Annotated in this window: 38 protein-coding genes; 20 read left to right on the top strand and 18 right to left on the bottom strand. The window is 69.6% G+C overall.

Going from position 1 to position 45,580, the window contains the following annotated elements:
* Window positions 1-343, top strand: a 343-nt coding sequence (locus tag Q8Q88_RS14385; protein ID WP_305675872.1) for a helix-turn-helix domain-containing protein, incomplete at its 5' end; no start/stop codon positions are given.
* 57 nt (window positions 344-400) lie between these two features.
* On the opposite strand, the gene Q8Q88_RS14380 is transcribed toward Q8Q88_RS14385, so the two are convergent.
* The 4 genes from Q8Q88_RS14380 to Q8Q88_RS14365 all read right to left on the bottom strand — a co-directional run bounded on the left by Q8Q88_RS14380 (window position 401) and on the right by Q8Q88_RS14365 (window position 9,690).
* Complete coding sequence (locus tag Q8Q88_RS14380) at window positions 401-1,015, bottom strand: thermonuclease family protein (protein ID WP_305675871.1); 615 nt, start codon at window positions 1,013-1,015, stop codon at window positions 401-403.
* Between the two features lie 506 nt (window positions 1,016-1,521).
* A complete protein-coding gene (locus Q8Q88_RS14375; protein WP_305675870.1) occupies window positions 1,522-1,980 on the bottom strand; it encodes a toxin-activating lysine-acyltransferase in 459 nt (152 codons plus the stop codon).
* 16 nt (window positions 1,981-1,996) lie between these two features.
* The gene (locus Q8Q88_RS14370) at window positions 1,997-8,353 is read right to left on the bottom strand and encodes a calcium-binding protein (RefSeq protein ID WP_305675869.1); all 6,357 of its coding nucleotides are present in this window, start codon (window positions 8,351-8,353) and stop codon (window positions 1,997-1,999) included.
* Window positions 8,353-9,690 carry a hypothetical protein gene (locus Q8Q88_RS14365; protein WP_305675868.1) on the bottom strand — a complete coding sequence of 446 codons (1,338 nt, stop codon included), beginning with the start codon at window positions 9,688-9,690 and terminating at the stop codon, window positions 8,353-8,355. Before Q8Q88_RS14365 ends, Q8Q88_RS14370 begins: the two co-directional genes overlap by 1 nt.
* Before the next feature lie 204 nt (window positions 9,691-9,894).
* On the opposite strand from Q8Q88_RS14365, the gene Q8Q88_RS14360 reads away from it, so the two are divergent.
* Entirely contained in the window at window positions 9,895-10,434 is a 540-nt protein-coding gene (locus tag Q8Q88_RS14360) for a mobile mystery protein B (protein WP_371129864.1), read from the top strand.
* Between the two features lie 38 nt (window positions 10,435-10,472).
* On the opposite strand, the gene Q8Q88_RS14355 is transcribed toward Q8Q88_RS14360, so the two are convergent.
* Window positions 10,473-10,949: an NIPSNAP family protein gene (locus tag Q8Q88_RS14355; RefSeq protein ID WP_305675867.1), complete on the bottom strand. Its 477-nt coding sequence runs from the start codon at window positions 10,947-10,949 to the stop codon at window positions 10,473-10,475.
* A gap of 119 nt (window positions 10,950-11,068) precedes the next feature.
* On the opposite strand from Q8Q88_RS14355, the gene tauD reads away from it, so the two are divergent.
* Entirely contained in the window at window positions 11,069-11,947 is an 879-nt protein-coding gene (gene tauD, locus Q8Q88_RS14350; RefSeq protein ID WP_305675866.1) for a taurine dioxygenase, read from the top strand.
* A 1-nt stretch (window position 11,948) separates the two neighbouring features.
* On the opposite strand, the gene Q8Q88_RS14345 is transcribed toward tauD, so the two are convergent.
* The 5 genes from Q8Q88_RS14345 to Q8Q88_RS14325 form a co-directional block, all read right to left on the bottom strand.
* Window positions 11,949-12,461 carry a hypothetical protein gene (locus Q8Q88_RS14345; protein ID WP_305675865.1) on the bottom strand — a complete coding sequence of 171 codons (513 nt, stop codon included), beginning with the start codon at window positions 12,459-12,461 and terminating at the stop codon, window positions 11,949-11,951.
* Between the two features lie 141 nt (window positions 12,462-12,602).
* Window positions 12,603-13,109: a gluconokinase gene (locus Q8Q88_RS14340; protein WP_305675864.1), complete on the bottom strand. Its 507-nt coding sequence runs from the start codon at window positions 13,107-13,109 to the stop codon at window positions 12,603-12,605.
* Window positions 13,106-15,466: a transketolase gene (locus tag Q8Q88_RS14335; RefSeq protein ID WP_305675863.1), complete on the bottom strand. Its 2,361-nt coding sequence runs from the start codon at window positions 15,464-15,466 to the stop codon at window positions 13,106-13,108. Before Q8Q88_RS14335 ends, Q8Q88_RS14340 begins: the two co-directional genes overlap by 4 nt.
* Window positions 15,467-15,581: 115 nt before the next feature.
* Window positions 15,582-15,779 carry a hypothetical protein gene (locus tag Q8Q88_RS14330; protein WP_305675862.1) on the bottom strand — a complete coding sequence of 66 codons (198 nt, stop codon included), beginning with the start codon at window positions 15,777-15,779 and terminating at the stop codon, window positions 15,582-15,584.
* Window positions 15,780-15,826: 47 nt separating this feature from the next.
* On the bottom strand, window positions 15,827-16,507 hold the full coding sequence (locus tag Q8Q88_RS14325; protein ID WP_305675861.1) for a spermidine synthase: 681 nt from the start codon (window positions 16,505-16,507) through the stop codon (window positions 15,827-15,829).
* Between the two features lie 127 nt (window positions 16,508-16,634).
* On the opposite strand from Q8Q88_RS14325, the gene Q8Q88_RS14320 reads away from it, so the two are divergent.
* Window positions 16,635-17,879 (top strand): DUF1254 domain-containing protein, encoded by a 1,245-nt coding sequence (locus Q8Q88_RS14320; RefSeq protein ID WP_305675860.1) that lies wholly within the window; start codon window positions 16,635-16,637, stop codon window positions 17,877-17,879.
* On the opposite strand, the gene Q8Q88_RS14315 is transcribed toward Q8Q88_RS14320, so the two are convergent.
* Together Q8Q88_RS14315 and Q8Q88_RS14310 are read right to left on the bottom strand one after the other, a co-directional pair.
* A complete protein-coding gene (locus Q8Q88_RS14315; protein ID WP_305675859.1) occupies window positions 17,876-18,565 on the bottom strand; it encodes a VOC family protein in 690 nt (229 codons plus the stop codon). The genes Q8Q88_RS14320 and Q8Q88_RS14315 overlap by 4 nt on opposite strands.
* Window positions 18,566-18,583: 18 nt before the next feature.
* Window positions 18,584-19,228: a TetR/AcrR family transcriptional regulator gene (locus Q8Q88_RS14310; protein WP_305675858.1), complete on the bottom strand. Its 645-nt coding sequence runs from the start codon at window positions 19,226-19,228 to the stop codon at window positions 18,584-18,586.
* An 89-nt stretch (window positions 19,229-19,317) separates the two neighbouring features.
* Between Q8Q88_RS14310 and Q8Q88_RS14305 the strand changes: the two genes are divergently transcribed.
* Window positions 19,318-20,469 carry a S9 family peptidase gene (locus Q8Q88_RS14305; protein WP_305675857.1) on the top strand — a complete coding sequence of 384 codons (1,152 nt, stop codon included), beginning with the start codon at window positions 19,318-19,320 and terminating at the stop codon, window positions 20,467-20,469.
* A gap of 34 nt (window positions 20,470-20,503) precedes the next feature.
* Here Q8Q88_RS14305 and Q8Q88_RS14300 read toward each other — a convergent pair whose 3' ends face one another.
* The 5 genes from Q8Q88_RS14300 to Q8Q88_RS14280 all read right to left on the bottom strand — a co-directional run bounded on the left by Q8Q88_RS14300 (window position 20,504) and on the right by Q8Q88_RS14280 (window position 30,865).
* Window positions 20,504-21,394, bottom strand: a complete 891-nt coding sequence (locus Q8Q88_RS14300; RefSeq protein WP_305675856.1) for a PEPxxWA-CTERM sorting domain-containing protein — start codon at window positions 21,392-21,394, stop codon at window positions 20,504-20,506.
* 149 nt (window positions 21,395-21,543) lie between these two features.
* Complete coding sequence (nagE, locus tag Q8Q88_RS14295; RefSeq protein ID WP_305675855.1) at window positions 21,544-23,241, bottom strand: N-acetylglucosamine-specific PTS transporter subunit IIBC; 1,698 nt, start codon at window positions 23,239-23,241, stop codon at window positions 21,544-21,546.
* Between the two features lies 1 nt (window position 23,242).
* Window positions 23,243-25,714, bottom strand: coding sequence for a phosphoenolpyruvate--protein phosphotransferase (gene ptsP / locus Q8Q88_RS14290; protein WP_305675874.1), 2,472 nt, complete (start codon window positions 25,712-25,714; stop codon window positions 23,243-23,245).
* A 19-nt stretch (window positions 25,715-25,733) separates the two neighbouring features.
* On the bottom strand, window positions 25,734-28,025 hold the full coding sequence (locus Q8Q88_RS14285; RefSeq protein WP_305675854.1) for a family 20 glycosylhydrolase: 2,292 nt from the start codon (window positions 28,023-28,025) through the stop codon (window positions 25,734-25,736).
* 179 nt (window positions 28,026-28,204) lie between these two features.
* Complete coding sequence (locus Q8Q88_RS14280; RefSeq protein ID WP_305675853.1) at window positions 28,205-30,865, bottom strand: TonB-dependent receptor; 2,661 nt, start codon at window positions 30,863-30,865, stop codon at window positions 28,205-28,207.
* A gap of 219 nt (window positions 30,866-31,084) precedes the next feature.
* Here Q8Q88_RS14280 and Q8Q88_RS14275 point away from each other — a divergent pair, with 219 nt between their 5' ends.
* The 15 genes from Q8Q88_RS14275 (at window position 31,085) to Q8Q88_RS14205 (ending at window position 44,973) form a co-directional block, all read left to right on the top strand.
* Complete coding sequence (locus Q8Q88_RS14275; RefSeq protein WP_371129863.1) at window positions 31,085-31,846, top strand: GntR family transcriptional regulator; 762 nt, start codon at window positions 31,085-31,087, stop codon at window positions 31,844-31,846.
* Window positions 31,847-31,892: 46 nt separating this feature from the next.
* Complete coding sequence (locus tag Q8Q88_RS14270; protein WP_371129865.1) at window positions 31,893-32,915, top strand: SIS domain-containing protein; 1,023 nt, start codon at window positions 31,893-31,895, stop codon at window positions 32,913-32,915.
* The gene (gene nagA, locus Q8Q88_RS14265; RefSeq protein WP_305675851.1) at window positions 32,915-34,057 is read left to right on the top strand and encodes an N-acetylglucosamine-6-phosphate deacetylase; all 1,143 of its coding nucleotides are present in this window, start codon (window positions 32,915-32,917) and stop codon (window positions 34,055-34,057) included. Before Q8Q88_RS14270 ends, nagA begins: the two co-directional genes overlap by 1 nt.
* Before the next feature lie 134 nt (window positions 34,058-34,191).
* Window positions 34,192-35,181, top strand: a complete 990-nt coding sequence (locus tag Q8Q88_RS14260; RefSeq protein WP_305675850.1) for an AraC family transcriptional regulator — start codon at window positions 34,192-34,194, stop codon at window positions 35,179-35,181.
* Window positions 35,182-35,202: 21 nt separating this feature from the next.
* A complete protein-coding gene (locus tag Q8Q88_RS14255) occupies window positions 35,203-35,628 on the top strand; it encodes a VOC family protein (protein ID WP_305675849.1) in 426 nt (141 codons plus the stop codon).
* 82 nt (window positions 35,629-35,710) lie between these two features.
* Window positions 35,711-36,151 (top strand): cupin domain-containing protein, encoded by a 441-nt coding sequence (locus tag Q8Q88_RS14250; protein ID WP_305675848.1) that lies wholly within the window; start codon window positions 35,711-35,713, stop codon window positions 36,149-36,151.
* Entirely contained in the window at window positions 36,129-36,590 is a 462-nt protein-coding gene (locus tag Q8Q88_RS14245; RefSeq protein WP_305675847.1) for a DUF4437 domain-containing protein, read from the top strand. The genes Q8Q88_RS14250 and Q8Q88_RS14245 overlap by 23 nt, the downstream gene beginning before the upstream one ends.
* Before the next feature lie 106 nt (window positions 36,591-36,696).
* Entirely contained in the window at window positions 36,697-37,047 is a 351-nt protein-coding gene (gene copC / locus Q8Q88_RS14240; protein WP_305675846.1) for a copper homeostasis periplasmic binding protein CopC, read from the top strand.
* A 6-nt stretch (window positions 37,048-37,053) separates the two neighbouring features.
* On the top strand, window positions 37,054-37,974 hold the full coding sequence (copD, locus tag Q8Q88_RS14235; RefSeq protein WP_305675845.1) for a copper homeostasis membrane protein CopD: 921 nt from the start codon (window positions 37,054-37,056) through the stop codon (window positions 37,972-37,974).
* A 7-nt stretch (window positions 37,975-37,981) separates the two neighbouring features.
* Window positions 37,982-38,398 carry a hypothetical protein gene (locus Q8Q88_RS14230; RefSeq protein ID WP_305675844.1) on the top strand — a complete coding sequence of 139 codons (417 nt, stop codon included), beginning with the start codon at window positions 37,982-37,984 and terminating at the stop codon, window positions 38,396-38,398.
* Window positions 38,399-38,490: 92 nt separating this feature from the next.
* Window positions 38,491-38,973, top strand: coding sequence for a TolC family protein (locus tag Q8Q88_RS14225; RefSeq protein ID WP_305675843.1), 483 nt, complete (start codon window positions 38,491-38,493; stop codon window positions 38,971-38,973).
* Window positions 38,974-39,000: 27 nt separating this feature from the next.
* On the top strand, window positions 39,001-39,774 hold the full coding sequence (locus Q8Q88_RS14220) for a TolC family protein (RefSeq protein ID WP_305675842.1): 774 nt from the start codon (window positions 39,001-39,003) through the stop codon (window positions 39,772-39,774).
* Window positions 39,771-41,234, top strand: coding sequence for an efflux RND transporter periplasmic adaptor subunit (locus Q8Q88_RS14215; protein ID WP_305675841.1), 1,464 nt, complete (start codon window positions 39,771-39,773; stop codon window positions 41,232-41,234). The genes Q8Q88_RS14220 and Q8Q88_RS14215 overlap by 4 nt, the downstream gene beginning before the upstream one ends.
* Window positions 41,231-44,374, top strand: a complete 3,144-nt coding sequence (locus tag Q8Q88_RS14210; RefSeq protein WP_305675840.1) for an efflux RND transporter permease subunit — start codon at window positions 41,231-41,233, stop codon at window positions 44,372-44,374. The genes Q8Q88_RS14215 and Q8Q88_RS14210 overlap by 4 nt, the downstream gene beginning before the upstream one ends.
* A 98-nt stretch (window positions 44,375-44,472) precedes the next feature.
* Window positions 44,473-44,973 carry a nuclear transport factor 2 family protein gene (locus Q8Q88_RS14205; protein ID WP_305675839.1) on the top strand — a complete coding sequence of 167 codons (501 nt, stop codon included), beginning with the start codon at window positions 44,473-44,475 and terminating at the stop codon, window positions 44,971-44,973.
* Between the two features lie 240 nt (window positions 44,974-45,213).
* On the opposite strand, the gene Q8Q88_RS14200 is transcribed toward Q8Q88_RS14205, so the two are convergent.
* A partial coding sequence (locus Q8Q88_RS14200; RefSeq protein ID WP_305675838.1) for an MFS transporter occupies window positions 45,214-45,580 on the bottom strand: 367 nt, incomplete at its 5' end.

Here is a 45,580-nt window from a genome sequence, read left to right as displayed (position 1 = left end):
CCAGGTCGGGATGCAGATCCGCGCCCGGCGCAAGTCGATCGGGTCAAGCCAGTCGACGCTGGCCGAGGCGATCGGCGTCAGCTTCCAGCAGGTGCAGAAATACGAGCGTGGCGCCAACCGGGTCTCGGCCTCGATGATGTCGCGGATCGCCAGCCACCTCGGATGCCGGCCGGCGGATCTGATGCCGACGGGAGACGGCGGAGACGCCGTTCCGTTGGACGCGGCGTTCCTGAGCCAGGCCGGCGGACTTGAACTCGCCCAGGCCTTCATGAGCCTTCCGCCCAGGCTCAGGCGCGCGATCGTCGACCTTGCCCGAGCCATGGCGGCCGCGGACGGCTCGTGAAAGCTGACCGGGGCGGCAGACGAGATTGATGGCGCCGGCCTCCAGCGATGATCACGCCTAGCGCCCCCGGTAGGGCTCGCAGGCGAGGCCGTCCCCGTCGCCATCCAGGTTGGGATTGTATCCCGGGTCGCCCCGGGACATGGGCGCGGCGCCGGCCGCCCGCGCCGCAGCGCACGACTGGAATGGAGCTGGACCGGCCGATGCGCGCGCCGGCGACGCCGCCGCCGCCCGACGAACATTCGGATCGCGGCCCTCCGCGGCGCGCCCCTCTGTGACGCCGGCGTTCCGCATCAGGTCCCCGATAGGGCTTCCATGGATCTGGCATCGCGCCGCGATCCGGTCATAGGTTCGAAGATTGGCGACGCACACGGCGTGCTGGCCCAGCGCGAGCCGCGCCAAGGTCGACTTCGCCGCGGCGCCTCCCGGCTGGCTCAGCTCTGTCGCGTGGAAGTCCGCGAGGCGCACTTCGACCCAGTCCGCCACGCCGGGGCCCACGGCGACGCACATGGAGTCGCCGTCGATCACATGGGAAACCGGCCCGGAAAAGCTCGCCCCGAAGGCCAGATATCCCGGCAGCGGACCCTGCTCGGGAATGGCCTCACAGGGATCGGCCCAGGCCGGCGCCGACCAGGTGAGCGCCGCGGACAGGGTCAGGATCGCGAGCCGGAGCATTGGGCGATGCTAACCCACACCGGCCCCTGCGGCCGCCCGCCAAAGGCGGCGTAGGGGCAGGTAACCGTCCCCACAATGCCGTTGCGCCTTTGGCGATTCCGCGTCCTGCGCCAGCGCGGCCGCACAACTTTCCGCCCGCCCCATCTCACCAAGCGTGAGCTCCCTTCTAGGCGCAGGGACGATTGCGGCCCGGCCCGGCGAGCCGTGACGCGATGGGAGGTGGATCGTCTGCGGTCGCGCTCCGCGCGGCGCCGCCGCGCGCGCAGCCCAAACGTCCGCCGTGTCGGGCGCGCGCGCCAGGCCGCGTAGGCCATGTCGATGGAGAAGGGACATGCCTAGCTGGGCGGAGGCGCCGCCTGCAGACGCGCGAGCCTCCAGCACGTCGAGATCGGTGCTCAGGGCGAGCTCAAGGGCGGTGAGCCCCGGGCCGTTGGCCGATGCGCCAGGCGCCGCGCACGCCCCCAGCGCAATCGAGATGGCGGCCAAGATGCATCGGCGTCGCATGTCTAATGCGTCGTCTGCAGGTCGGCGGGATCGATGGTGGTGACCGCCCTGACGCCATCCTTGAGGTGATGGAACTTGAACGGCTGGCCTTTGAAGATTGTCGTGGCGAGGTCTGCAAGGATCCGGTCCTCGCCGCCGAAGGGCGCCACTAGTTCGATGAGCCACGCCCGGTCCCCATTGCGCCACTCGTCGGGCCTCAACTTGGTTGCGCCGGCGATCAGCCGGGACTCGGTGTCCTCGGAGACAAATGCCCAGAGGGCGACCGCAGCGGGGCTGTTGTCGCCATTATACATCCTGAACTGCTCGAGCAGGAGCGCCGGCATGCATAGCCACTCAAGGTCGCCGATGAAGAGCTGGCGATGGCTCGGCGACTGGGTAAGCAGCCACGTCACTTCCCCAAGGACTTGGGCGACGGTCTTCGGACTGGCCGCGTCGCTCGGAGGTTTGAGGTTGTCCGACATGACCCTTCCCCTCGGCCTAGCCCGCGATCGCAGGATGCGAAGGTCGAGCTTGGGGCCGCATGCTCGACGCGGTCAACGTGTCGAGCGCCTCACCTCGCCCCGCACGCGTCCAGACCGCCGGCGCCGCACCCTCATCGCCGAACGCCGCCAAGGCCTGGCGCAGCAATTGCTGACGCCGCACCATGTCGGGGTTCACCGTCGCCTCACCCGACGCCTGGGGCCCCTCAGAGGCGCGCGCCAGCTCCGCCATGAAGGCGGAGAGAGGTCCAGCATATGGCGTTTCGCCTAGGTGGCCGGCCTTCCACCAGCGCGCGCCATGCTGCCCAGGCAAGTGTGGCTCCGCCGACGGAGCGATGGCACTCCGGCCAAGCTCCAATTGCGGGTCTGGATTCCCGCTGGGCCCGGGAAGTGACCAATCCGCGGCCTCGGCGTCCAGCGTGTGGCCGGGGGTTGAGGCGCCCTGCGCCATGGCGCCAGCGTCAGCGTCGGCGGCCAGCATGGCGGCGGCCGGCACGGCTGAGGATGCCTTGGCTTGGCTTGGCCGGTCGGCCGAGGCTGGCTTGGCCGCCAGTTGCTCAAGCAGACGCGTGTCCATCGGCTGGCGCTTCTGCTTCTCCAGCTCGGCCTTGGCCGGGTCCAGCCTGTAGTCCCAGAGCTTGCGCGTGAATGGGTCCAGGTTGTCATGGTCAGCGAAGTCGACCTTGGCGGCCGCGGCCACCAGATCGTAGCCCAGGGTGCGCTCCCTGAGGTCCTTCTTCGGATCGTCGACCTTGCCGGCCTTGGTCCGGGCGTCCTGTTTGGCGTCATTGGTGACGCGGCCAAGCTCGCCGTCCGCGCCTAGGTCGCCCCATTCCTTCTGGTAGGGACCGGCGTAGAGGCCCTCAGAGTTGATCAGCCGACGAGCCAGGGCGACGTCGTAGGCGGTTCCCCCCTTACCGTCCTTGGTCGTGTAGCTCATCGTGTTGTTGATGAAGCTCTCGGCCGTCGTGTCCCCGTCGTAACCGGTGGCGACACCTTTCAGGCTGATGGACGTGACACCGGCCTCGGCCAGGGTCTGCAGCTCCAGCTTGGTTGAGCGGCCGTTCTGGTTCTTGTCGGTCCAGACCAGGAGCTTGCCGAAGTCCTTGTCCTTGGCGTCCAGCACGCCGTCGGCGTTGCTGTCCCAAGCGGTGAGGCCTTCCAGGTCAGTCTTGGCGCCGGCCTTGTCTTGGGTGAACGAGATTTCCGACAACCTGTTGATCGCGCCGTCGCCATTGCGGTCCACGGCCAGGAAGGCCTCGGTCGGACCGATCCAGCCGACGCGCGTGAGCACGCCGGTGGCGGTCTTGGCGATGACCCGGGTCTCTTCGATCCCGGAGAGGTCGAGGCCGTCCCCGGCTAGGTCCAGGACGATGGGGTTCCAGTCGGGCGGGTTATAGGTGTCGATGGTGTTCCAGTTGAGGTCGAGCTTGCGGATGTCGATCGAGGCTCCGCCGACGGTCACGAACTCAACGACGCCCTCGCCATAGTGGGTGATGTCGGTGTCGACGTTGTGGTAGCGGGTCGCCCCCCCGGCGATCAGCACCCGGTTGCTCACTTGGGACGCGGTCAGGGCGGGGTTGGCGCGGTCGCGCACACCTACATAGAGCGAGCCGTTCATGACCTCGTAGATCAGGTCCTCGGCCACCACGCTCGGCCCGAAGGCGAGGGTGTCCTCGCCGCCCGCCTCGACGATGTAGTCCTGCTGCGCCCCGCTTGCGCGGTCAAAACCGTAGCTGTCATCGCCCGTGCCGCCGTAAAGGGAGTCGTTGCCCAGACCGCCAACGAAGACGTGCGACATCTGTTCGACGCCTGAGCTGCGTGTGCGCATGACGTCGTCGCCGTTCAGCCCGAACAGCAGGTCCCCGTAGCCGGCCGCGCCGTTCATGGTGTCGGCGCCGTCGCTGGAGGCGACACCGTTGAGCGCCTGGTCGAGGTCGAGCGTCGCCACCCCCCCAAGGTTCAAGGACTTGAGCTTCGGCACGTTGGCGTTCGCCCAATTCCCCGAGACGCGGACCTTGTCGCTGGTGCCGCGGATATAGATGTCCAGATAGCCCCCAGACCCGCCCGCAGTCCCGATCAGCAGGTCCTGGAACAGGACGTCCCCGCCGATCGAGAGCGTGTTCCAGCCGGTCGTGTCTTCATTGATCAGGTCGTTGCCGTCGCCGCGGACAAAGGCATAGGTGTCGGCGCCCGCGCCGCCCGCGAGGGTGTCGTCCCCCCCGCCGCCAATGAAGACCTGCGCGCCATCGCCCGCTGATAGGTTGTCACCGAAGGCCGATCCGGAGACCCCTTCGACCTTGACGTAGGTATGACCGCTCGCCAAGCCGCCTGAACCTGCGCCGTTGGAGTAGCTTGAGCCGTTATAGCTCCCCAGATAGAGGGTGACGCCCGACGTGGCCGCCGCGTAGTCGACGAGGTCGTTGCCCTCGCCCCCGTCATATATGTCCGATCCAGCCGTGGCGTAGACCTGGTCGTCCCCCGCCAGGCCAACCAGTTGGTTGTCCCCAGCATTGCCCTTCAAGGCGTCGGCGAACCGGGACCCCGTGACATGGTCGATGTTGGTGAAGGTATCGCCGGAGGCGTCTCCGCCGAAGGCCTCGCCGCTGGTGAGGTCGACCGACACGCTGCTCTTCGAACCCGCGTAGGAGATCATCACATCGGCCGTCGGATCGCCGGTCAGCTGATCCTCGCCCGCGCCCCCCTCCAGGGTGTCGGAGCCAGTTGCGCCGTTCAGGGTGTCATTGCCGTCGGCCCCCGTCAGGACGTTGTTTCCGGAATTGCCGGTGAGCTGGTCGTTTCCAGCTCCACCCTTGGCGTTCTCAATGCTGGTCCAGCTGTCGCCGTAGTAGGACGTGGCCGTCAGCGACAAGACGACCGGGAACGTGCCGAAGCGTTCGAAGCTGATGGTGTCGGACCCGGCGCCGCCGTCCATATAGTCGTAGGTCGTGCCGCCGTCGCCGTTCACGATGAAGGTGTCGTCGCCACCCTCCCCGTTCATGGTGTCGGTCCCGCCCTTGCCGGAGAACACGTCGTTGCCGTCGCCGCCGTAGTGCAGGTCATTGCCGGCCCCGCCCGACAGATAGTCCTCGCCCAGGTCGCCGTAGAGGGTGTCGTCGCCATCGCCGCCCAAGGCCACGTCCTGGTCCTTGCCCGAGACGATCAGGTCGTTGCCGGCGCCGCCGTCAAGCCAGTCCCAACCGGTCCGACCCTGCATCGTGTCATTGAACGCCGAGCCCAGCGCGATGTCGTCGCCGCCGGCGAAGGTCGAGCCGCCCGACGACCCATAGTCGTCGATGAGCTGACCGGAGCCCGCGCCACTCGCATCCTTGAAGTTCGCGCCCGCCATAGCGGTCCCCGAATCCCAGGCCGCATAGCCCGATCCCGTGGGACTGAAGAAGGTCGCGGTCGGGATAAGCACGGAGCGACCATCCGCGGCCGCCCCGGCCAGGGGCGAAAAGAACCCTGCACCGAGCCCGGCTGGCGTCACCGCGAACTGGACGCCGCCGCTCTGCGATGAGGCCCTGATGTCCTCATAGGCCACGTTGAGCGCGGCGGACTGGAAGCTGTCCACGAAGCCCCGCATCCCGCCATAGAAGTCCGACGGCGCATACTGGTCGAGCTTGAGCTCAGAGGCCCGCTGGAGGGAGACGATCCAGGGATTGGCGGCGATCTGGGCGTTGAGCGCCACGACGATCCGGTCGATCTGGGCCTTGTTGCCATTGTAGGTCGACTGGTCGCTCGGGGAGAGGGCCGCAACTCCGCCGAGCTGCAGCTTGTCGACCAGGGCCTTGTTGGCGGCAGCTTCGTAGTAGGTCTGGTCGGCGGCGGACAGCGCGCCGTAGGCGCTGTTGATCGCGGCGTCCACGAGGGCCCGGTTGGCGACATAGAACCTGTAGTCGTCAGCGATCTGCAGGTCGCCGATCATTGATGTGAGGTCCGCAGCCGGCGATTGATAGAGCGCCCGCTTGGCCAGGATCGAGCCTCCGACGATCTTGGTGTTCCGCACCGCCGTCAGCGATCCGAACTCGACGGCCTTGTCGGCGGAGTCGAAGTTGGTCTGCACGCCGTTGATCTTGACGTAGAGCTGGTTCCCGGAATGACCATAGGCTTGGTTGGTCGCCAGCCCGTTGAGGTTGGTGACATAAAGCGGACCGTCGTTGAACGCCGTCATTGCGATGAACTGGTTCAACGTGTCGCGCGCATAGGTCGCCATCGAGGTGACCAGGTCGACGTTGCCATTGTTGGCCGAGGTGATTGTCCCCAACTCGTAGCGGGCGACCGGGACCTGGAGGATGGTCTCAGCTGAGGCGGTCGGCGTCTTCGGCTTCTTCTTGCCGAAGAGATTGCCGATCAAGGCGCCCAGGACAAAGCCGATGAAGGCGCCGACGCCGGGGATGATGGCGTTCCCAAGTAGCGAGCCTTCCTTGGCTCCGAATATCGCGGCGATGCTCGAGCTTGCCGACCCGATGAACCCGATGCCCTCGACGGCGAGGTAGGTGCCGACCGCTGAGCCGATCGAGGAAAGTGCGACGCCCGCCTGGGTCTGCGGCGAGACCAGCATCGCACCGAGCTTCGCCCCGATGAAAGAGCCGATCGCGCTGGCCAGCAGGCTGCCCAGCCCGCTCGTCGTCGTGACGCCCGTGGTCGGGTCGACCACGTCGGCGATATGGAAGCCGTCGAAGACACTCGCGGGGCCGATATTGAAGAGGTTCGAGAGGGCCTTGTTCAGGACGGTTGCGCCGCTGACGTTGAATAGGTCGGCGCCAAACCCCTCCAGGCCGAGCGCCTCGCCAAGCTCCAGGGTGAGCAGCGAGCTGACCGTGCCGATCGCGGCCTGTCCCATTCGGGCTGCGACGTCGGTCCCAAAGCTTGTCTTGGTGTTGAGGCTGGCTTCGGTCGCGCCTGGAAGCGCGGCCTCGAGCTTCACGCCACCGAAGATCGCCGTCGCCAGCCGCTCGCCAATCTCTCCCAGGAGCGACGAATACACGATGCCGCGCGCCGCCGACCCGCCAGCGATGTAGTTGCCAAGCGTCGACCCCGCTATGCCAGCGATGTCGGGCGCAAAGGCCCGATAGGTCGTGTTGCGCTTGACCTCATCGGCCGGTGAGCCCGGGACGACCGAGGCGATGTCGCTGGCGTCGGTGGTTAGGCTGAGCACATTCTGCGCGCGCTCTGGTGTGGCGTTCGACTGAAGCCGCTGGATGAAGGAGAAGAGATCGCCAGCGACCTTGTAGACGCTGTTGCCGATCTTCACGAGCGGGTTCCAGACGCTGCCCGTACGCCGTCCCGTGACGACGAGTTCCTCGACCGTGACCGAGCCATCAGCGTTCAGGACCGAGGCGTTGCCGCGGTAGGTCTGGTGATCGCCGGTGCTGTCAGCGCGCATGTAGGTGTTGAACATGCCAGGGGCGTAGTTGGCGACTGTGGTCACCGATCCGCCGTTGACCGAGTAGCGCAGCGTCCCAGCATCAAGCTCAAGCGTCCCGGGTGAACTGCCGAGATAGGTGTAGCTTGCGCGCTGGAGTATCGCGAAGTCGTTGAGGCCGCTAAGGCTCAGGTCGCCGACGCTCGGGGAGGTTCCCGATCGTACCTGGTAGGTGTCCGTGTAGCCTGAGAACACCACCCGCGAGGCCAACGGATCGGATAGGAAGATTTCGTGGAACTCGGTGTGTGTCTTCTTCCCAAGTGGAATCTCTACGAGGCTCGATCCAACCAGTCGCTCGCGATAGAATCCGCCATAGAATACAGTATCACCCAGGGCGTAGTTCCGACCGACGTTATTGATGTAGAGGATATCCGCCTTGGACTGGTAGTTGGTCAGGATGCCGTTGAGGTTGCTGACCCCTGTCGCTTGCGTGACCGCGTCATCCCAACCGGCGCCATTCCACCGCCCAAAGGTGACCCCTTGGATATTCGGTCTGTTCTGCGCCTTCCAGGCGGCCATCTGCGCTGTGGCCAGCGCGCCGCCCAGGGAACTGCCTGCGCCGACCAAGGTCGCGGTTGGATTGGCCGACGCGATCTCCTGAGCGAAGGCGATGGCAGACAGAAGCTGCGAATTGTCGTTGAGGGGGAAGGGGCCATTGAAATTGTCCGGCCCGTCCTTCTCCCACCCCGCGTTCACCACCACGATGGTGTTCGTCCCGTTGCGCTTCAAGGCGACGGCCTTGTAGCCGTTCGTCAGGTTCTTGCTGGCGAGCCGCGTCCAACCACTAGGCTGCGACGCGCCTAGCGCAAGGGTCTCGCCGCCTTTGAAGCCGAAGACATAGTTGGAGAGGAGCGCATAGGTCGCAGTGTCGAGCGGCCGATTGGCGAGTTGCGCGCGGATTTTGTAGAATTGCTGTTGGGTCGGCACTACCCGGCGCTCCTGCAACGGTTCAGTCGAGAGATGGAGATTTGATCGGCCAGGCCGTCATAGACGGCCACGAACGCCCCGTTCCGGTCGACCGCATCAGCGCCATACGCCCCATGGCCCGAGAGTTGGCACGCGCGTGCGCCCTGGATTTCCAGGACGCCGTCTTCAGCGACGGCGACGAACCCGCCGTCCTCGAGGGGCTCGAGGTGGCCCTTGTCGAAGTTCACCCGCCCGATCGGAGCGAATGCGTAGACGATCGCCTGGCTAGCCGGGCCCGACGCCAGGGGAAGGCTCCAGGCGACCGGCGTGAGGCCCGGTGCGGGGTCAAGGCCGGTGTCGAGGGCGAGCAGCCGCTTGGCGTCCGCGCCCAGGGCGATCGCCACATTCGCCTTGGGCAGGGCGATCGCGGTCTCAGTGGACTCGGCGCTGAGGGGTTGGATGATCGAGACATGCGCCTGGCCGGTTCCGCCGTCCGAGCCATGCGGGCCATGGGCAGCGACCAGGACAGGGGCCGCGGGCGATCCCGCAAGCTGGCACTGGCTGACGGGCGAAGCTTGGGGCGGGCCCTGCCCGACCTCTCCCGCGCGGTTGACAAGGATCACACCCGCCTTCGGCGCGCGATCATTGGGCGCGAAGGCCAGGTGGTCGAGGGCCGAACGGTTCTGGCAGCCGATATAGGTTCCCACCGTCTGGACCAGCGCCACCGGGACGAAGGCCTCGCCGTCGAACCGGCGCACGCGGACTTCGTTCGGCGTGCCGATCGGGCGCACCGGCTGCATGGCGAACGCGAACCTGCCGTCCGACAAGAACCCCCCGCCGATCAGGCGTTCACGGCCTGGCGGCGGTAGGTCGAGGTCATGCCAGCGGCCCCCGGCATAGATCGAGACCATGTCCATGGCCCGATCGCCGTCGCCTGCGTTCCGATGGAGCGCCACTTGGCGACCGTCGCCAGAGACCCACAAGCCGTAGACTGTGTTCGACCTTGGCGGCTTCAGGAGCGCCGGGCCAGGACCTTGCAGGGGTTCGGCTAGGAGCTGGACGCCATCTGGGCCCGGCACGAAGATCGCCCGGCTGGCGATGACCCGGCCCATCGCCGCTTCGATCCGCGCCTCGCCCTTGGCACGCGACCCATCAGCTTCGAACGGGCCTGCCGTGTCGGGCACGGCCATCTTCCAGGCCTTGATCTGGTCAGGTGAGAAGGCCGCGAACGCCTGCCGCATGTCCCTTCGATAGGCCACGTCGCGCTGGGCCTGTGTCGGTAAGGGCGAGACCAGCTCCGGCGCGCAGCCTGCTAGCGCCATGACAAGCGCCAAGGCCGGCCCCTTGAGGCGATCCACGCGGACGCGCCTGGGCGCCTTGCAACCTTGCCGTGGAGGCCCTTCGCGGGAACGCCCCGGCTCCGCTCCCGCCGTGGATTGGGTTGTGGCGGGTCCACCGCAAGCAGCCTGCATGACTCTACTATTCGTAGAGCCCCCTCTCGCGTCAAACGAATTTGAGGTTTTTGCACAATCATCACGTGCGGGACCAATCCAGCCCTAAAGATGAAGTGTTCCAAGCAACATCCCGCCGCCCACTGCGGCGATGCAAGGCCCCGACCGGCTCGGAAACGACCTTTGGCCGCTGGTGGCCAAGGGTGGTCGATGGCACAGGCCCCGTCGACGACGATGCTCGGCCGCCACGGAAGCCCAGGCAGGGGCCCATGGCGCTGCGGGCGCTGGGCCGGCGCCCTCAGCGGTGAAGCCAACCGACGCATTGGCGTGGACTACTGGCTTATCGAACCCGAATTGCGCCAACTTCTCGATGACGTGCGCTACTGGGCTGAAAACCAGACCTTCTCGCGAGATGAGATCGCCGTGCGATTCCACCGCCGACTGGCGGTGATTCATCCCCTCCCAAACGGGAATGGTCGTCATTCCCGGCTAGTCGCAGACCTGCTTGCCGTGCAGCTAGGGCAAGGGCGATTTACGTGGGGGAGAGAAAATCTGATCGAGGCGGCGGAAACCCGCCGCATGTATGTGGCGGCGTTACGGGCGGCGGACACGCACGATATCGGGCCTCTCCTGGCTTTTGCTCGCAGCTAGACGTGAGGATGGACACCGAGGGCTCGCCGCGACGTGTGCTAGGAACCCCCCATACCGCCACGGAGAGCCCGTGTCGGTTCGGGTAGGCGCGGGGTCGGGGTCGGGGAATAGGGCGTCAGGATCAGGGTCCGGTCCTGGATCGCGCCCATCAGTGGCCCATGTTCCTCGCGGCTCTTCGCCTTGATGTCCGACCACGCCTTGTCGGCCATGAAGCCGGCCCAGCGCTCGGCCATCACCTCGCGGCTGGGCCATTCCAGCAGGTGGACGAACTCGGTCTTAGCCCCGGCCTTGGCTTCCCACATGGCCAGGATCTTGAAGTCATGTCGCTCCGTGATCCGCGCCGCGTGGTCGCGGAACCGGGCGTGGAAAGCGGCCTCCTTGCCCTTGAAGACCTCGTAGATCCGTAGCTGGTGGATAGGCGGCTGAGCGGGCGTTTCGGCCAGGGCCGGCGCGGCCCAGGCGGCCAGCATGACGACAGCCGCGGCGATGGCGCCGCGCAGGGTGTTGGGGGCCATCCAGGGTTTCCTCGACCTCGTTGAACCCGACAGGTGGCGGGTCCGGCGCGCAGGTCAAGCCCACCCTTGGCCCGCTGGACGGGAGGGGCTTAGATGGCGAGCCTCTCGGAGCCAAGACCATGCCCAAGTTCGCTATCAAACCCTTGACCCCGGCCATCGGCGCCGTGATCGAAGGCTGCGACCTCGCCCAGCGCCTCGACGACGAGCAGCTGGCCGAGGTCCGCGGCGCCCTGCTGAAGCATCAGGTGATCTTCTTCGAAGACCAGCACATCAGCCCGGTCCAGCACCGGGATTTCGCTGCCCGCTTCGGGGCCCTGCACACCCATCCGCTCTATCCGGGAGTGCCCGAGGCGCCGGAGCTGTTCATCCTGGACAACCATCAGGACAACCCGACGGACAACGACAGCTGGCACACCGACGTCACCTTCATCGAGACCCCGCCCATGGCCTCGATCCTCTACGCCAAACACCTGCCGCCCTCAGGGGGCGACACCATCTGGTCGAACATGAAGACGGCCTATGAGGCCCTATCGCCCACGTTCCGCGAGTTCCTGTCCGGCCTCGACGCGGTCCACGACTTCGCCCGCGGCTTCCCGCAGCGGGGCATCGTCGCCAAGGGGGCCGGCGAGGACAAGCACGCCAAGGCGCTCGCCGAGCACCCGCCGGTGCTGCACCCGGTGGTCCGCACCCATCCAGAGACCGGCGAGGACGGGCTGTTCGTCAATTTCGGCTTCACCGACCGGATCAAGGGCCTGCGCCGCAAGGAGAGTGACGCGATCCTGGGCATGCTGTTCGAGCACATCCAGAAGCCGGAGTTCCTGGTCCGATGGCGCTGGAGCGAGAACGCCGTAGCCTTCTGGGACAACCGGGTGACCCAGCACTACGCGGTCAACGACTACCTGCCCCACCGCCGGATCATGAACCGCGCCACAGTGCTGGGCGACCGGCCCTATCACCGCTCGCGCAGGCCGGCCGGGGTCAAGGCCGCGGCCGAATAGGTCAGGGCGCCGGCGGCGGCGTCACCATGGCGAACTCGCGCCCGCCCAGCGTGGCCAGGGCCGTGGAACAGGCCTGGCTGGCGGCGCTCTGGTCGTCGGCCTTGTAGCGCAGCGTGGTGACAGCGAGCGCGCCGGCCTTGCCGTCCAGCATCTGGATGGCGGTGTCGGCCAGGGTCTCGCGCGTATAGACCGCGCTCAGGCAGGCGTCGCGGACGGCGCCGGGGGCGTGGGCCTTCTGCAGGGCGCCGAAGGCGGTGAGGCAGGCGGCCTTGGTGGCGCCCACCGCGGCGCGGGCGCCGGCCTGGGGCGAGGTGGAGGACGCCAACTGATCGATGTGACCGCCGGCCCGGTTCATGGCCTGTTCGCAGGGTTCGACGATGCCGCGCACGTCCTGGACCACCTGCGCGGCGCTCGGCGCGGCGGCGGCGACCTGGGTGAGCGGAACATTGCGAGCGGGCTGGCTGCAGGCGGCGGCCAGGACCATCAGGCTTGCGAGGACGAGGTTGCGGAACACGGGGAGGACTCCGGGGATTTTTCAGTCTTAGCTACGGAGCCCGAGACAGAATTGACGCCTCCCCGCGTCAAAAATCCTTGGGCAGAGCCCCACATAGTAGCGCCGAGTGGTTACGCCAAGGTTGCCTGACATTTCAAATTTCTAATGTGGCGCGAATTCCACGATCCGCGCGCAGACCTCGTCCACCACCGTTTCGACGGGGCGGGCGACGTCCACCAGCCAGGCGTCGTCGGGCGGCGTCAGGGCCGTGAACTGGCTCGCCAGCAGGCTTTTCCCGGCGAAATGACCACGGCGGCCAGCCAGGCGCGCGCCGATCAGCTCGGGCTCGCCGGACAGCAGGATGTAGCGCACGGCGCCGTTGAACCCCGCCTCCAGCCAAGCGCGCACGCTAAGGGTGAGCGCCGAGCAGGCGAGGACGATCATTGGTCCATCGGACCGCGCCAGGGTGGCCGTGAGCGCCTCGATCCACGGCCTGCGGTCCGCGTCGGTAAGCGGCTGGCCCGCCGCCATCTTCTCGCGATTGGCCTGCGGGTGGAAATCGTCGGCCTCGACGAACGGCAAGCCCAAACGCGCGGCCGCCGCCCGGCCAATGGTGGACTTGCCGCTGCCGGCCACCCCCATGAGGACGATGAGCGTCCGGCCGGTCATGCGTCGCGGAGGAAGAGGCCGGCGCAGGCCTCGACGATGGCCTGGGCGTCCAGGCGGTAGCGCCGGTAGAGGTCGGTGAGGTCGCCCACCTGGCCGAACTCATCCAAACCGAGCGGACTGACCCGCTGGCCCACCACCCCGCCCAGCCAGGAGAGCGCGCCAGGCGAGCCGTCGATCACCGTGACCAGGCCGGCGCCCGGGGCGAGCTCCGAGAGCAGACGCTCGGCGTGGCTCGTCCGCAGCGCGCCGCCGGTCCAGCGCGAACGCTGAGAGGCCATCCAGTCACGGTGAAGCAGGCCCGGCGAGACCACGTTCAGCACTCCGATGCCGTCGAAATCCTCGGCCAGCTGGTCGGCGGCCTCCAGCACCTCGGGGGCCACCGCGCCGCAGAAGACGATGGCGGCTTCGGCGTTCGCGCCGGGTTTGCGCAGCCAGTAGGCGCCCTTCAGCGCTTCGTCGCGCCACGTGTCGTCCTGGCGTTCGACCTGCGGGAAGGACCGGGTGGTCAGCCGCAGATAGACCGAGCCCCCGTCGTCGGCCTGCATGTGCCCGAACGACCAGCGCATGACCTCGGCCAATTCGTCGACGAAGGCCGGTTCGAAATAGGTGAGCTTGGGCTGGCCGATGCCGATCACCGGCGAATGGATCGACTGGTGCGCCCCGCCCTCGGGACCGAGGGTCAGGCCGGAGGGCGTGGCCACCAGCATGAAGCGGGCGTCCTGGTAGCAGGCATAGTTGAGCGCATCGAGGCCGCGGGCGATGAAGGGATCATAGACCGTGCCGATGGGCAGCAGCCGCTGGCCCCAGATCGCTCCCGCGAGGCCCAGGGCCGCCAGGTTGAGGAACAGGTTGTTCTCGGCGATACCCAGCTCGATGTGCTGGCCCGCGCGCCCGCCGATCCATTTCTGGGTCGAGGGGATCTTGGCGTCGCGGAACACGTCGCGGGTCTCGCGACGGCGGAACAGGCCGCGATGGTTCACGAAGCCGCCGAGGTTGGTGGAGACCGTCACGTCGGGCGAGGTGGTCACCAGCCGCCCGGCGATCGGGTGGTCCAGCTTCGACAGGTCCAGCAGGATTCGTCCGAAGGCGGCCTGGGTGGATTGCTCCTTGCCGTCCGGCGACGGGAACTCGGACCGGTCGGGAATGGGGATGACCGGCGCGACGGGGCGACGATCGGTGGGTTGGGCGAAGGGGGAAGCTTCCACGAAAGCGCGCAACGCTTCGGCTTCCTGCGTCGGCACGCCGGCATAGGGCTCCCATTCCTCGCCTTCCGGCACGGCCAGGGCCTGGCGCAGGGCCTCCACCTGGCTGGGGGTCATCAGACCGGCGTGGTTGTCCTTGTGGCCGGCCAGGGGCAGGCCGAAGCCCTTGATGGTGTAGGCGATAAACAGGGTGGGCGTGTCGTCGGCCGAGGCGTCGGCATAGGCCTCCAGCAGGGTCTCGACGCAATGGCCGCCCAGGCCGGTCATCAGGGCCGCCAGCCCAGGCTCGTCATAGCTGTCCAGCAGGGCCTTCACATGGGGCCGCTCGCCGATGTCGCACATCAGCCGCACGCGCCAATCGCCCTGGTAAGTGAGCGCCGCATAGTCGGCGTTGGGGCAGGCGTCGATCCAGGCCCGCAAATGCTCCCCGCCCGGCCGCGCGAAGGCCGCGAGCTGAGCCTTGCCGTGCTTCAGGTTCAGCACCCGCCAGCCGAAGGTGGCGAAGATGTCGTCGAACCGGTCGAACATCCGATCGGCGGTGGTCGCGTCCAGGCTCTGCCGGTTGTAGTCGACGATCCACCAGGCGTTCTTGATGTCGTGCTTATAGGCCTCGATCAGGCACTCGTAGATATTGCCCTCGTCCAGCTCGGCGTCGCCCAGGGTCGCCACCATCCGTCCTTCGCGCGCCGCATCCAGCCAGCCGTGGGCCTTCAGATAGTCCTGGGTCAGCGAGGCGAAGGCGGTGACCGCGACGCCCAGGCCCACCGAGCCGGTGGAGAAGTCGACGTCGTCATGGTCCTTGGTCCGCGAAGGGTAGGACTGGGCGCCGCCGAAGGCGCGGAACCGCTCCAGCTGGTCGCGGGACTGGCGGCCCAGCAGGTACTGGATGGCATGGAACACCGGGCTGGCGTGCGGCTTCACCGCCACCCGGTCCTGCGGGCGCAGAGCATGGAAATAGAGCGTCGCCAGGATGGTGGTCATCGAGGCGCAGGAGGCCTGGTGGCCGCCCACCTTCAGCCCGTCGCGGCTGTTCCTCAGATGGTTGGCGTTGTGGATCGTCCAGGTCGACAGCCAGCGCAGCCGCTCGTCCAGCCGGTTCAGGTGCTCGACCGTGCGGTCGGCGGTAGGCGCGGTCTTCAGACTGGCGCGAGACATGGATGGCGGTTCCCTTGCGACCCCGCTGGCCTATCACGACCCCATGCGGAGAAATTTGCAAAGACAGCCGTCGCGACCCTCGGTTCGGGGCAGATTGTGCCTTGGCGGGCGACGTCTAGCCCTCGGGCTCGCCGCGCGCGTCGATGCGGTCCTCGAGGTCGATGTCGTCGACGATGACCCCGTCGGAATCGGTCATCTCGAAGGGCACGCCGTCGGCGGTCAGCTCCTCCCACTTGGCGAGAGCCGCCTCTTCCGTGTCGATCGTGTATGTCACTGCCCGGCCGGGATGGCGGGCCGATATCCTGTATGCCATGGGCCATCCTACCTGCGGTGCGGCCGAAGCGCGACGCCTGTCGTGGCTCAGGCCCCCGGCGCCGTGGCCAACCAGATCACATGGCGCGCGCCGCGGGTCCCGCCGGTCGCCCGCACGCGCACCTCCTCGACCGCGAAACCCGCCTTGCGAAGCCGCTGGGTGAAGGCCGCGTTCGGCGCTGAGGACCAGACGGCCAGCACGCCGCCTGGCCGCAGGGCCCGGCGGGCGGCGGCCAGCCCCGACTGGTCATAGAGGCGGTCGTTGGCCTTGCGGCTCAGGCCCTCGGGGCCGTTGTCCACGTCGAGCAGGATGGCGTCATAGGTCGCCTGGGCCGCCCCGATCACCGCGCCGACGTCCCCCTCGCGAAGGGTCAGGCGAGAGTCTTCAAGGCATCCGCCGGAGATGTGGGCCATGGGTCCGCGCGCCCAGGCGATCACCGCCGGGACCAGTTCGGCCACCGTGACCTTCGCGTCAGGACCCAGGTTCCCCAGGGCCGCGCGCAGGGTGAACCCCATGCCGAAGCCGCCGATCAGGGTGTGGGCTTTCGGCCGGTCCTCAAGACGCGCGCAGGCCAGGGTCGCCAGGGCCTTTTCGGAGCCGCTCAGACGGCTGTTCATCAGCTCGATACCGCCGGACATGATCGAGAATTCGGCGCCGCGCTGCATGAGCCGCAGTTCGCCGCCGTCGTCGGGGACGGTGGTCGTATCGAGGTGGGTCCAGCGAATCATCGTGAAGGGCGTCCTTGAGCGCGTGCTGACATATACCGGGCCGCACGCCCGACCCCTCGGGCAGATTGTGCCTGCATGGCTCGCCGGGATTTGGCACAAGGGCCGAAAGGCCGGATTGGGGAACAAGATGGGCGACATGGCTGAGGGCGCGCTGCGCGCGGCGGCGAAGGAAGCCTGGATCTACGGCCTGCCGCTGATCGAGATGGCCATGACCCGCCAGAACCGGGCGGGATTCGGGGGGGCGCAGAACGCCTTCGGCCACATGCGCGACCTGGCCGACCACAGGATGCGGGCCGTCACCACGCCCAACAACGACACGCTCTACACCAGCGCCCAGATCGACCTGACCCAGGGCCCGGTGACCATCACCCTGCCCCGGTCCGGCGACCGCTATCTGTCGCTGGCCCTGATGGACGCCTACACCAACAACTTCGCCATACTGGGTACGCGCACCACAGGGCCGGACGGCGGGACCTTCCGCCTGGTCGGTCCGTGGGACGCCGCCGAGCCGGGCGACGCGATCCGCAGCCCCACACCATGGGTCTGGGCGCTGGCCCGCATCCTGGTGGATGGCCCCGACGACCTGGAGGCCGCCCGCGCGGTCCAGTCGGGGATATCGCTCCAAGGGCCGCCCGGCCCCGAAATCGGCCAGTCCTTCGCGCGCCGCGCCGCGCCCTGGCGGGACTATTTCGCGTCGCTCGACGCCCTGATGAAGCTGAATCCGCCGCCCGCGACCGACCGGGCGATCCTGAGCCGCATGGCGCCGCTGGGGCTGGGCGCGGGCTTCACCGCCGACCGGTTCAGCGACGCCGAGGTCGCCGAGATCGAGGCCGGGGTCGCCGACGCCAGGGCCGGCTTCACCCGCGGCGCCTTCGGCTCGGTGATCGATGGCTGGTCCTATCCCCGCGCGGAGCTGGGCGACTTTGGGCAGAACTACGCCTATCGCGGGCTGGTGGCCGTCGCCGGGCTCGCCGCCCTGCCGCCGGTCGAGGCCATGTACATCCGAGCCATCGGCAAGGGCCGCGGCGTCTTCGACGGCCTGCGCGACTGGCGGCTGCACTTCCCCGCCGGCCAGCTACCGCCGGTCGAAGCCTTCTGGTCGCTCAGCATCTATGAGGCGACGCCGGAGGGTCAGTTCTTCTTCGCGGAAAACCCGCTGGGCCGTTACGCCATCGGCGACCGCACCGAGGGCCTGGAGATGAACGAGGACGGTTCGCTGGACATCTGGATCGGCTCACGCCGGCCCGGGCGCGACAGCAACTGGCTGCCGGCGCCGGCGGGGCCGTTCGGCCTGTTCTTCCGCGCCTACTTCCCCAAGCCCGCCATGCAGGACGGAAGCTGGCGGCTGCAGGCCTTGGAAGAGGTCGACTAGGCCGGCTGCCTTACCGGCGGGTCGACATAGGAGGCCGACGCCGTGATGACCTCGTCGGGGACCGCGATCATCCGCAGATAGGCCTCCTTCGGATAGGCCATGTGCGGCTTATCCTCGGCATAGGGCGGCTGGGCCACCGGGCTTGGCCCCGCATAGGCCGCCGGCGCGCGGAAGCGGGCGGCCTCCGCCGCGTCGATGCCGGCCTTGGCGAGGACGGCGGGATCGATCCAGGCCTCCGGGTCGATGGCCTCCTGCGAGGTGGCGACCTCCAGGGTCATCTGGTCGGGCCCGGCGAAATAGATCGAGCGGCACATGCCGTGGTCGATTGGGCCGATGACATTGATCCCGTGGCTGCGGATCCGGTCACGCATTGCGATCAGGTCGGCGTCTGTATCCACCCCGAAGGCCAGGTGCTGCAGGGTCCCCGGCGCGCTGGGCAGGGCGCCATTGCCGGCGTGGGTCTTGCCCAATTCGACGGGGATCTTGTCCACGTCCGGCAGCTGCACGATCGAGAAGTAGGAGTGGTCGTTCATCCGCAGGAAGGCGTGCAGGCCGCCCGGCACGCCGTGCATGTCGAACAGGGCCACCAGCGGACAGCCCACGACCTCCGAGAAGAAGGCGATGTGCTTCTTGATGTCCCCGGCCATGAAAGCCAGGTGGTGGATGCCGGTCGGTTGCTGCGCCATGGGTTTCTTCCTGTCGGGCTATGTCGTGCGCGGTTGGAGCAGGCCGCCCAGCAGGGCGTCCAGGATCAGGCGTTCGTGGGCCTCGCGGGCCGCCGGTTCCGACGGGTCCAGGCCGAAGCTCCTGCGCATCATGGGCGCCAGGTTGATCACCCCGGCGCCGGCGGCCTGCAGGGTGATGATCATGGTCGCCGCCGGGAACGGCTTCAGCGCCCCGGAATCGATGGCCGCCTGGGCAAGTTCGGCCAGCCGGCGGTTGCGCGGCCCGATCAGGTGGGCGTCCAGCCAGTCCAGCCGCTCGCCACCCGCCATGCCTTCCAGCGCCACGATGCGCCCCAGCGCCGGGTGGTTCCAGGAGATGCGCAGGAAGAGCCGCATCGCCATGCGCAACTGGACCTCCGGAGGCGCGTCGGCGGCGGCCTCCAGCAGCCGCTCCTCCTCGGAGATCACCGCGCGGAGCTGCAGCATGGCCGCGCGCCAGAGCTGGCCCTTGTCGGCGAAGTGGTAGTGCAGGGTCGCCTGGGAGACGCCGGCCTCGGCGGCGATCTCGGCCATGGTGGCCCGCTCGAAACCAAGGCGCGAGAACAGCTCCAGCGCCGCCTCGCGGATTCGCGCCGCGGTCTGCGGCCCCTTCCTCGCGGGCGCTTGGGCGACGGCCACGGACATCGGCCTTGACTCCATTGCCAGTATTCCTGACTTTCAAATCAGAAAATGAAGCTCGCCGCAATACTGGCGCGCGGGCACGGGAGGAACCGATGGCGATCGTCCGCGAGCCCTACGGCTATTCCTATGCCGAGAAGAGCCGGCTGAAGGAGACCTATGGCGGTCCCGAGGGCCAGGTCTTCGTCGAGTGCATGCGCATCCGTCCGGACACGGGCGAGTCCAAGACCGTCATCCTGTTCAGCCACCCGATCGGCGGCGGCTCGTTCCTGCCGCTGGTGAGCGCGCTGGCCCGCGCCGGCCGCCACGTCATCTATTGCAATACCCGTTACCGGGGGAACGACACGGCGCTGATCCTCGAGAAGTGCGTGCTGGACCTGGGCGCCTGCGTGGCCGATTTGAAGAAGCGGTTCGGCTACGAGAAGGTGGTGCTGGGCGGCTGGTCCGGCGGCGGCTCGCTGTCGATGTTCTACCAGGACCAGGCCCAGCGCCCGACCATCACCGCCACCCCGGCCGGCGACCCGGTGGACCTGGTCGGCGCGAACCTCCAGCCGGCCAACGGCCTGCTGCTGCTGGCCGCCCATATCAGCCGCTCGGTGACCATGACCGAGTGGCTCGATCCGTCGATCCTGGACGAGGACCGGCCCTTCGACCGCGACCCGGGCCTGAACATCTACAGCCCCGACTGCCCGGCCCAGCCGCCCTATGACGACGCCTTCGTGGCCCGGTTCCGCGCGGCCCAGATCGCCCGCAACCGCCGCATCACGGCGCGGGCGAAACAGACCCTGGCGGAGCTCAAGGCCGGCGGCGATCCCGACATGGAGCGGCCTTTCGTGGTCTACGGCACCATGTGCGACGTGCGCTGGACCGACCCGACCCAGGATCCCTCCGACCGGCGGCCCCACACCTGCTACCTGGGCGAGCCGCGCATCGCCAATGACGGGCCGGTGGGGCTGGGCCGGTTCACCACCCTGCGCTCATGGCTGTCGCAATGGAGCTATGATGAGAGCCGCGCCAATGGGGTGCTGAACGCGGCGAACGTCACCTGCCCATCCCTGACCATCAACAACACCGCCGACCTCGCCTGCACGCCCAGCCACGCGCGGCGGCTGTTCGCCGCGCTTGCCTCGGCGGACAAGACCTATGTCGATATCCAGGACGCCGACCACTACTACATGGAGCGGCCGGACCTGCTCCCGCAGGCCACGGCCGCGGTGACCGGCTGGCTGGACGAACGCGGCTTCTAGGTCGCCCCCGCCCAGCCCTTCGGTGTCGTGACGATCAGGCCGCCAGGGCCACGGTCCGGCGGCGGCGGAGCGCCACGCCCGCCAGGCCGAAGCCCGAGATCATCATCGCCCAGGTCGCCGGCTCGGGAACCGCCGAGACCTCGAAGTCGAAGGTCGAGGTGGTCTGGCCGAAGCTGAAGCTGACATTGTCGACCGCGCCGACGAACGTGCCGGGGCTCCAGCCGGAGCCGACGCCGGTCGAGAAACCGATCACCTTGGCGCCGGCGTTGGCCGCCGACCAATCCGAGAGGCTGTGCAGGCAGGACTGGCAGTGCGGTCCCACGCCGCCGGGCGGCGGGATCACGAAGTTCGAGCCGGTGGCCCAGAACCGCGAGGTGGTCGTGTCGATCAGGGTGGTCTGCCAGGAGTCGGTCGGCACCGTCCCCGGCAACTGCTGGTAGGGCTCGAAGACGAAGTAGCCGAAACCGCCTTGAGCGTTGGTCACGGCCAGGCGAAACGCCGGGGCCGGGGCCGGACCGATGGTCGAGGCGCTGTCGCGGAACCAGTCATAGCTGGCGCCGGTGAAGTCCGTCAGCAGCTGGGGCTGGGAGAAGTAGTACTCCATGTCGGCCTTCGACGGGCCTGACCCGTCGGTGCTGAAATAGATCGAGCCGTTGCCGCCGTTGGCGTCGGCATAGTCGGTGGTGATCCCGACCACGCCGTTGCCGCGGACGTTGCGCTGCTGCCATTCGTTGAACGCGAAGGCCTCGTCGCCGAAGCCGACGGCAGCAGGATTGGTCGACCGGGTCCCGGTCGAGTCGGTGGTGGTCGAACCGGCGGAGATCGAGCCCAGTTCGGTGTTTTCGACCACGGTCGCCGCCGCGGGCGCCGCCGTCGCGAAGACCGCCAGCATGGTCGTAGCGGCAAGCATGACTCTAAGCTGCATCAGAACCCCCAAATGTTGAAAAATGAGAACCCCTGGTGGCTAAATTCTGCCACCGCGTGCAGCCACGTTAATCATTATTAACTACGAGGGAAGCGCCCTTCCCCTTGAGGTTGAATCTCGGGGCAGGCGCAAGAAGGCCGGGAGTCGAGCTATCCGCCCCGGATCCCCTCCGCCAGCGCGGCGGCGTCGGAGGCCAGCAAGAGCTGCAGGCTTCCCGCCGTGGGATCGACGATGGCGCGGGCGCCCAGCGCGGTGAGGGCCGCCCGGTCGATCAGGTCCTTGGCGGCCAGGTCGAGCCACAGCCGGTTGGACGCCGCCCCGGCCGTGAGCACGTTGCCCCGCCCGCCCAGGGCCTTCAGCCACGGACCGGGGTCCGCGGCCTCGGCCGGCGGCGTCGCGAGGCCCCGCGCCACAGCTGCGCGGATCTCGCCGGCGACCTGGTCGGCCGCGGGCCCCAGCACCACCTGCAGGGCCTTTTCGGACGGCCGCACCATGCCGCGGGAGCCGAGCCGTTTCAGGGCCGCCTCGTCCACCGCCTTGGGATCGGCCAGGATCAGCCGCAGGCGCGTGGTGCAGGCGTCGACGCCGACCAGGTTCGCGGGTCCGCCCAGCGCGGCCACGAAGTCGGCGCCCCGGCCTCCACCGGCCCCGGCCATGGGTGCGGCGACCGCCTCGCCCTCGGCCTCGCGGCCGGGGGTCTTCAGATCGAAGCGCACGATCGCCCAGCGGAAGAGGCCGTAATAGAGGGCGAAATAGGCCAGGCCGACGGGGATCAGCAGCAGCGGTCTGGTGGCTTTGCCGTAGTTCAGGAAGTAGTCGAAAAAGCCCGCCGAGAAGCCGAAGCCGAGCTTCACGTCTAGCAACCCCATGACGATGAACGACAGCCCGGTGAGCAGGGCGTGCAGGGCATAGAGCGCCGGCGCCAGGAACATGAAGGTGAACTCGATCGGCTCGGTCACCCCGGTGAGGAAGGTGGTCAGCGCCATGGAGGCCAGCATCCCGCCCACCGCCTTGCGTCTCGCCTGCGGGGCGGCGTGGTACATGGCCAGGCAGGCCGCCGGCAGGCCGAACATCATCACCGGGAAGAAGCCGGCCATGAACACCCCGGCGCTCGGGTCGCCGGCGAAGAACCGGTTCAGATCGCCCGTGGCGCCGCCATAATCGCCGACGATGAACCAGGCGATGTTGTTGAGGATGTGGTGCAGGCCCGTGACGATCAGGGCCCGGTTCAGCACCCCGTAGACGAACATGCCGAGCTCGCCTGAGCCGATGATGGCGCGGCTGGCGGCGTCGACCCCAGAATTCACCGCCTCATAGCTGAACCCCACCAGGGCGGCGAGGCCGAGCCCAGCGAAGCCCGCCACGATCGGCACGAATCGCCGGCCGCCGAAGAAGGCCAGGTATTCCGGCAGCTTGATGTTGGAGAACCGGTTGTAGAACTGCCCGCCAATCACCCCGGAGAGGATGCCGATCGGCACGCTGAGCTTGGCGACAGCCTTCTCCTTGAAGCCCGCCGTGGCCAGGGCGACGGCGTCCCCGATCATGCCCTTGAGAGCCTCGGGCGGGACATGCAGCAGGGTCTGTGCGCCCTCGACCGCGATGAGGAAGCAGACCACTCCCGCCAGGCCCGCCGCCCCGTTGTTGTCGCGGGCTAGGCCCACCGCGACGCCGGCGGCGAACAGCAGGCCGAGATTGGCGAAGATCGCCTGACCGGCGGCGGCCACGAAGGCGATGTTCAGCAAGTCCGGCTGACCGAGCCGCAGCAGAAGACCCGCCACCGGCAGGACGGCGATGGGCAGCATCAGGGCGCGGCCCAGGGACTGCAGGCTTTCGAGGGGCGAGGCCATCTCAGGCGCCTCCGGTGAGGAAGGTGTTGGAAAGCGCCCGCACCGCCTGGGGCGAGTCCTGGGCGAGCGCCTCGGCGGCGAGCTTGCGGCAGGCGCCGGGCGACAGGGTGCGGATCATCGACTTGACCTCGGCTATGGCGGCGCCGGGCATTGAAAGTTCCGTGACCCCCAGGCCGATCAGGATCGGCGCGGCGGCCACATCCCCGGCCAGGCCGCCGCAGACCCCAGTCCACAGGGCGTGCTTGCGCCCGCCGTTCGCCGCCGCCGCGATCAAGCGCAGGACGGCCGGATGCAGGGCGTCGACCTCGGCGGCCAGCTCGGGATTCCCCCGGTCCATGGCCAATGTGTATTGGGTGAGATCGTTAGTCCCCACCGAGAGGAAGTCGGCCTCGCTCGCCAGCTGGTCGGCGATCATCGCCGCCGCCGGGGTCTCGATCATCACGCCCAGGTCGACCCGGCCCTCGAAGGCGACATCGCGCCGGGCCTCGTCCAGGGCGGCGCGAACCGCCTTCAGCTCGGCTAGGCTCGCCACCATGGGCGCCATGATCTTAGCGCCGGGCGCGCCGCGCAGGATGGCGCGGAGCTGTGTCCGCAACAGCTGCGGCCGGCGCAGCAGGACGCGCACCCCACGCACGCCGAGCGCAGGGTTCTCCTCGGCGGCGATGGGCAGGTAGGCGGCCGACTTGTCGCCGCCCACGTCCAGCAGGCGCACGATCAGCGGGCGGCCTTCCAGGGCCTCGGCGATGGCCCGGTACTGGGCGGCCTGTTCGTCCTCGTCGGGGGCGGTCTCCCGCTCGAGGAACAGGAACTCCGTACGCAGCAGGCCGCAGCCCTCCGCACCGGCGGCGAGCGCGCCCTGGGCGTCGCCGAGCGAGCCCAGGTTGGCGAACACATCGATCCGTGTGCCATCGGCCATCCGGCAGTCCTCTCGCGCCATGGCGCGGGCCGCCGCGCGGCGCTGGTGGCGGGCGGCGAGCGCGGTCTGGGCGGCCTCGAGCGCCGCAGCGGCCGGGGCCACCTGCAGCGAGCCGGCCTCGGCGTCGAGGATCAGGCAGGTCCCGTCGCGGATCGCGGCCACGGCCGGCCCGGCAGCCACCAGGCAGGGCACGCCCATGGCGGCGGCCAGGATCGCCACATGGCTGGTGGGACCGCCCTTGGCGGTGCAGATCCCGGCCAGGCGCGAGGCGTCCAGCGCCATGAGCTGCGATGGCAGCAGCTCCACGGCCAGCAGGATGGATCCGGACGGCAGGTCCAGGGCGCGGTCCTCCTCCCCGGCCAGGACCTGGAGCACGCGGCGCTCCAGGTCGACCAGGTCGTCGACGCGCTCGGCCATGCGGGGATCGCGCAGGCCGCGAAGGGCCTCCACATAGTCGCCGATCGCCGCCTTCCAGGCGAAGCCGGCGCTCTTGCCCTCGCCGATCCGACGGCGGGCCTGTCCGGTCAGTTCGGGATCCTCCAGGAAGGCCGCGTGGGCGCCGAGGATCGAGCGGCGCGCCTTGTCGCCCTCGCCGGCCATCACCGCGATCCGCGCGCGCACCTGCGCCAGCGCGGCCGACAGGGCGGCCTCCTCATGGGCCGCGCCGGCCCCGGCTTCAATCACCGGAACCTCGGCGCGGAACAGCCGCACCGCCTTGCCCACCGCCAGGCCCGGGGCGGCCATCACCCCGCGTAGCTGGGCGGGGCTGGCCAGAGCGGACGCCGATGTTTCCGGCGACTCGGGCGCGACCGCGATCGGCGCGCCCTCCCCCATGCCGCCCTCGATCAGGGCGGCCACGGCGGCGACCGCCGCCTGGGCTTGCTCGCCCGTCGCCGAGAGCAAGACGGCGTCGCCGTGTCGCAGGCCAAGCGTCATCAGGCCCACCGGGCTCTTGGCGTTCGCCCGGCGACCGACGGTGGCCAGCGAGATCTCCGCCGGAAAGGACTTGGCGAGTTCCGCCACCCGGGCGGCCGGGCGGGCGTGCAGGCCATGGATCATCGGAATGACCAGCCGCCGCTCCACGGTCGGTCCGGCGACGGGCGCGATGTCCTGGGCCGCGGTCTCGCCCCACGTGAGCTCGATCACCGGCTCGCCCGCCGCGACCAGGCGGCCCGCCTGGCGCAGGTCCATCGTGTGGCCGGCCAGGTCGGTGATCACCATGGGCGAGGTTAGGCTCTTGGCCCGCCGCGCCAGCAGGTCGAGATCGAAGCCGATCAGGCGCTGGCCGGCGGTGACGGCCTGGCCGTCGGCCACATGGACCTCGAAGCCCTCGCCGCCCAGGGCGACGGTCTCCAGCCCGATGTGGATCAGGATCTCCACCCCGCCGGCCGCCCGCAGGGTGACGGCGTGGCGTGCGGCGTGGACGGAGATCACCGTCGCGTCGCAGGGCGCCCATAGAACGCCCTCGGTGGGTTCGATAGCGAGGCCGTCGCCCAGCATCCGCTCGGCAAAGACCGGATCGGGGACCTCGTCCAGGACGGCCGCCCAGCCGGCCATGGGCGAGAGCAGGACGAGATCAGCGGCCACGGGGCGCCTCCGCGACCAGGGTGACGCGGTCAACCGCCCACATCGGCGCCACCGCCTTCTGGGTGAAGGTGAAGCACAGATCGCGCGGACCGGCCTCCCCCTTGATCTCGCCGGAGAGGACCGTCACGCCCTGGGACTTCGCCGCCGGCGCCAATGGCAGGATCGCGACCACCGGCCCTCGGCAGGACCCCTGCCGCACCTCCAACTCGCCCTGCGGCGTGGCCGGCGGGCGGAAGGCGATCTTCTCGATGTCCTTGCCGATCTGGAAATTGAACGGCAGCTGGCCCACGGCGACCTCGATCCGCGACAGGCCGGCGAGGTTCGCGCCCTCGTAGATCCAGCAAGGCGCCAGAACGTCGATGAGGAACCGGGCGCGCTCGCCGCGTATCGGCGCGTCGTCCTCGAGGTTCAGCAGGATGTTCTCGGCGCAGGACTTCAGCTCCTGGCTCCTCCGTGTACGGATCGAGCGGGCGTCGACCTCGATCGCCGAGGCCGGCGCCAGGGCCTGTCCGGCGCGATAGGCCTGGGCGCGGACGGTCGCCCCCAGCTTGACGTCGAGCGGCGCGGCATAGACCGGCGAGGCCGCGGTCGGCGCCGAGCCGTCCAGGGTGTAGCGGATCTCGCCCAGGTCGTCGGCGCCCAGCAGCGCCAGCCGGGCGCCGTCCCCGGAGGGGTCCCCCAGACCGCGCACCTTCAGCGGCGTCTCGTCAAAGGTCTGGCCCAGGGTTCGATAGCGTCCCAACTGGGCCGGCAGGCGGTCGGCGAACCCGGCCCAGTCGCGCCGGGCGGCCGGCGACCAGGCGATCTCGGCCAGGGCCGCGGCGCGGGGGAACAGCATCATGGCCGCCCGCTCCTCGGTGCGCACATGTTCGGTCCAGAGGTTGGCCTGGACGCCCAGGATGTGAGGACGCTCGTCATCGTCGAGCGCGGCCGGCATGGGGTCGAAGTCGTAGACCGTCTTCAGCGAGACAACGTATCCGCGGCCCGGCGGCTCATCGGGCGAGGCGCTCTGGCGGTTGTCGAGATAAAGGGTCGGCGCCGGCGACAGGACCGCATCGTGGCCCAGCTTGGCGGCGACTACCGCTCCGTCGATGCCGCGCCAGGTGGTGATGGTGGCGCCCTTGGCCACCCCGCCCTCGAGAATCTCGTCCCAGCCGATCAGCCGGCGGCCCCGCGCGTTCAGCACCTGTTCGATCCGTGAAATGAACCAGCCCTGGAGCTGGGCCTCGCTGCCGATGTGCAGGGCCTTCATCCGGGCCTGGACCGCGGCGCTGGACCGCCACTGGTCCTTCACCGCCTCGTCGCCGCCCACATGGATGTAGCGGCTGGGAAACAGCTCCGTCACCTCGGCCAGCACGTCCTCCAGGAATGCGAAGGTCGGCTCCTCCACATTGTAGAGATAGGGGAAGACCCCCCAGTCGCCGGAAATGTTGTCGGTCGGAACCGGCGCGGACCCCAGCTGTGGATAGGCCAGGATCGGCGCCAGGGCGTGCCCCGGCATCTCGATCTCCGGCACGATGGTCACCTGGCGAGCGGCGGCGTAGGCCACCAGTTCGCGGACCTGGGCTTGGGTGTAGAAGCCGCCGATGACGCGCGGCTTGCCGGTCTTCGGATCGATATCGGCAGCCGCCGCCGGTCCGGCCGGAACCCGCCAGGCGCCAACCTCCGTCAGCCTTGGATACTTCCGGATCTCCAGCCGCCAGGCCTGGTCGTCGGTCAGGTGCCATTGCAGCGTGTTCAGCTTGAGCAGGGCCATCTGGTCGATGAGGCCCTTGATGAACTCGATGCTCTGGAAATGGCGCGCGGAGTCCAGCATCAGCCCGCGCCAGGCGAAGCGGGGCGCATCGTCTAAGGTCACGGCCGGAATCTCGACCGCACCCTTGCCGGGAACCTGGGTGGCGAGCTGCCAGACGGTGACGGCGCCATAGAACAGGCCGGCCTCGCCGGAGCCCGTGACGGCGATCCCGTCCGGCGACACCGTCACCTTGTAGCCCTCGCCGGTCCCCTCGCCCCCGGCCAGGCGGATGGCAGGCTCGCCCGCTTTCGCCGTTCCGACGGCCAGTTTCAGCCCCCGGGTCCGCTGGAGCAGGTCGGCCAGGAACTGAGCGGAGGCCCGGGCGCGCGCATCGCCCGCCTCGACGGAGATCACGGTCCGCGAGGTCAGGTGGAAGGAACCCCCGGCCGGCGCCTCGCTAGCCGGCGCAGGGATCATCGAAACACGCTCGGCGGCCGCGGCGGGAGCAGCGATCAGCAGGGTGGCCAGGAACAGGGAACGGATCATCGAGACGCCCGCGCAAAAAGAGAGCGGAGCGGCGAACCGCCCCGCCCAGGGCCCACGTTCTCACGGAGGCGGGGATTGGGGGAGGAATAGGGGGCGCGGCCTGGGTTCATGAGGTCATCCTGAACCAGACCGCGCGCCGGACGAAGCGGCGGGGGGCATCCCACCGCCTCGTCCGGGTCTCAGAAGGTCAAGCTGACGGTGGCCAGGAACTTCCGGCCGGTCCGATAGACACCCCGCGGCAGGGCCGTGGTGTTGGCGTAGGCGTAGTACTCGGTGTCGAACAGGTTCATGCCGGCCAGGGTCAGGCTGACATTGTCGGTGAAGTTGTAGGTGCCCGACACGTCCAGCGACTTGTAGGGGCGGACATACATCTCGTCGCCGCGGTCGACCCCGGTGAAGTACTTGGAGCGCCAAGTGTAAGTCGCCCGCACGGCCACCGGGCCGCTCTCGTAGAACGGGCTGACATTGACTTGGTGCTTGGAGTTGTAGGGCAGGGCCGCGCCGTTCGCCCCCTGGCCGTCGGCATAGGTGTAGTTGGCCAGCAGGCCGAAGCCCATGGCGTAGTTCTGCTGGTAGGCGATCGACACACCCTTCACGTCGGCTGAGCCGGCGTTGCTGGGGCGGCTGATCTGGTAGGTGGTGACCCGGCCCTGGGACTGGTTGAAGTACTGCTCGGGCCCGGTCCGCTGCAGGATGTAGTTGCTGATGTCCTTGTAGAAGAACTCCGCCGCCAGGATCGCCTGGGGCTGGAAGTACCACTCGGCCGAGAAGTTGAAGTTGCTCGACTTGTAGGGATCCAGGTTCGGATTGCCGCCGTTCCCTGTGAGGATGCCGTCGGAGAGCTGGAAGAAGTTGGTCATGTCGGCATAGTTCGGCCGGGCGATCACCTGGGCGGCGGCAAAGCGCAGGATCAGCTCGTCGGAGACGCTGTAGGCCAGGTTCACGCTGGGCAGGACGTTGTCGTACGTCTTCGACGTGGTCTGCCATGCCCAGTCGCTCGGGGCGGAACAGGGCGTCCCGGCCCGGCAGACATAGCCGGCGCTGTCGACGCCGGTGTGGACATAGCGGACGCCGAAATTGCCGCGCAGTTCGCCGGCCTCGATGCTGGCCTGGGCGTAGACCGCGTTGATGTCCTCCTGGATCGCCCAGTTGCCGGCGGTGAACTCCGGCGCGGCGAAGATCGACGGCACGGGCATGGTGCGGCCGGGCGTCAGCCAGGCGCCGCTGGTCACGTACTGCACCATCGACGGGCCATCGATCCGGAAGCGGTTGCTCATCTGGTCGTTGGCGCCGAAGCCGTTCAGGTAGTTGCCGGGCGCGGTGCTCGGGCTGAACTGGCTGGCCGGGGCGGCGACGCCGGTGATGGCGATGCCGGCATATTGCTGGCTGGTCTCGTGGCGGCGGAACTTGTAGCCGACCTGGACCCGCTTGATGACCCCGTCGAGGTCCATGCCGAAGTCGGCCTGGGCGTACTTCTCCTCGTCCTCGGTAGGCTTGGTGACCAGGTTGCCGCTCCAGCCCGGATCGGTGGCGAAGGCGGCGGGGTTGCCCTGCACATTGGTCGTGTAGGTCAGTTGGCCGGGCGTGCCCGGGGCGCCGCTGATGTCGACCGTGTAGTTGGCCCAGTTCAGGAATTCGAGGAACACCTGGCGCTTGGTGCCGCCGTCGGCCTTGGAGATCCCGGCCACGCCGGAGAGGTCCCAGCCGTCGCCCTTCCACTTGCCGCGGAAGTCGTAGGTGTCGGAGTTCATCTCCGCCTCGCGGTACTGGACATCCAGCACGCTGAGCGCGTTGTTGAAGGTCGCCGAGGTGACGACGCCGTTGTTGACGGTGAGGCCGGTGAGCGCGCCCAGGCTGTTCCAGGTGTTGCCCTGGAAGGCGTACATCGACTGGTTCAGGTTGTCGTACTGGGCCTCGATCTTCAGCCAGTTGAACTCGAGCTCGACCTGGTCGTTCGGCCGGAACTGGACCGATCCGGTATAGGTCAAGCGGTCGCGTTCCTGCTCGAAGAACGAGGTGCCGAAGGCGTTGGGGCTGCGGGCGGTCAGGTTGGCCGTGAGCGTGGTGGCGCAGGTTCCGACGCAGCCGAAATTCCGCGAGTCGACGGGGTTGTCGGGATTGCCGCCGGCCCACTGGTTGGCCGCCATGGTGCCGTAGGTTTCCACCCCGTCGCGGCGGAGCTGGTCGGTGGCCTTCTGGACGGAGAAGGCGACCCCGAGGGTCTCGGCTTCGTTCTTCCAGCTGCCGATCAGGGCGCCCTGGAGGTCGCCCTCCTTGGAGCGGTCGTTATAGAGATAGCCCACCGACCCCGCGATAGTCCGCGACTTGAGGTCGAAGGGCTTGCGGGTGCTGACGATCACCGTGCCGCCGATGCTGCCTTCGTCGATGCGGGCTTCCGGCGTCTTGTAGACGTCCACCCGGCCGACGATCTGCGGCGCCAGCAGGGCGTAGTTGAACGTCCGCCCCGGGCTGTCGAGGATGAACCAGTCGGCGGAGGCCACGGTCTGGCCGTTGAGCAGGGTGCGGTTCAGCGCCGGGTCCGTGCCCAGGATGCTGACCTTTTCGCCCTGGCCGAACTGGCGGTCGACGGTGACGCCGGGCACCATGGTCAGGGCCTCGGCGACATTGGTGTTGGGAAACTTGCCCACGTCCTCGGCGGTGACCGAGTCGACGATGGCGTCGGCGTTGCGCTTGGTTTCCAGCGATTGCTGCAAGGAGGCGCGGATGCCGGTGACCACCACCTCGTCGACCGTGGCGTCCTGCGCGAAGGCCGGAGCGGCTAGGCCGATGACGGCGGCGCTGACCGATGCGATCAGCAGAGACTTGCGATATTCGTTCACTCGGCTTCTCCCCAGAATTCCGGCGGGTCGCCGGAGCCGACGCATGTCCAATGTGATACCAATTGTCAGCGCTTCAGCGCATAAACCGGTGTTCACCGACCTGCAGGGCCAAACTGTGCGCAGTTTCACAAAATTGACAAGCCCAAAAAGAGACCAATTGCGTTCCACGTACATATTGGTATCTAACTGGTCTCACGAAACGTCACGCCGATGGTCCGCATGACCGAAGCTGGAGAGACGCCTTTGAGCTTTTCCGAACGCATAGGCCGCCTGGACGCCGACGAGCACGCCCCGCTCTACCGGCAACTCCAGCGCGCCCTGCGCATGGCGATCCAGAACCGGGTGCTGGGGCCGGACGACGCCCTGCCGGCCGAGCGCGAGCTGGCCGAGGAACTGGGCGTGTCGCGAATCACCGTGCGCAAGGCGCTCGACGGACTGGTCTCCGAGGGCCTGCTGACCCGCCGCCAGGGAGCCGGCACCTTCGTCGCCGCCCGGGTGGAGAAAAGCTTCTCCAAGCTTTCGTCCTTCACGGAGGACATGATCTCCCGCGGGCGCACGCCGCATTCGACCTGGCTGTCCAAGGCCGAGGGCCAGGTGACGCCCGAGGAATCCCTGACGCTCGGCCTCTCGCCGGGCGCGCCGGTCTATCGGTTCAACCGGATCCGCTATGCCGACGGGGCGCCGATGGCGCTGGAATATTCCACCGTCCCGGCCTTCGCCATGCCCTCCCCGGACTTCGTGGAGACCTCGCTCTACGAGGCCCTGGAAAAGACCGGCCATCGGCCGGCCCGCGCCCTGCAGCGGCTGCGCGCCGTGCTGTTCACGCCGGAACAGGCCGAGCTGCTGACCATCGCCCCGCGCGATCCGGGCCTGCTGATCGAACGGCGGGGCTATCTGAAGGACGGCCGCGCGGTGGAGGTCACGCAATCCTACTATCGTGGCGACGCCTACGACTTCGTCGCCGAGCTGAACGCGCTCTAGTGAAACCGCCGTGCCCCGGAGAAAGCGCTTGAAGTCCCAGTCTGCGATGCGTCCGCAGGACACGCGCATGTTTCGAGAGGCGGCGGAGGCGCCGGCCGCCGTGGCGCGCCTGCTGGCCGCCAACCGCGAGGCGGCCCGCGCGCTCGGCGAGGACCTGCGCGCCCTGAAGCCCCGGGCCGTGGTCACCTGCGCCCGCGGCTCGTCCGACCACGCGGCGACCTACGCCAAGTACCTGGTCGAGACCGGGACCGGGGTGCTCACCTCGTCGGCCGCCCTCTCGGTAAGCTCGGTATATGCCACCGAGCCGCGGCTGGAGGGCGTCCTCTACCTGGCCATCTCGCAATCGGGGAAGAGCCCGGACCTGCTCTCGGCGGTCGAGGCGGCCAAACGCGGCGGGGCCCTGGTGGTGGCCCTGGTCAATGACGAGGCCTCGCCCCTGGCGGCGCTCGCCGACCGCACCCTGCCCCTGCACGCCAGCCCCGAACTCAGCGTCGCGGCCACCAAGTCCTATATCGCGGCCCTGGCCGCCATCGCCCAACTGGTCGCGGCCTGGACGCAGGACGAACGACTGGAGGCCGAGCTCGACAAGCTTCCCGAGGTCCTGGCCCGGGCCTGGGAGATGGACTGGAGCCCGGCCGCGGCACGGCTGAAGGACGCTCACAACCTCTATGTCCTCGGTCGCGGGGTCGGCTATGCGGTCGCCCAGGAGGCGGCGCTGAAGTTCAAGGAGACCTGCGGCCTGCACGCCGAGGCGTTCAGCGCCGCGGAGGTGCTGCACGGCCCCATGGCCCTGGTCACGGCCGGCTTTCCGGTTCTGGTCTTCGCCCAGGCCGACGAGAGCGAGGCCAGCGTCCTGGAGATGGCCAAGGGGCTGGAGGCGCGCGGCGCCGACGTCCTGCTGGCGGGTGGCCCGCCCTCCAATGTCCTGCCGACGCTGGGCGCCCACCCGATCCTCGAGCCGATCGTCCGCATCCAGAGCTTCTACCGGATGGCCAATGCGCTTTCGTTGGCCCGCGGCCACGATCCCGACCGCCCGCCCCACCTCAACAAGGTGACCGAGACCGTCTGATGGCCATCGTCCTCGAAAACGGCCGGGTCTTGACGCCGCGCGGGTTCGAAGCCGCCGCCGTGGTCGTCGACGGCGAACGCATCACCGCCGTGGGGTCGCCCGAGGTCGGCGCGAGCGATCAGCGCATCGACCTCGAGGGCCGTTACCTGCTGCCGGGCTTCATCGACACCCAGGTGAACGGCGGCGGCGGCATGCTGTTCAACGCCACCCCCACGGTCGAGGCCATCGCCGTCATCGGCGCGGCGCACCGGCGGTTCGGCGCCACCGGCTTCCTGCCCACCCTGATCAGTGACGACCTGGGCACCGTGGAGCGCGCCATCCTAGCCGTCGACGCCGCCATCGAGCAGGGCGTGCCGGGCGTGCTCGGCATCCATATCGAAGGGCCCTTCCTGGCCGAGAGCCGCAAGGGGGTGCACGACTCATCGAAGTTCCGCACCCTCGATGAGGCGGCGCTGCGGCTGCTGACCTCGGCCCAGCGCGGTCGCACCCTGGTCACCCTGGCGCCGGAGACAACCACCGACGAGATGATCGGCCGGCTGCGCGCGGCCGGCGTCACGGTCGCCGCGGGCCACACCAACGCCACCTATGAGCGCCTGCGCACGGCGCTCGACGCCGGCCTGACCGGCTTCACCCACCTGTTCAACGCCATGTCGCCGCTCACCAGCCGCGCGCCCGGCGCAGTGGGCGCGGCCCTGGACGATCCGGAGAGCTGGTGCGGGGTCATCGTTGATGGTCGCCACATCCACCCGGCCACCCTAGGCATCGCCTTCCGCGCCAAGCGCCACGATAGGTTCATGCTGGTCACCGACGCCATGCCCAGCGTCGGCATGACCGACAAGACCTTCACCCTGCAGGGCCGAACCATCCGCGTGGTCGACGGGGTCTGCGTGGACGAGGACGGCACCCTGGCCGGCTCCGACCTCGACATGATCAGCGCGGTGCGCAACGCCGTGGCGATCGCCGGCCTCGACCTGGCCGCGGCCGTCGGCATGGCCAGCGCCGCCCCCGCCGCCTTCCTGGGCCTGTCGGCGGACCACGGCGCCATCGCCCCGGGCCTGCGCGCCAACCTGGTGGTCGCCGACCAGGCCCTGCAGGTCACCGAGACCTGGATCGACGGCCAGCGCCTGGTCGTGACGGCCTAAGCGGACGAACGGCCAGGAATTCCGGTCGAACGGGCATGGCGGACCACGGCCGTCCGCGCCATCGTCGCCACATGACCCCGCACCACGACAGCCTCCGGTGGCTTCGGCGGGTCGATCGCGGTTAGGATCGGCGGATGCAGCACGAAGCCGGAAACCTTGTCGGGCCTCTGTTGGGCGGACGCACGGTCTGCGCGCCGCAGGCGCCGCCCGACCTGCTCAGCGAAGTCCTGCACGACCTGCGTCTGGGGCACGCGTCCTATGGCCGCAGCGAGCTGACTGCGCCGTTCGGGATCGAAATCCCCTTCAAGGGGGGCGTGCGCTTCCACTTCGTGGCTGAGGGCGCCTGCTGGATCCTGAGCGCCGGACAGGACGCGATCCGCCTGGAGGCGGGCGATGTGGTGCTGCTGCCGCACGGCACCGGCCATGTGATGGCCGACGATCCGGGACGGCGGCCGAGGCCGCTGGAGGCGTTCAGTCCGGAGCTGGTCGGCGCGGAGAGCTACCGCCTGACGGCCGGCGGCGGCGGCGCCCGCTCGCTGATCGTCTGTTGCACCATCGGCTTCGAGGGCCCCACGGCCCACCCCCTGCTCGAACTCCTGCCGCCGGCGCTCATCGTGCGGCGGGCCAAGGTGAGCGATCCCGCCCTGCCCGTGCTCCTGGACATGATGGCCCGCGAGGTCACCACGCCGCGGATCGGATCGGCCACGATCATGGCCCGGCTGGCCGATATCGTGATGAGCTCCATCGTGCGCACCTGGCTTGAACAGCAGCCCACGGACCTGACGGGCTGGCTGGCCGCCGTGCGCGACCCCCAGGTCGGGTTGGCCCTGGCGCGGATGCATCGCGAGCCGGGCCAGGCCTGGAGCGTGGAATCCCTGGCCGCCGTCGCAGGCATGTCGCGGTCCAAGTTCTCCGAGCGATTCGGGCAGCTGCTGACGGTCTCCCCCGCCCGCTACTTGCTGCTCTGGCGGATGCGCTTGGCCGCGGCCTGGCTGCGGACGGGTTCGATGACGGTGGCGCAGGCGGCGGCCCGGCTGGGCTACGAGTCCGACGCCGCGTTCAGCCGCGCGTTCAAGCGGGTCACGGGGCTGTCGCCGGGATCGGCGCGCCTGTTGCCGGTCTGAGGAAGGCCAGAAGGGAAAGGCATGGAGATCCAGTTTGTCTCGAGCTTCGCGGTGATCGCGCCCGATCCCGCGGCAAGCCGGAAGCTGTTCGTCGACGCCTTGGGCTTGCCGCTGAAGAGGCATGAAGGGGACGAGTACTACTTCAGCGAGGAGATCGCGGGCGCGAAGCACTTCGGCGTCTGGCCGCTGTCGCAGGCCGCCGAGGCCTGTTTCGGCTCACCGGCCTGGCCGCCGGATCGGACGGTGCCGCAGGCCTGTGTCGAGTTCGAGGTCGCCGACGCCGCCAGCGTGGACAGTGCGGCGGCGGAACTGGCGGCCCAGGGCTACGAGCTGCTCCATCCCACCCGCACCGAACCATGGGGCCAGGTGATCGCTCGGGTGCTGTCGGTCGAGGGTGTCATCGTGGGGATTTCGTACGCCGCGTGGATGCACCCAGGGGCGGCCTGACCGGACCGCCACGGAACCTGCCAATTCGTCCAGCGCCGTAGCCCATGGAATGATCTCGGCGGTTCCTTCCGAGGTGACGCCCATGCGCGCAAGATTGATCGTCGCCGCCCTGGCCCTCGGGCTGGCGGCTCTCCCGGCCATGGCGGCCGATCCGCCCGTCCAGAACCGCTACGTCCCAACGGACAAGACCCCCTGGTATAAGGAGGCGCCGAACATCCCCGTGGAGCTGGCGCCCCTGTGGGGCGACCGCGCCAAGGGCGAGGCCGGCACGCTGCTGCGCGCGCCGGCCGGCTTTCAGTCTGGCCCACACTCCCACACCGCCGACTACTGGGCGCTCATCGTCGAAGGCGAGTGGGCGCACTGGGTCGGCTCCACCGGCGAAGGCCGCGGGGTCCGCCTCCTGCCCGGCGCCCACTGGACCCAGGTCCATACCCAGCTCCACGAGGACGCCTGCGTCTCCAAGACCCCCTGCGTGATCTTCCTCTTCAACCGGGATCCCTATGTCACCGAATTCCCCAAGTGAGCGCCTGATCGCCGGCGCCGTGCTGGCGCTCACCCTCGTCGCCCCGGCCTCCGCGGCCGACCCAGAGCCGCGCAACATCAGCCGCCCCGCCGCAGACCACGCCTGGCGCAAGCAGTCGCCAGAGCTGTCCACGCAGCTGACCGTGCTCTGGGGCGACCGCGACAAGGACGGGACCTTCGGACAGCTGGTGAAGATGCCGCCCGGCTTCGACTCGGGCCTGCACGCCCATAGCGGCGACTATCATGGGGTGCTGGTCTCCGGGACATGGGCGCACGTTGACGCGAGCGGCAAGGGCGCGGACGTTCCCCTCGGTCCGGGCTCCTATGTTCGCCAGCCGGGCGGAGAGATGCACATCGACCGCTGCGTGAGCCAGGAGCCGTGCGTGCTCTTCACCTTCCAGTACGCCCGCGCCGACGTGATCTGGCCGGCGAAGACGTGAGGCGGCGGGCGTGGTGAGCGCGCACCTGTGCGAAGGCCGCCGTGAGGGATAGGCTCACCCCGCGCGTAGAGGTCTAGGACTTCCCGACCCAGCTGCGGAGACCTACATGTCCCTTCGACCCGCCCTCGCACTCGCCGCCGTCGCTGTCCTGGCCGCGGGTCAAGCCTCCGCCCACGCCAAGGTCGTCAGCTCCAGTCCCGCCGAGAACGCCACAGTGGCGGCGCCGCCCCAGATCACTCTGCGGTTCAATGAGAAGCTGCAGCCCAAGTTCTCGAGCTTCGAGCTGATGGCGGGCACGACCGTGGCGCCGGTCAAGGTGACCGTCAGCCAGGACAAGCTCTCCCTGGTCGGGACGCCCACGCGCCCGCTGGCCGCCGGTACCTATGAGGTCAAGTGGCACGCGGTCACCGCCGACACCCACCGCATGCAAGGCGCCTACACCTTCACCGTCCGCTGACGGCCCATGGACGCCGCCGTCGCCGTCGTCCGGTTCCTGCAGTTCGCGGCGGCCTCCGTGCTGTTCGGCGCGCCGCTCTTCCTGCTCTACGGGTTGAAAGGACCGGATCGGGCGGCGCCGGCCTGGCCGCGCCCGCTGCTGGCGATCGCGAGCCTGGGGCTCACGCTCGGCGCGGTGGCCGCCCTCCTGGCCCAGACCGCCATGACGGTGGGTGATCCGGCGGCGGCCATGGACAGCGAGATGCTGGGCACGGTGATGCTGGAGACCCCCTTCGGCCTGGCCATCGCGGCGCGCGGTCTCGCCGCCGCCGCGGCGCTGGCGCTCTGCCTCCTATGGCGGCCCAGCCCGGGCTTGTGGCTCGCGCTGACCGGCCTCGGCGGCGCGGCGCTCGCGAGCTTCGCCTGGACAGGACACGGCGCGGCGACGGAAGGTCCCGGCGCCCCGTTGCATCTTGCGGCCGACATTCTGCACCTGCTGGCGGCCGGCGTCTGGATCGGCGCCCTGACCGCCCTGGCGCTGATGCTGCGCGCCGCGAGCCGGGCGCCGAGTCCCGCGAGCGTTCGGACGCTCCACGCGGCGCTGGCGGGCTTCTCGGGGATCGGCTCGGCCGTCGTGGCGACCCTCGTGCTCACCGGCCTCGTCAACAGCTGGTTCCTCGTCGGCTTCGAGGGCGTCGGCCGGATGGCCACCTCGCCGTACGGCCTGCTGCTGCTCGCGAAGCTCGGACTGTTCGCCGCCATGCTGGCCCTGGCCGCCGCCAATCGGTTCGCCCACACGCCGCGGCTGGCCGCCGCCATGGCCGATGAGGCGCCCGGCGCCGCCTTGCGCGCCCTGCGCCGCAGTGTGCTCCTGGAGACGGCTCTCGCGGCGGCGGTGGTGGCCCTGGTCGCCGTTCTCGGCAGTCTCGCGCCGGTTTCGGCTGGATAGGCGCCACTTGACCTCGGTCAATGACCCCGCCGGCCGCTGCTGCTATGGTGCGAAGATGATCGCGCGCCTCCTTGCGCTCTTCGCCGTCCTGGCCCTGGCCCTCAGCCCCGTGAACGCCGCGGCGGCGCCCGGCGCCTGCGCCCACATGCCGGAAGGCGGCGAGATCGCCGCCATGCCGCACCTGCAGGCCTCGGCCGAGGCGATGGACGTCATGCTGTGCTGCGATCCAGATCCGTCGAGCGCCATGGATCCCGCCTGTGTCGCGACCTGCGTCGCCATGGCCGGAGTGGCGGCGGACCTTCCCCAGGCGGTCGCCGTCAAGCCGCGGGCCCTCGCGCGCGCGCCGTTCGTCCTCGCCAGGTCGGGCGCCCTGCCGGACCGACCGCCGCCGAGGTTGGAGCGACCTCCCAGACCCACCGCCTGAAGCCTCTGGCCCGCCGGACGCCCGCAAGGGCCCGCGGCGGCTGACACCGCACGCCCGCGTGCCGTCGATCCCCGTCTTCAGGACGAAATCTCATGTCGTGGACACCCTTCCGCGCGGACGCGCCAGGCCGCCGCCGCGCCGCGCCGCGCGGCCTTCCGGCCGGGCTTTGCCTTGTCGTCGCGCTGACCGCGGGCCCCGTCGGCGCGGCGCCGGTCACGTTCGCCGCGGCGCTCAAGCTCGCGGAGGACCAGGCGCCCGAACTTCAGGCCGGCGCCCTGCAAGTCGAGGCGGCGCGATCGGCGGCGCGTGCGGCGGGCGCCCTGCCCGATCCGAAGCTACAACTGGGCTTGGAGAACCTGCCGATCTCCGGCCCGGACGCCGGGCGCCTCGACGCCGAGGCGATGACCATGGCCCGCGTCGGCCTGATGCAGGATCTGCCGAACGGCGCCAAGCGCCGCGCCGAACGGGACCGCGCGGGGATCGACGTCTCCGCCGCCCAGGCCGACCGGCGGGCGGTGAGCCGGGACGTCAGGGTCGCTGCGGCAGGCGCCTGGATCGACCTCCACTACGCGTAGCGGCGGCTCCGGGCCTTGGACGAGGCCGTGTCCACATTGACGCCGCTCTGGGACGCCGCATTCGCGGGCGTCGCCTCGGGCGCTTCCCGGCCCGCCGCCGGGCCGGAAGCGCAGCGCCTGCGGGCGGAACTGGGAGACCGCCGCAGCCAGTTGGTCGCCGAGGTCGCCGGCGCCCGCGCCAGGCTGGCGCGCTGGACCGGGGATCCGCACGTGGAGGCGGCGGGAGCCGCCCCTCCGCTGGAGTTCGACGCCGCCGCCCTGCGCGCCCAGCTGGAGCGCCACCCGAGCCTGGCGGCGCTGGACGCCGCGACCCGGCAGGCCGGCGCCGACGTGGCGCTGGCGCGGGCGGGGAAACGACCGGACCTTGGACTGGAGCTCGCCTACCAGCGGCGCGACGCGATGTTCGGCGACATGGTCTCGGTGGGAGTCACCGTCAGCCTGCCGGTTTTCGCGAAGACGCGGCAGGACCCGATCATCGCCGCGCGCGTCGCCACCGCCGGCCAGGCGCGCGCGCAGCGCGAGGCGGCGCGCCGGGCGCTCACCTCCGAGCTCGAGCAGGGCCTCGCCGACTACGCCATGCGCCGCGAGCAGTGGCTGCGCGCCCGCGACACGCTTCTGCCCCTGGCCAGGGCCCGCGCCGATCTGGAGACCGCCAGCTACGGCGCTGGCCGCGCGGGGGTCGCGGAGGTCACCGAAGCGCTCACCGGCCGCGCCGACGCCCAGCTCACCTTGCTCGAGCGGGAGGCGGCGCTCGCGCGCGACGCCGTCCGGCTCACCCACGCCTTCGGGAGCGATCAATGACACCCCTCAAGATCTCGCGGGCCGGCCTTGGCGCCGGCGCGCTCCTGGCCGCCGCCATCCTGGCGGGCGGAGTGCTGATCGGGCGGGCCACGGCGCCCGAAACTGAGGCCCCGGCCGCCGCCGGTCGCAAGGTGCTCTACTGGTACGACCCGATGGTCCCGGGCCAGCGCTTCGACAAGCCCGGCAAGTCGCCGTACATGGACATGGCGCTGCAGCCGAAATACGCCGACGAGGCTGGCGGCGGGGTGCGGATCGATCCGGCCAGGGCCCAGAACCTCGGCGTGCGCCTGGCGACGGTGGAACGGGGCCTGCTGCCGGGCGGCGTCGCGGCGACGGGCGTCATCGCGTACAGCGAGCGCGACCTGGCGGTGGTCCAGGCCAAGGCCGCCGGCTTCGTGCAGCGTGTCTACGCTCGCGCTCCGGGCGACGTGATCGCAGCCGGAGCGCCGCTGGCGGACATCCTGGTTCCGGAGTGGGCCGGGGCGCAGGCCGAATTCCTCGCCGTGCGCGCGACTGGGGACGCCGCCCTGACCCGCGCCGCGCGCCAGCGCCTGCAACTACTGGGCATGCCGCCCTCCCTGGTCGAGCAGGTGGAGCGGTCCGGCCGCGTGCGCAACGTCGTGACGGTCTCCACGCCGGCCGGCGGGGCGATCAAGACCCTGGGCGTGCGGGCCGGCATGACCGTCGCCGCGGGCCAGACGCTGGCGGAGGTGAACGGCCTCTCCCGCGTCTGGCTGAACGCCGCCGTGCCCGAGGCGCTCGCCAGCGAGGTGCGCCCCGGCCAGTCGGCGACCGCCACCCTGACGGCCTATCCCGGCGAGATATTCGAGGGGCGCGTCGCGGCCCTGCTTCCACAGGCCGACGCGGCCAGCCGCACGATCACGGCGCGCGTGGAGCTGGCCAATCCTCGGGGACGCCTGCGGCCGGGCATGTTCGCCAACGTCCAGCTGGCGGGGACCGGACAACCGGCCCTTCTCGCACCCTCGGAGGCCGTCATCCGCACGGGACGCCGTTCCGTGGTGATGGTCGCCGGCCCCGGCGGTGGCTTCCAGCCGGCGGAGGTCCGCACCGGGCGCGAAGCCGGGGGGCGCACCGAAATCCTGCAGGGGCTGTCCGAGGGCGAAAAGGTGGTGGCCTCCGGCCAGTTCCTGATCGACTCCGAGGCCAGCCTCGCCGGCCTCCGCGCCCGACCCGCGCAGCCCGCGGCGGCCCCCCACGCCGGCCACGCCGCGCCGGCGCTGCTCGAAGGCGCTGGCCGCATCGAGGCGCTCTCGCCGGCCAGCGTGACGTTATCGCACGGCGCGATCCCGGGCGTCGGCTGGCCCGCCATGACCATGGCGTTCCGCCTCGCGGATCCGGCGCTGGCCCGCGGCCTGAAGGTCGGCGACCGCGTGCGCTTCGCCTTCGACCAGCAAGGCGGGCCGACGGTGCGGCGCATGTCGCTGGAGGGCCAGCCATGATCGGCGCCGTCATCCGCGCCTCGGTCCGGGCGCGCGTCCTGGTGCTGGTCGCCGCCGTCGCCCTCGCCGTGGCCGGCGTGCTTGCGGTCCGCAGCACGCCCGTGGATGCGCTTCCCGACCTGTCGGACGTGCAGGTGGTGATCCGCACCTCCTATCCCGGCCAGGCGCCGCAGATCGTCGAGAACCAGGTCACCTATCCCCTCACCACCACCATGCTCTCGGTGCCGGGAGCCAAGACCGTGCGCGGCTTTTCCTTCTTCGGAGACAGCTTCGTCTATGTGCTGTTCGAGGACGGAACCGACCTCTACTGGGCCCGCTCCCGGGTGCTTGAGTACCTGAGCCAGGTGCAGAGCCGCCTGCCGGCGACCGCCCGCCTGGCGTTGGGGCCTGACGCCAGCGGGGTCGGCTGGATCTACGAATGCGCCCTGGTCGACCGCAGCGGCGGCCACGACCTCTCGCAGTTGCGCGGCCTGCAGGATTGGTTCCTCCGCTACGAGCTGAAGACCCTGCCCGGCGTCGCCGAGGTGGCCAGCATCGGCGGCATGGTCCGCCAGCATCAGGTGGTGCTCGACCCGGTGAAGCTCGCGGCCTACGGGGTCACGTTCCAGGACGCCGCCGACGCCATCCGGCGGGCCAATCAGGAGGCTGGCGGCTCGGTCCTGGAGCTCGTCGAGGCCGAATACATGGTCCGCGCCACCGGCTATCTGGAGAGCCTCGACGATTTCCGCAGCATCACCCTGCGGACCGCCGAGGGCGGAACGCCGGTGAGGCTGGGCGACGTCGCCACGATCCAGGTGGGGCCGGAGATGCGTCGCGGCGTGGCCGAGCTCAACGGCGAGGGCGAAGTGGCCGGCGGGGTGGTGATCCTGCGCTCCGGCGAGAACGCCCGCGCGGCCCTCGAGGCGGTGCACGACAAGGTCGCCGCCCTGAAGCGAAGCCTTCCGCCCGGGGTGGAGATCGTCACCACCTATGACCGGTCGCAATTGATCGACCGGGCGATCGCCAACCTGACCAGCAAGCTCCTGGAGGAGTTCGTGGTCGTGGGGATCGTCTGCGCCCTGTTCCTCTGGCACGTGCGCTCCGCCCTGGTGGCGATCGTCACCCTCCCGCTAGGCGTGCTGTTCGCCTTCCTGATCATGCGGGTGCAGGGCGTGAACGCCAACATCATGTCGCTGGGCGGCATAGCCATCGCCGTCGGCGCCATGGTCGACGCCGCGGTGGTGATGATCGAGAACGCCCACAAGCGGCTGGAGCGGTGGGCCTACGAGAATCCCGGCGCGGTCTTGGATTCGCCCACACGCTGGCGCCTGGTGACCGAGGCCGCGGTCGAGGTGGGGCCGGCGCTGTTCCTCAGCTTGGTGATCATCACCCTGTCGTTCGTTCCGGTGTTCGCCCTGCAGGCGCAGGAGGGGCGGCTGTTCTCGCCCCTCGCCTTCACCAAGAGCTACGCAATGGCCGGCGCGGCGATCCTCTCGGTCACCCTCGTGCCGGTGCTGATGGGCTATCTGATCCGCGGTCGCATCCCGGCCGAGGACGCCAACCCCGTGAACCGCTGGCTGACCGCCGCCTACCGGCCGGCGATCGACTGGGTGCTGAAGAAGCCGCGGACCGTGCTCGTGCTCGCGCTTGCCGTGTTCGCCACCACGGCCTGGCCGCTCAGCCGCCTGGGCGGCGAGTTCATCCCGCCGCTGGACGAGGGCGACCTACTCTACATGCCCTCGGCGCTTCCCAGCATCTCGGCCGCCAAGGCCGCCGAGCTGCTGCAACAGACCGATCGGCTGATCCGCACCGTTCCGGAGGTGAAGACCGTGTTCGGCAAGGCCGGCCGCGCCGAGAGCGCCACCGACCCGGCGCCCCTGGAGATGTTCGAGACCACGATCCAGCTCAAGCCAAGGGACGAGTGGCGGCCTGGCATGACGCCGGAGAAGCTGGTGGAAGAACTGGATCACACCGTGAAGGTCCCGGGCCTCGCCAATGTTTGGGTGCCGCCGATCCGCAACCGCATCGATATGCTGGCCACGGGCGTGAAGAGCCCCATCGGGGTGAAGGTCTCCGGGACCAACCTCGCCCAGCTCGATCGGGTGGCGGCCGCAGTGGAAGCGGTGGCCAGGCGAACCCCCGGTGTCAGCTCGGCGCTCGCCGAGCGCCTGACGGGCGGGCGCTATGTGGACGTCGACATCGACCGGGCGGCGATCGCCCGCTACGGGCTCAGCATCTCCGACGTCCAAGGGATCGTCTCCGGCGCGATCGGCGGCGAGAACGTCGGCGAGACGGTCGAAGGGGTGGCGCGCTACCCCATCAACCTCCGTTACCCACGGGAGCTACGCGACAGCCTGGAAGGCTTGCGGGCGCTGCCGGTCCTCACCCCGGCCGGGCAGCAGATCACCCTGGGTTCGGTCGCTCGCGTCGAGATCCGCGACGGGCCGTCGATGCTGAAGACCGAGAACGCCCGCCCTTCCACCTGGGTCTATGTGGACGTCCGGGGCCGCGACCTGAACTCGGTCGTCACCGACCTGCGCCGCGCCATCGCCAAGGAGGTCAAGCTGCCGCCCGGCGTCTCGGTCGCCTATTCGGGCCAGTTCGAATACCTCCAGCGTGCCGCCGAGCGGCTGAAGCTCGTCGTCCCCGCCACGCTGGCGATCATCTTCCTGCTGCTCTACGCCACCTTCCGCCGATGGGATGAAGCCGCCCTGATCATGGCCACCCTTCCGTTCGCGCTCACCGGCGGCGTCTGGGCCATCTACGTCCTGGGCTACAACCAGTCCGTGGCCACCGGAGTGGGTTTCATCGCCCTGGCCGGGGTGGCGGCCGAGTTCGGCGTGGTGATGCTGATCTACCTCAAGCACGCCCTGGCCGAGCACGGCCCCGACCGGCTCGACGAGGCCGTGCGGGAGGGCGCCCTGCTCCGGGTGCGGCCCAAGGCCATGACGGTCGCCGTGATCCTGGCGGGTCTCGCCCCGATCCTGGTCGGGCACGGCGCCGGCTCCGAGGTGATGAGCCGCATCGCCGCCCCGATGATCGGCGGCATGCTGACCGCGCCTCTGCTGTCGATGCTCGTCATCCCCGCAGGCTATCTGCTGCTCCGGCGACGATGGCCGGACCGGGGCGGCGCCCCTTCCCCGCAAGCAGACCGCGAATGACCGTTCGCCTTCATCCCGCCTCCCCCGTGTCGGCCGAATCCCGGCCGCCGCCCTCGACGCCTCGCGCCGCTCCACCTAACCTCTAGCAAGGAGTCCCGATGAAACTCGCTCGTTCCGCCTGCCGCATGGCGTGCGCCGCCGCCCTGCTGGCCGCCACCTCGGCCCACGCCCATCCCACCGCGCACGACGCGCCCGCGCTCGCCGCGCCCCAGGCTCCGGCCGAGGCCGCGAAGGTGATCGACGCCTTCCACGCCGCCCTGAGGCGCGGCGACATCGCCGCGGCCGCCGCGCTGCTGACGGACGCCGTGCTGATCTTCGAAGCCGGCGGCGCGGAGCGCTCGAAGGCCGAATACGCCTCGGCGCACCTGCCCGGCGACGCGGTGTTCGCCCAGGCCGTCGGATCGGAGCTAACCCGGCGGACCGGCGGGGCGAGCGGCGATCTCGCCTGGGCGGCCAGTGAGGGACGCACGCGCGGGCGCTACAAGGACCGCGACGTGGACCGGATCACGACCGAGACCATGGTGCTCCGCCGACAGGCCGGCGCGTGGAGGATCGTCCACGTGCACTGGTCGTCGCGGGCGGCGACCGCGGCGCACTGAAGCAGGCTAGAGGTGCGGCCCTTGTGGCTGGCCGCGAGTTCCGACCGGGGTCGCGCTCACCACTGACGACGGAAGAGGAGTCAGCTCGCAGGAGATCCCGCCCGATGGGTGTGGTCAGGCTGCCGTTCATCGGTACGCCCAGCAGGCGCAGCACCAGCAGGATGGGGAAGAGAGGCCACTAGCAGATCACGATCGGCGGCGTCGCCTTGCCGATGAAGAGCTCGCGCGCGCGGATCGGCGCTACCCTGTCGGCTCACGCATCGCGATCGCGACGACGCAGCCGGAGACGAAGGTGAGGACGCCGATCGAACCGATGGCCCATGGGGCCCCGAACAGGTCGGCGATGACGCCCGCAGCCAAGGCGCCGACCGCGTAGCCCATGTCGCGCCAGAAGCGGTAGACGCTCAGCGAGCGAGCGCGCCAGGTCGGGTGGGAGGCGTCGGACACCGAGGCGATGAGCGTCGGGTAGACCATGGCCGTGCCCAGGCCGAGCAGGATGCTGGCGGCCAGCCACCAGCCGAACTGCCGGGTCGCCGCGGTCAGGAAGAGGCCCGCGGCCTGCACCCACATGCCGGCGACGATCAGGCCCTTGCGGCCCCAGCGGTCG

Source organism: Phenylobacterium sp. (assembly GCF_030697925.1).
Lineage (GTDB): Bacteria > Pseudomonadota > Alphaproteobacteria > Caulobacterales > Caulobacteraceae > Phenylobacterium.
This window is presented reverse-complemented; position numbering and strand designations above follow the sequence as displayed.

What these genes read in the sequence shown, in the direction of transcription:
- Q8Q88_RS14380 (WP_305675871.1), bottom strand. Translation starts at nt 1,015, where the DNA reads ATGCTCCGGCTCGCGATCCTGACCCTGTCCGCGGCGCTCACCTGGTCG.
- Q8Q88_RS14375 (WP_305675870.1), bottom strand. Translation starts at nt 1,980, where the DNA reads ATGTCGGACAACCTCAAACCTCCGAGCGACGCGGCCAGTCCGAAGACC.
- Q8Q88_RS14360 (WP_371129864.1), top strand. Translation starts at nt 9,895, where the DNA reads ATGAAGTGTTCCAAGCAACATCCCGCCGCCCACTGCGGCGATGCAAGG.
- Q8Q88_RS14355 (WP_305675867.1), bottom strand. Translation starts at nt 10,949, where the DNA reads ATGGCCCCCAACACCCTGCGCGGCGCCATCGCCGCGGCTGTCGTCATG.
- tauD (WP_305675866.1), top strand. Translation starts at nt 11,069, where the DNA reads ATGCCCAAGTTCGCTATCAAACCCTTGACCCCGGCCATCGGCGCCGTG.
- Q8Q88_RS14340 (WP_305675864.1), bottom strand. Translation starts at nt 13,109, where the DNA reads ATGACCGGCCGGACGCTCATCGTCCTCATGGGGGTGGCCGGCAGCGGC.
- Q8Q88_RS14335 (WP_305675863.1), bottom strand. Translation starts at nt 15,466, where the DNA reads ATGTCTCGCGCCAGTCTGAAGACCGCGCCTACCGCCGACCGCACGGTC.
- Q8Q88_RS14330 (WP_305675862.1), bottom strand. Translation starts at nt 15,779, where the DNA reads ATGGCATACAGGATATCGGCCCGCCATCCCGGCCGGGCAGTGACATAC.
- Q8Q88_RS14325 (WP_305675861.1), bottom strand. Translation starts at nt 16,507, where the DNA reads ATGATTCGCTGGACCCACCTCGATACGACCACCGTCCCCGACGACGGC.
- Q8Q88_RS14320 (WP_305675860.1), top strand. Translation starts at nt 16,635, where the DNA reads ATGGGCGACATGGCTGAGGGCGCGCTGCGCGCGGCGGCGAAGGAAGCC.
- Q8Q88_RS14315 (WP_305675859.1), bottom strand. Translation starts at nt 18,565, where the DNA reads ATGGCGCAGCAACCGACCGGCATCCACCACCTGGCTTTCATGGCCGGG.
- Q8Q88_RS14310 (WP_305675858.1), bottom strand. Translation starts at nt 19,228, where the DNA reads ATGTCCGTGGCCGTCGCCCAAGCGCCCGCGAGGAAGGGGCCGCAGACC.
- Q8Q88_RS14305 (WP_305675857.1), top strand. Translation starts at nt 19,318, where the DNA reads ATGGCGATCGTCCGCGAGCCCTACGGCTATTCCTATGCCGAGAAGAGC.
- Q8Q88_RS14300 (WP_305675856.1), bottom strand. Translation starts at nt 21,394, where the DNA reads ATGCAGCTTAGAGTCATGCTTGCCGCTACGACCATGCTGGCGGTCTTC.
- nagE (WP_305675855.1), bottom strand. Translation starts at nt 23,241, where the DNA reads ATGGCCTCGCCCCTCGAAAGCCTGCAGTCCCTGGGCCGCGCCCTGATG.
- ptsP (WP_305675874.1), bottom strand. Translation starts at nt 25,714, where the DNA reads ATGGCCGGCTGGGCGGCCGTCCTGGACGAGGTCCCCGATCCGGTCTTT.
- Q8Q88_RS14285 (WP_305675854.1), bottom strand. Translation starts at nt 28,025, where the DNA reads ATGATCCGTTCCCTGTTCCTGGCCACCCTGCTGATCGCTGCTCCCGCC.
- Q8Q88_RS14275 (WP_371129863.1), top strand. Translation starts at nt 31,085, where the DNA reads ATGACCGAAGCTGGAGAGACGCCTTTGAGCTTTTCCGAACGCATAGGC.
- Q8Q88_RS14270 (WP_371129865.1), top strand. Translation starts at nt 31,893, where the DNA reads ATGCGTCCGCAGGACACGCGCATGTTTCGAGAGGCGGCGGAGGCGCCG.
- nagA (WP_305675851.1), top strand. Translation starts at nt 32,915, where the DNA reads ATGGCCATCGTCCTCGAAAACGGCCGGGTCTTGACGCCGCGCGGGTTC.
- Q8Q88_RS14260 (WP_305675850.1), top strand. Translation starts at nt 34,192, where the DNA reads ATGCAGCACGAAGCCGGAAACCTTGTCGGGCCTCTGTTGGGCGGACGC.
- Q8Q88_RS14255 (WP_305675849.1), top strand. Translation starts at nt 35,203, where the DNA reads ATGGAGATCCAGTTTGTCTCGAGCTTCGCGGTGATCGCGCCCGATCCC.
- Q8Q88_RS14250 (WP_305675848.1), top strand. Translation starts at nt 35,711, where the DNA reads ATGCGCGCAAGATTGATCGTCGCCGCCCTGGCCCTCGGGCTGGCGGCT.
- Q8Q88_RS14245 (WP_305675847.1), top strand. Translation starts at nt 36,129, where the DNA reads ATGTCACCGAATTCCCCAAGTGAGCGCCTGATCGCCGGCGCCGTGCTG.
- copC (WP_305675846.1), top strand. Translation starts at nt 36,697, where the DNA reads ATGTCCCTTCGACCCGCCCTCGCACTCGCCGCCGTCGCTGTCCTGGCC.
- copD (WP_305675845.1), top strand. Translation starts at nt 37,054, where the DNA reads ATGGACGCCGCCGTCGCCGTCGTCCGGTTCCTGCAGTTCGCGGCGGCC.
- Q8Q88_RS14225 (WP_305675843.1), top strand. Translation starts at nt 38,491, where the DNA reads ATGTCGTGGACACCCTTCCGCGCGGACGCGCCAGGCCGCCGCCGCGCC.
- Q8Q88_RS14215 (WP_305675841.1), top strand. Translation starts at nt 39,771, where the DNA reads ATGACACCCCTCAAGATCTCGCGGGCCGGCCTTGGCGCCGGCGCGCTC.
- Q8Q88_RS14210 (WP_305675840.1), top strand. Translation starts at nt 41,231, where the DNA reads ATGATCGGCGCCGTCATCCGCGCCTCGGTCCGGGCGCGCGTCCTGGTG.
- Q8Q88_RS14205 (WP_305675839.1), top strand. Translation starts at nt 44,473, where the DNA reads ATGAAACTCGCTCGTTCCGCCTGCCGCATGGCGTGCGCCGCCGCCCTG.